General features: G+C 70.4%; 27 protein-coding genes and 2 pseudogenes. 22 read left to right on the top strand and 7 right to left on the bottom strand.

Annotated features, from left to right (window positions below; all coding sequences use genetic code 11):
- The 3 genes from ABT063_RS44885 to ABT063_RS44895 all read left to right on the top strand — a co-directional run.
- The coding region (locus ABT063_RS44885; protein ID WP_351066836.1) for an amino acid adenylation domain-containing protein at positions 1-2,136 on the top strand (2,136 nt) is incomplete at its 5' end.
- 17 nt (positions 2,137-2,153) lie between these two features.
- Positions 2,154-2,891 carry a thioesterase II family protein gene (locus ABT063_RS44890; RefSeq protein WP_351066837.1) on the top strand — a complete coding sequence of 246 codons (738 nt, stop codon included), beginning with the start codon at positions 2,154-2,156 and terminating at the stop codon, positions 2,889-2,891.
- Between the two features lie 34 nt (positions 2,892-2,925).
- Positions 2,926-4,203: a cytochrome P450 gene (locus ABT063_RS44895; RefSeq protein ID WP_351066839.1), complete on the top strand. Its 1,278-nt coding sequence runs from the start codon at positions 2,926-2,928 to the stop codon at positions 4,201-4,203.
- Positions 4,204-4,339: 136 nt separating this feature from the next.
- Here ABT063_RS44895 and ABT063_RS44900 read toward each other — a convergent pair whose 3' ends face one another.
- Complete coding sequence (locus ABT063_RS44900) at positions 4,340-5,260, bottom strand: phytanoyl-CoA dioxygenase family protein (protein ID WP_351066841.1); 921 nt, start codon at positions 5,258-5,260, stop codon at positions 4,340-4,342.
- Between the two features lie 142 nt (positions 5,261-5,402).
- Positions 5,403-6,239, bottom strand: a complete 837-nt coding sequence (locus ABT063_RS44905; RefSeq protein ID WP_351066842.1) for a putative nonproteinogenic amino acid hydroxylase — start codon at positions 6,237-6,239, stop codon at positions 5,403-5,405.
- Between the two features lie 296 nt (positions 6,240-6,535).
- On the opposite strand from ABT063_RS44905, the gene ABT063_RS44910 reads away from it, so the two are divergent.
- From ABT063_RS44910 to ABT063_RS44955, 10 genes and pseudogenes are all read left to right on the top strand, one after another.
- Positions 6,536-6,847 (top strand): phosphopantetheine-binding protein, encoded by a 312-nt coding sequence (locus tag ABT063_RS44910; protein WP_351066843.1) that lies wholly within the window; start codon positions 6,536-6,538, stop codon positions 6,845-6,847.
- A complete protein-coding gene (locus tag ABT063_RS44915) occupies positions 6,844-8,091 on the top strand; it encodes a cytochrome P450 (protein WP_351066845.1) in 1,248 nt (415 codons plus the stop codon). Before ABT063_RS44910 ends, ABT063_RS44915 begins: the two co-directional genes overlap by 4 nt.
- Positions 8,088-8,825 (top strand): thioesterase II family protein, encoded by a 738-nt coding sequence (locus ABT063_RS44920; RefSeq protein WP_351066846.1) that lies wholly within the window; start codon positions 8,088-8,090, stop codon positions 8,823-8,825. The genes ABT063_RS44915 and ABT063_RS44920 overlap by 4 nt, the downstream gene beginning before the upstream one ends.
- A gap of 45 nt (positions 8,826-8,870) precedes the next feature.
- Positions 8,871-11,933, top strand: a complete 3,063-nt coding sequence (locus tag ABT063_RS44925; RefSeq protein WP_351066847.1) for a type I polyketide synthase — start codon at positions 8,871-8,873, stop codon at positions 11,931-11,933.
- A 78-nt stretch (positions 11,934-12,011) separates the two neighbouring features.
- A pseudogene (locus tag ABT063_RS44930) lies at positions 12,012-16,766 on the top strand (type I polyketide synthase); the annotation flags it as partial.
- Between the two features lie 77 nt (positions 16,767-16,843).
- Positions 16,844-23,428 (top strand): type I polyketide synthase, encoded by a 6,585-nt coding sequence (locus tag ABT063_RS44935; protein ID WP_351066850.1) that lies wholly within the window; start codon positions 16,844-16,846, stop codon positions 23,426-23,428.
- 1 nt (position 23,429) lies between these two features.
- Entirely contained in the window at positions 23,430-26,561 is a 3,132-nt protein-coding gene (locus ABT063_RS44940) for a type I polyketide synthase (protein ID WP_351066851.1), read from the top strand.
- Between the two features lie 82 nt (positions 26,562-26,643).
- Entirely contained in the window at positions 26,644-29,880 is a 3,237-nt protein-coding gene (locus ABT063_RS44945; protein ID WP_351066853.1) for an AMP-binding protein, read from the top strand.
- A 192-nt stretch (positions 29,881-30,072) separates the two neighbouring features.
- On the top strand, positions 30,073-31,455 hold the full coding sequence (locus tag ABT063_RS44950; RefSeq protein ID WP_351066855.1) for a lysine N(6)-hydroxylase/L-ornithine N(5)-oxygenase family protein: 1,383 nt from the start codon (positions 30,073-30,075) through the stop codon (positions 31,453-31,455).
- Positions 31,421-32,179 (top strand): thioesterase II family protein, encoded by a 759-nt coding sequence (locus tag ABT063_RS44955; protein ID WP_351066856.1) that lies wholly within the window; start codon positions 31,421-31,423, stop codon positions 32,177-32,179. Before ABT063_RS44950 ends, ABT063_RS44955 begins: the two co-directional genes overlap by 35 nt.
- A 75-nt stretch (positions 32,180-32,254) precedes the next feature.
- Here ABT063_RS44955 and ABT063_RS44960 read toward each other — a convergent pair whose 3' ends face one another.
- On the bottom strand, positions 32,255-33,460 hold the full coding sequence (locus ABT063_RS44960) for a cytochrome P450 (protein ID WP_351066857.1): 1,206 nt from the start codon (positions 33,458-33,460) through the stop codon (positions 32,255-32,257).
- A 441-nt stretch (positions 33,461-33,901) separates the two neighbouring features.
- Between ABT063_RS44960 and ABT063_RS44965 the strand changes: the two genes are divergently transcribed.
- Positions 33,902-34,681 (top strand): AfsR/SARP family transcriptional regulator, encoded by a 780-nt coding sequence (locus tag ABT063_RS44965; RefSeq protein WP_351066858.1) that lies wholly within the window; start codon positions 33,902-33,904, stop codon positions 34,679-34,681.
- A 118-nt stretch (positions 34,682-34,799) separates the two neighbouring features.
- Positions 34,800-36,119, top strand: a complete 1,320-nt coding sequence (locus ABT063_RS44970; protein ID WP_351066859.1) for an activator-dependent family glycosyltransferase — start codon at positions 34,800-34,802, stop codon at positions 36,117-36,119.
- A 74-nt stretch (positions 36,120-36,193) separates the two neighbouring features.
- Here ABT063_RS44970 and rfbB read toward each other — a convergent pair whose 3' ends face one another.
- Positions 36,194-37,192, bottom strand: a complete 999-nt coding sequence (gene rfbB, locus ABT063_RS44975) for a dTDP-glucose 4,6-dehydratase (protein WP_351066860.1) — start codon at positions 37,190-37,192, stop codon at positions 36,194-36,196.
- Entirely contained in the window at positions 37,189-38,097 is a 909-nt protein-coding gene (gene rfbA / locus ABT063_RS44980; RefSeq protein ID WP_351066862.1) for a glucose-1-phosphate thymidylyltransferase RfbA, read from the bottom strand. Before rfbA ends, rfbB begins: the two co-directional genes overlap by 4 nt.
- Before the next feature lie 223 nt (positions 38,098-38,320).
- Between rfbA and ABT063_RS44985 the strand changes: the two genes are divergently transcribed.
- On the top strand, positions 38,321-39,121 hold the full coding sequence (locus ABT063_RS44985) for a transposase (protein ID WP_351066863.1): 801 nt from the start codon (positions 38,321-38,323) through the stop codon (positions 39,119-39,121).
- Positions 39,048-39,584 (top strand): annotated as a pseudogene (locus ABT063_RS44990) (transposase); the annotation flags it as partial. The gene ABT063_RS44985 and the pseudogene ABT063_RS44990, both read left to right, overlap by 74 nt.
- Positions 39,585-39,620: 36 nt before the next feature.
- On the opposite strand, the gene ABT063_RS44995 reads toward ABT063_RS44990, so the two are convergent.
- A complete protein-coding gene (locus ABT063_RS44995; protein ID WP_351066877.1) occupies positions 39,621-40,394 on the bottom strand; it encodes a class I SAM-dependent methyltransferase in 774 nt (257 codons plus the stop codon).
- A 402-nt stretch (positions 40,395-40,796) separates the two neighbouring features.
- Here ABT063_RS44995 and ABT063_RS45000 point away from each other — a divergent pair, with 402 nt between their 5' ends.
- Positions 40,797-42,248 carry an NDP-hexose 2,3-dehydratase family protein gene (locus ABT063_RS45000; protein ID WP_351066865.1) on the top strand — a complete coding sequence of 484 codons (1,452 nt, stop codon included), beginning with the start codon at positions 40,797-40,799 and terminating at the stop codon, positions 42,246-42,248.
- Complete coding sequence (locus ABT063_RS45005; RefSeq protein WP_351066867.1) at positions 42,229-43,239, top strand: aldo/keto reductase; 1,011 nt, start codon at positions 42,229-42,231, stop codon at positions 43,237-43,239. Before ABT063_RS45000 ends, ABT063_RS45005 begins: the two co-directional genes overlap by 20 nt.
- A 19-nt stretch (positions 43,240-43,258) precedes the next feature.
- Here ABT063_RS45005 and ABT063_RS45010 read toward each other — a convergent pair whose 3' ends face one another.
- A complete protein-coding gene (locus ABT063_RS45010; protein WP_351066869.1) occupies positions 43,259-43,855 on the bottom strand; it encodes a dTDP-4-dehydrorhamnose 3,5-epimerase family protein in 597 nt (198 codons plus the stop codon).
- Between the two features lie 348 nt (positions 43,856-44,203).
- Between ABT063_RS45010 and ABT063_RS45015 the strand changes: the two genes are divergently transcribed.
- The 3 genes from ABT063_RS45015 to ABT063_RS45025 are packed head-to-tail and all read left to right on the top strand — an operon-like array spanning position 44,204 to position 46,646.
- Positions 44,204-45,001, top strand: coding sequence for a metallophosphoesterase family protein (locus tag ABT063_RS45015; protein WP_351066871.1), 798 nt, complete (start codon positions 44,204-44,206; stop codon positions 44,999-45,001).
- Positions 44,998-45,699: a 4'-phosphopantetheinyl transferase family protein gene (locus tag ABT063_RS45020; RefSeq protein ID WP_351066873.1), complete on the top strand. Its 702-nt coding sequence runs from the start codon at positions 44,998-45,000 to the stop codon at positions 45,697-45,699. The genes ABT063_RS45015 and ABT063_RS45020 overlap by 4 nt, the downstream gene beginning before the upstream one ends.
- Entirely contained in the window at positions 45,696-46,646 is a 951-nt protein-coding gene (locus ABT063_RS45025) for an NAD-dependent epimerase/dehydratase family protein (protein ID WP_351066875.1), read from the top strand. Before ABT063_RS45020 ends, ABT063_RS45025 begins: the two co-directional genes overlap by 4 nt.
- Positions 46,647-46,976: the final 330 nt, after the last annotated feature.

Here is a 46,976-nt window from a genome sequence, read left to right on the forward strand (position 1 = left end):
ACGGAGGGTGCCCGGCCGTTGCTGGTGCTGGGTGAGGATCTTCCGGACACGGCGGAGTATCCGGTGACGGATCCCGCGCGGACGCTGTGGCCGGAGAGTGCGGCGTATGTGATGTACACGTCTGGTTCGACGGGTGGGCCCAAGGGTGTGCAGGTGTCGCACCGGTCGATCATGAACCGGATCCGGTGGGGGTTGTCGCATTTCGCGGTGACGGCCGAGGACCGGATGCTGTTGAGTACCACGGCTGGGTTCGACGCGTCGGTGCCGGAGTTGTTCGCTTTGCTGCAGGTGGGCGGGGCGGTGGTGGTGGCGCGGCCGGACGGGCGGCGGGATCCAGGGTATTTGGCGGAGTTGATCCGGCGGGAGGGGGTCACGGGCGCGTTCTTCGTGCCCTCGCTCCTGGAGGCGTTCGTGGCCGAGCCGGCGGCGCGGCAGTGCAGCAGTCTGCGGTGGATCGAGGTCGCCGGCGAGGCGTTCCTTCCCGCGCTGGCCAACAGCGTCGTCGAGCTGCTGCCCGGGTGTGAGGTCCACAACCTCTACGGCCCCACCGAGGCGACGGTCGAGGTCACCGGTTCCCGGTATGTGCCGGGCGCGGACCGGCTGCCCATCGGCAGGCCCATCTGGAACACCCAGGTCTACGTCCTGGACGCGGCACTGCGACCCGTCCCGCCCGGTGTCAACGGCGAGTTGTACCTGGCCGGTGTGTGCCTGGCGCGCGGGTACCTGGGACACCCCGAACTGACGGCGGACCGGTTCGTGGCCTGCCCCCACGGCGAGCCCGGCGGGCGCATGTACCGGACCGGGGACGTGGCGCGGTGGACCAAGGACGGCCAGGTCGAGTACATCGGGCGGACCGACTTCCAGGTCAAACTCCGCGGCCAGCGCATCGAGTTGAGCGAGATCGAGCAGGTGTTGACCGGACATCCGGATGTGGCGCAGGCGGCTGTCATCGTGCGGGAGAACGAGCACGGCGACAAGCGCCTGGTGGGGTATGTGGTGCCTGACCAGGGTGCCGACCTCGACGCCGCCGAGCTGCCCGAGTACGTACGGGGGAGGCTCCCGGACTACATGGCGCCGGCGGTTGTGGTTTCCCTGGCGGAGCTCCCGCTGACCCCGGCCGGCAAACTCGACCGGAACGCGCTCCCCTCGGAGTACGAGACCCTCCCGGACAGCGGGGAGCCGCGCAACGCCCACGAGGAGAAGCTCTGCGCCCTCTTCGGCGAGCTGCTGGGAGTGGAGAAAGTCGGCATCGACGACGACTTCTTCGTGCTCGGCGGGCACTCTCTCATGGCCACCCGGCTCAGCGCCCGCATCCGCAAGCAGTTCGGGGTCGACATGCCGGTGCGGACCATCGTCCGGTACCCCACCGTGGCCGAACTGGCCGCGCTCGTGCTCACCGGCGGCATCCCCACCGAGGACGTCGATCCCTATGCGGTGGTGCTGCCCCTGCACGACGACCCCGGGACCGGAAAGTCCCCGGTGTGGTTCGTGCACGGCGGCGGCGGTCTCGGCTGGGTGTTCTTCGCCTTCGCGCCGTACGTACGGGACCGGGCGGCCTACGCCCTGCAGTCCCGGGGGTGGAACGACACCGACCCGCTGGCGGGATCCGTTCAGGAGATGGTCGACGACTACCTGGCCCAGATACGCGCGACCCAGCCGGAGGGGCCCTACAACCTGATCGGCTGGTCCTTCGGCGGCCCGATCGTGCACGCCCTCGCGGAGGCCCTGGAGCGCCAGGGGCACCAGGTCGCCCTCATGGCGGTCCTGGACGCCATGCCGTCGAGCGGCTTCAAGGAACTGTCCGGCAGGGAGGAGAACGCCTTCCGCAAGGAAGTCGCGGAGTTCCTCGGGGAGTTCATGAACACCGGAAACCTGGACCACCTGCTGGACACCATGGGGAAGGTGGGCGCCAACAACCGTGCCCTCATGAAGGACTACGACTCCCCGGTCTACGGCGGAGACATGCTCTACTTCCACGCGAAACTGGGCCGGGACTGGGGCTCGTACGCCCTCCACTGGAAACAGCACGTCCTCGGCTCGATCGAGGAATTCGACGTGGACGCCTCGCACGAGTACTTGCACATGCCCAAGGCCGCCGGCCAGATCATGCGGGTCATCGCCGGCCGGCTGGACTGACGACGGGAGTGCTCGACGTGACGGAAAGTTCCGGAACGGCCGCCGCGGGCCAGAGCGGGACCGCGCTGGTGTGCGTGCCGTTCGCGGGGGCAGGACCCTCGTTCTTCCACCCCTGGCGGGCACTCTCCGGCGGCCGGTGGCACGTGGTCCCTGTCGAACTCCCCGGCAGGGAGCGCCGCATCCTGGAAACGCCGCACCGGAACGTGTCCGAGGCGGCCGAGGACTGTGTCGACGACGTCGTCACCGGCGTCGGCGGGAGCGAACGGGTCGTCCTGTTCGGCCACAGCCTGGGAGCCGTGCTCGCCTACGAGCTCGCCCATCTGCTGAAGGCCCGCCATGTCCCCGTCGAACGGCTGGTCGTCAGCGGTTCGCCGGGGCCGTGGACGCAGCGGGAGAGACGGGCGACGGGACTGCCGGAGGACGAGTTCCTCGCCCGGGTCGAGGAGTTCGCGGGCTTCAGACACGAAGCCCTGGACCACCCCGAGATGCGGGAACTGATCCTCCCCACACTGCGGGCCGACTGCGAGATGCACGAGAACTACGTTCCGAGCAGCGACGAACTCCTGTCGGTCCCGGTCTGCTCGCTGCGCGGAAGCTCCGACGGCCTCGTGGACGCGGACGAGGCGCAGGAGTGGCAGAAGGCGACCACGGGGGAGTTCGGCTACGCCGAGTTCCCGGGTGACCACATGTATCTGGTCGACAGGGCTCCGGAGATCCTCGAACTGATCGGGGCACAAACCGCCGGCGGGCGCTGACCTCACCGCCCGCCCCACGAAAGGAAGTGGACGCATGACGGAGTCCCGCCCTCACGCTCATGACAAGGGGGTGAGGGAAACGGACAAGCCGATCGTCAGCCTGCTGGCCCCCGAGTTCGAGGACGATCCCGTGGGGTCCCTGGCCCGCTTGCGGGAGCGCTCACCACTCGTACGCGTCGGATATCCCGGCGGGCAGCGGGTGTGGCTGATGACGCGTAGCGAGGAGATCAAGTCCGTGCTGAGCGACCCGCGCTTCGTCGTGGACGCCAGCAAGGTGCCCGGCCATGAAGGCCCCAGCATCACGGAACTGATGCTCTCCTCCCTCGACCTCTCGGACGAACTGCGCGACTCCTTCGGGGCGAATCTGGCCCTCGAGGACGGCAAGGACCACGCACGGCTGCGGCGCGTGCTCGCGCCGGCGTTCACCATGCGGCGCCTCAAGGCGCTGCGGCCGGGGATCGAGGAGATGTCCGCGGAGCTGCTCGACGCGCTGGTCCGGAAGGGATCCGGTGATCTGCTCCACGAGTACGCCGCCCCCCTGACCAGCGGGGTCATCTGCGAGCTCATCGGGATGGACAAGGCCGACCAGCCCCAGATCCGGAAGTGGATGGGCGAGTACGCCAACGCCGACGCCGACTTCACCACCAGCCTCCAGGGCTTGTGCACGTACACCAAGGGGCTCATCGAGCGGCGCCGGGCCGAACCGGCGGACGACATGATCTCCACCCTGGTGAGCGCGGTGGACCAGGGCGGTGGCCTGCTCAGCGAAGCCGACATCACCTCCCTGGTGGTGAATCTGGTGAACGCCGGATATCACGCCATGAACGACTTCATCCTCAACGCGATCCTGCTGCTGCAGGACAACCCGGATCAACTGGCCCTGCTGCGTGCGCGACCCGAGCTGCTGCCCCACGCCATGGACGAACTGATGCGGGTGGTGCCCTCCATCCCGAACGCCGGCCCGCGGTACGCGACCGAGGACATGGAGGTCGGCGGGGTCCCGATCTGCAAGGGCGACGCCCTGACGGGCTCCCTCCACTCCGCCAACTTCGACCCGCGCCACTTCCCCCGGCCCGAACAGTGCGACGTGGAACGGGTCCCGAAACGGGGCGAGGGCCACCTCTCCTTCGGGTCGGGGCCGCACCGCTGCATCGGCGCGGCACTGTCCAACCTCGAGGGCGAGGTGGCCCTCGACCATCTGCTGCTCCAGCGTGACGGCCTGGAACTCGCCGTGCGGCGCAGCGCGTTGCAGTACCGGGAGGTCATCCCCGGCGGCGCCCGGCTGCTCACCTCGTTCCCGGTGCGCCTGTAAAGATCACTTCGCCCCGCCGGGCCTCGCCCGGCGGGGCGACCAGCTCGACACCCGCACCCACCACTCACCCCGTACGACAACGTCGGCCTTCACGACCCCGACCGGGGCGTGAAGGCCGACGTCAGCGCGGCGGGGCTCAGCTCTTGACGGTGCCTTCGCGCAGCCGGTCGATCATGTGCCGGGTGGACTCGATCGGGCTCTCCTCGGGAAGACCCCGGGCCGGGAGTGCCTCGTTGAGCGCGGCCACCTTCTGGTTCCACTCCTCCTGGCCGACGAAGGGGATCGTCTCGCCCTCCTGATAGGCGGGAAACCTGCGGTAGCTGTTGAGGCCGGCGGTGTCGGTGCCGCGCACGAGCAGCGGATCGAGGTAGATCCCCTCGCTGTAGATGCGCGTGGCCGTCGAGATGTAGCCGATGTCGAGTCCGCACCGCCGCTTGGCGGAGGTGTTTGCCTCCGAGCAGTGCAGCAGGTGGGGGTGGTGGATCGAGACGTCACCCGGCTGGAGCTCGACGTCCACGACCCCGCACTTGTCCGCCCACTCCCGCACCAGCTCCTCGTCGGAGGTGGAGAACAGCATGTTGGGCTTGTCGGTGCGGGCCGACGGCTGGTGCAGCGGCAGTTGATGGCTGCCGGGAATCATCCGCAGGCAGCCGTTCTCCGTGGTGCTCTCGTCGATGGCCAGCCACACCGTCAGCGCCTCCATCGGCTCGAGCGCCCAGTACGCGCCGTCCTGGTGCCACAGCACCGGCTGGCCGTCGTAGGGAGGCTTGCAGATGTAGTGGGCGGTGAAGCAGGCGAGGCCCGGGCCGAGGAAGAACTCCGCGATGTCCACCAGACGGCGGTCGGAGACCAGGCGGGCCCAGAAGGCGTCGTTGCGGATCAGGGGGTGGTGGAAGTGTTCGGGGCGCAGGTCGGGATACTTCCGCGTCAGCCACTCGACGTGGGCCCGCGCCTCCTCCAGGACCTCCGGTGGCACCACGTTGCGGATGATCGAGAAGCCCTGTTCGTCGTACTCCGCCGAGGCCTTCTCCAGAACGCCTTCGCCAAGTCCAGTCATGCGCCAGCTCCTTTTTCTGTGCCAGGTGCTTGCCGAACGAAACAATTTCGTGCGGCCGCCACGGCGCCCCTGCCCGCCGGCTTCTAGCGGCCTGCGCGGCGCACGAAAAGGGAACGGCGGAAGAGGCAGGCCCGTGGGCTCATCACCACTCGAACGTCTCCCCTTGGCTCCGCTTCTCGATGCAGTACGTGCGGAAAGCCTCGGCCTTCGCGACGACTTCGTCGTCTCCCGACCGCCGAGCCGCCTCGACGTACCAGTCGAAGACGGTGGCGGCGTGTGAGTGCCGCTTGAAGTGGAGGTCGGCGAATCGGCGGAATCCCGACCGCATGTTCGCGGGGGTCAGGTTCCGGCAGGATTCCATGAGCTCTTCGAGTTCGGCCGCCGTCGGTTCGGGCCGGTCGATGATGCGGATCGGCTCGGTCGGAGGAACGTCACCGCGCATCTCGACCGGCTCGTCCGCGTCCGCGAAGTCGAGGCAGAGAGACAGCCGGGCGATGTCGGATGTGCTGCCCGCCGAATGCGGGTCGGTGGTGTGTATCTTCCACACCTCGCCGCGCCGCAGGTGATAGACCGTCGCGTTCTCGGAATGCAGCGATTCCTCGGTCGTCCGCAGCGGAATCTGCACCCGTGTGCCCGGCTCCTCGAACTCCAGGAAGTCGACGTGCGGAGCCATCGCGCCGTCACGGAGACTGAAGACGCGCACCCACTGCAGTCGGTCCAGGGAGAAGTGGTTGCTCACCACGGACATGATGTTCGGCAGCTGTCTGCCGAGCTCGGTGAGGGTGAGACGGTCGCTGTGGGGCCGGAAGGCGATGTCGGACTTGACGCCGCTGCCGTTGGCCAGAACATGGCACGACCACGCCCCGAAAGTGAGGGCGTCGTACTCGCCCTCGTATTCGTGGCGGTCCACGACGGACAGCTCGGAATCCAGGTCGTACGAGTTGATGGGCAGCACCGCGAGCCGTTGCGACTTCAGCAACGAAATCCCCTTCAACGGAATGATGGTTTACGCGCCCGCCAGCTGCCGGGCGTGGCTCTGAGCCGTCACGGTATTTCTGCGAAAGATTCCTTGGCAACGGCAATGGCCGCGCCCGCCCCCGGTGACGCGTTATGGCCGTCGCGTTCCGCGATCCGGTCGGTGCGGCCCATGACATCGATGCGCCGGCCGGTGCAGGATCGGACGAGTCACACCTGTCCTGTCGGCGGGACAACCGACCCCCGGCAAGAGGTCCGTGCTGCCCCGCTGGCGGGACAGCGGAAAAGGGAAGGCTGGCAATGGAATGGGGGCCGCAGGACCACCGGCAAGGTGGCCGGGACGAGGCGTCACAATCACGCGCCGAGCCTTCGAGCGCGCCGGTGGGCCTCGTTCAGGAGATCGCTGAGCTATGGGGCGAATACCTCAACGGCGGCGAGGTCGGAGCGGAGGACGACTTCTTCGCCCTCGGCGGCAATTCACTGATCGGAATCAAGATCATCGACCGGGTTTCCCAGGACTACGGCGTCGAACTTTCGGTGCGCGCCTTCTACTTGGCGCAGACGCCGGCCCGTGTCGCCGGTCTTGTCGCGCAGGGAAGGGCGCTCACGTGAGGTTGACACCGGGCTCCGGTCCGGTCACCGGCCTCGACGGTGTGAACCTGTTCGACCTGGACCTCTACGAAACGGGCGACCCGCACCCGGTCTGGGACATGATGCGCGCCGAGGCGCCCCTGCACCATCAGCTCCTGCCCGACGGACGGGAGTTCTGGTCGGTGACCCGCCACGACGACGTCTGCCGCGTCCTCGGGGACCACCGGGAGTTCACCTCGGAGCGCGGCACCGTCGTCACCCACCTCGGGCAGGACGACGTGGCCTCCGGCCTGCTGATGACGTCCACCGACCCGCCCCGGCACACCCAGGTCCGCCGGGCGATCGGCAGCAGACTCACCGGGCGCGCCGTGGCCTCCTGGGAGGGGCGCATCCGGCGCGCCGTCGTCCGCTTCCTCGAACCGGCGCTCGCCGGGGACCCCTGGGACCTGGCCGAGCAGGCCCTGCGTCTCCCGGCGATCGTCACGGGACCCCTGCTGGGGATACCAGAGCGGGACTGGGACGAACTCGTGCAGCTGACCGCGATGGTGACGGCCCCCTCGGACCCGCACTTCCGGCACGGCAGCGAAGCCGCGACGCTCGCCATCTCCCACCACGAGCTGCTCGCCTATGTCACCGACTGGGTCGGGCGACGGCGATCGGCCGGAGGCGAGGACGGCAGCCTGCTCGACCACCTGATGAGCGTGCGGGCGGGCGATGCCCCGCTGACGGACGAGGAGATCGCCTACGACGGCTACAGCATCCTCCTCGGCGCCAACGTCACGACGCCGCACACCGTGGCGGGCACGGTGCTCGCGCTCATCGAACACCCCGAGCAGTTCGCGAAGGCGCAGGCCGACCCCTCACTGGTTCCGCAGCTGGTCGAGGAGGGGCTGCGCTGGACCTCGCCCGCCTGCAACTTCATGCGGTACGCGACGGGGGAGACCCGGATCGGCGCGGGCACCGTCCCCGCGGGCGGCGCGGTCGTCGCGTGGATCGGGTCCGCGAACCGGGACGACGCCCACTTCCCCGACCCCCACCGGTTCGACGTCACACGGACCCCGAACCGTCACGTCGCCTTCGGGTTCGGACCGCACTACTGCATCGGCGCGCCGCTCGCCCGTATGACCCTGCGGATCTTCTTCGAGGAACTGCTCGTCCGGTTCGCATCGGTCGACCTCGCCGGCGAACCCCGGCACCTGCGGTCGTTCTTCATCGCGGGGATGACCCATCTCCCCATCGTCGCCCGGGAACGGACCACCGCATGACCCCTGGCCCCGCCACCGCCGCGTCACCGTGGTTCGCCCGGCCGCACTCCGCCGACCGGCCCGCCCGGATCTTCTGCTTCCCCTACTCCGGGAGCGGAGCCTCGGCCTTCAGCGCCTGGCCCGCGTCGATCGCCGGCACCGAGATCTGCCCGCTCCAGTTCCCCGGCCGTGAGAACCGGCTCGGCGAGCCCCACTACGGCACCTACGAGAAACTCGCGGCCGAACTGGCCGAGGCCCTGCGGCCACGGCTCGACCGGCCGTTCGCGCTCTTCGGACACTGCGCGGGCGCGCTGCACGCGCTGGAGACCGCGGCCCTGCTCCCCGGACTCGGGCTGCCGCAGCCGGACTGTTTCGTCGTGTCGGGCCAGGCGCCGCCGCACGACGGCCCCCGTGACCGGATGCTGAGCATGACCGAGGCCGAACTGCGCGGCGAGCTGGAAGAGGTCGTCCGCAGCCGGGGCATCGACCCGCGGCCGGACATCGTCGACGTGGGGCTGGCCGTACTTCTGAAGGACCTCGCCGCCGCGCGGGAGTACCGGCGGACGGAACCGGTCCCGCTGGGCTGTCCCCTCGTCGTCCTGCACTGGCGCGACGACCCGGAAGTGAGCCTCGACCAGCTCCAGGGCTGGCGGCAGTACTCGGACACCGTGCAGTTCCACGTCATCGACGGCGGCCACCACGACTTCATGAACGCCCCGCGCGAACTGCAGGAGTTGGTGACCTGCTGGCGGTGAGTGCCGTGGGACCGCCGTCAGCCGAAGAGGCCGGAAAGGGGCAGCATGAGGAGCACAGCCGCTGACATCGCAGTGGTCGGGATGTCGTGCCGTTTTCCGGGCGTGCGGAACCTGGAGGAGTTCTGGCGGCTCCTGCTCGACGGGAAGTCGACCGTCGGCGTCTTTCCCGAGCAGCGGGCCGTCGACGTGCGGCCCCCGTCCCACCCGGACGCGGCCACGGTGAACGCGGGTTCGTTCTTCGACTCCGTCGACCTGTTCGACGCGGACTTCTTCGGCATCCCTCCGGCGGAGGCCGTCGCCATGGATCCCGTCCAGCGACTGGGCCTCGAACTCGCCTGGGAGGCCGTCGAGGACGCCCGCGTGCCGGCGGCCGCGCTCGCGGGCCGCGGGGTCGACGTGGTGGTCGCCGGCGCACCCTCCGGGTACGAACTGCTGCGCAAGCTGTCCGGCAGCGACCGGGACGACCACTACTCCGCGCTCGGATCGAGCGGAGCGCTGATCGCGAACCGGATCTCGAACCTGTTCGACGTCCGCGGCATGAGCTTCTGCGCGGACTCCGGCCAGTCCTCCTCGCTCGTCGCCCTGGCGCTGGCCTGCGACCGGATCAGGAGCGGCGCGGTCGACATGGCGATCGCGGGCGGCGTGCACCTCATCGCCGACCCGGAATCCGGACTCGGCCTGGCGAACCTGGGAGTCCTCTCGCCCGACGGGCGCTGCTTCATCTTCGACGAACGGGCCAACGGTTTCGCCCGCGGGGAGGGCGGAGCCTTCGTCGTCCTCAAACGCCGTGACCTTGCGGTCGCCGATCACGACCGCATCCACGCCGTGGTGCGCGGCTGGAGCATCGGCAGCGGCGGCGCCGCCTCCCGGATGCCTGACCCCAGCCCCGAGGCACAGGCGGCGACCGTGCTGGCCGCGTTGGAGAGCACCGACGTGCCGTTCGACGGAGTCGGATACGTCGAGGCACATGGCACCGGCACCCGGCGCGGCGATCCCGCCGAGCTGTCCGGCCTGCGCACGGTGTCCCGGCGGACCGGCAGGAGCCGCCCCCTGGTGGTCGGTTCGGTGAAGACGAACGTCGGTCACCTGGAGCCCGCGGCGGGCATCGTCGGGCTGGTGAAGGCGGCGCTCTGCGTGGAGCACGGCCGGCTGGTCCCGAGCCTGAACCACCGGTCGCCCCACCCCTCGGTCCCGGACTTCCACGAGGACTTCGAGGTACCGCGAGCGGCGCGGCCCTGGCCGAGCACGCCCGGCCGGCCGAGACGGGCCGGGGTGTCGTCCTTCGGCATGGGCGGCACCTACGCGCATGTGATCCTCGAACAGGCCCCGGAGGAGCAGGCGGCTCCCGGTGCCGCGCACGGTCGAGGGGCCGTCGCCGCGGGCTCGGGAGTACTGCCGTGGGTGCTGTCGGCGCGGTCCGGGCCCGCGCTGCGGGAACAGGCGGCGCGGCTGCGGGACCACCTGGCCGCGGACACCGCCCTGTCCGCCGCCGACGTGGGACATTCGCTGCTGACCACACGGACACACTTTGCGCACCGCGCAGTGGTACTGGGCGACGGCCGGGCCGAATCCCTGGCCGCACTCGATGCCCTCGCGGCAGGCGGGGACGCGGCGCGGTCGGTACGAGGGACGGCCGCGGAGCGGACCGGTCCGGTCGTCTTCGTGTTCCCCGGGCAGGGGTCCCAATGGGTGGGCATGGGACGGCAGTTGTACGCACAGTCCGAGGTCTTCGCCCGGCGGATCGACGAGTGCGCCCGGGCGCTGGCGCCCTGGACGGACTGGTCGCTGATCGACGTCGTGACCGGCGCGGAACCGGCCGCCTCGCTGGACCGGGTGGACGTGGTGCAGCCGGCGCTGTTCGCCGTGATGGTGTCGCTGGCGCAGGTGTGGCGGTCGTTGGGCGTGGTGCCCGACGCGGTGGTGGGGCACTCGCAGGGCGAGATCGCCGCGGCGTGCGTATCGGGCGGCCTCACCCTCCAGGACGCGGCGAAGGTCGTCGCCCTGCGCAGCAGGGCACTGACCGAACTGACCGGTCTCGGCGGGGGAATGAGCGCGGTGTCCGCGTCTGCCGACTGGGTGCGCGACCGACTGCCGCGGTGGTCCGGGAGGCTGTCCACGGCCGCGGTCAACGGGCCGGGCTCCGTGGTGATCTCCGGGGACGGCGCGGCCCTCGACCAGTTCGCGGCGATGGCCGCCGGTGAGAAGGTGCGGGTGCGCCGGGTCAAGGTGGACTACGCCTCCCACTCCCGCCACGTCGAGCGGGTCCGTGAGCGCCTGCTCGACGCCGTCGCGGACATCGCGCCGCAAAGCTCGTCCGTGGCGTTCCACTCCACGGTCACAGGGGCACCCCTCGACACCCGCGCGCTCGATGCCTCGTACTGGTACGAGAACCTGAGCTCCACCGTGCTCTTCGGCGACGTGGTGGAAGACCTGATGCGCGGCGGCGGTGTGTTCGTCGAGGTCGGCCCGCACCCGGTGCTCGAAGTGGCGATGGCGCAGACGGCCGACTCGCTGGCGGTGACCCCGCCGGTGGTGGGCACCCTGCACAAGGGCGACGGAGGGCTGCGTGACGTCCTGCTGTCGGCCGCGGAGCTCCACGTGCGCGGAGTGCCGGTCGACTGGCAGCCGTTGTTCACCGCCCACCAGCCGCGCAGCATCGGACTTCCCACCTACGCGTTCCAGCGGCAGCGGTACTGGCTGACGGAGCCCCACGCCGACGGCACGGCCAACGCAGCCACCGGTCTGGACTCCGAACGCGCCGTCCTGAATCTGGTGAGCGCCGAGGCGGCGGCGGTGCTGAGCCGGTCCGCGGATCTGCCGGACCAGGGCGTCCGGCCGGACCCGGACGTCTCCTTCAAGGACCTCGGCCTCGACTCGTCGATGGCCGTACGCCTTCGAAACCGCCTCGCCGCGGCGGTGGGCGTGCGGCTGTCGGCCACCGTCGCGTTCTCCCATCCCACCGCGCGCAAGCTCAGCCGGCACCTCTTCTCCCTGCTCGCACCGGAGGCCGCGGATCCCCAGGATGTCCCGCAAGCGCCGGCCCGGTCCGGCTCCGAAGGCCGCAGCGACGACGAACTGTTCGAACTGATCGACCGCGGATACGCCTAGGCCCGCGCAGCAGCACGTACTCGTCCGTCAGGTCCGTCCGTCAGATCGTTCAGGGAGGCATGAGTGGAGGACGTCGGCAAGCTCCGGTCCTACCTGCGACGCGCCGTTAGCGATGCGCAGGCTCTGCGGGAACGGGTGCGCGAGCTGGAGGAATCCGCTCACGAGCCCGTCGCGATCGTGGGCGTGGCGTGCCGCTTCCCCGGGGGCGCGACATCCCCCGAAGGACTGTGGACCGTGGTGTCCGACGGGGTGGACGCCCTCGGGGACTTCCCGCGGGATCGCGGATGGGACGTGGCGGAGATCCACGATCCGGACCCCCTGGCGCGCGGCAAGTCCTACCTCCGCACGGGCGGGTTCCTGCCCGGGCTCGCCGACTTCGACGCGGCGTTCTTCGGGATCAGTCCGCGCGAGGCGCTGGCCATGGACCCGCAGCAGCGGCTGATGCTGGAGATCTCGTGGGAAGCGCTGGAGCGGGCGGGAATCGCGCCTGACGGACTGCACGGTTCGGCGACCGGCGTGTTCACGGGGATCTACGGGGTCGACTACGGCCCGCGGCTGGGCGAGGAGGCGGCCGCCGAGGTGGAGGGCCTGCGGATCGCCGGCACGTATCCCAGCGTGGCCTCGGGCAGGGTGGCGTACGTGCTGGGCCTGCACGGCCCGGCCGTCTCGTTCGACACCGCGTGCTCCTCGTCGCTGGTGGCCGTCCACCAGGCCGTGCGGTCCCTGCGGTCGGGGGAGTGCACGCTGGCGCTCGCCGGCGGGGTGTCGGTGCTGCCCACCCCCGGTCTGTTCGTGGAGGGCTCGCGGCAGCGCGGCCTGGCCGCCGACGGACGGTGCAAGTCGTTCGCCGAGGCCGCCGACGGCACCGGCTGGGGCGAGGGGGCCGGCGTGCTGGTGCTGGAGCGCCTGTCCGACGCGCGGCGTCACGGGCGGCGGATCTGGGCGGTGATCCGGGGCTCCGCGGTCAACCAGGACGGGGCGTCCAACGGGCTGACTGCGCCGAGCGAACCGGCGCAGCGGCGCGTGATCCGGGCCGCCCTGGCCGACGCCCGGCTGTCGCCCGGTGACGTGGACGCGGTGGAGGCGCACGGCACCGGCACACGGCTGGGCGACCCAATCGAGGCGGAGGCCCTGCTCGCCGCCTACGGGCAGGACCGGGCCATGGACGATCCGTTGTGGCTGGGTTCGCTGAAGTCGAACATCGGCCACACCCAGGCAGCGGCGGGCGTCGGCGGAATAATCAAGATGATCATGGCCATGCGGCACGGAGTGCTGCCCAGAACGCTTCACGTGGACCGGCCGACACCGCACGTCGACTGGTCCTCCGGAGCCGTACGGCTGCTGACCGAGGCCAGGGACTGGCCCGGCGTGCCGGGGCGTCCCCGCCGCGCGGGAGTGTCGTCCTTCGGGGTCAGCGGCACGAACGCGCACCTCGTCCTTGAGCAGGCACCCGGGCAGGCACCCGAGGAGGAGCCCGCCTCGGCCCGTCCGGCAGAGGGCCCCGCTGCAGGGGTGGTGCCCTGGGTGCTGTCCGGCCGGTCGCCGGAGGCTCTGCGGCAACAGGCCCGGCGGCTGCGGGACCACGTCGCCACGCACCCCGGCCTGACGGCCCCTCAGGTCGGCCGCTCGCTGATCGGGACGCGCTCGCTGTTCGAGCACCGGCACGTGGTGACCGGGGCGGACCGCGAGGAGCTGCTGGCCGGCCTCACCGCCGTGGCCGAGGGCCGTGGACACCCCGCCGGTGTGGTCCCGGGCGTCGCGAAGCCGGTCGGCAGGACGGTCTTCGTGTTCCCGGGTCAGGGGGCGCAATGGGCGGGCATGGGCGCGGAGTTGTGGCAGATGTGCCCGGTGTTCGCCGAGCAGATGCGGGCCTGCGCCGAGGCCCTGGACCCCTGGGTGTCCTGGTCGCTGACCGACACCGTGCGCGGCGGCCCGAAGGCGGCGGACCTGGACCGCATCGACGTGGTCCAGCCGGTGCTGTTCGCCGTGATGGTGTCGCTGGCGCAGGTGTGGCGGTCGTTGGGCGTGTCGCCGGACGCCGTGGTCGGACACTCCCAGGGCGAGATCGCCGCGGCGTACGTCGCGGGCGCCCTGACGCTGCCGGACGCGGCCAGGATCGTGGCCCTGCGGTCGCGCCTGCTGGCCACGACGGCCGAAGAGGGCGGCACGGCCGGGATCGTGGCGGCCGAACACCGGGTGCGTCAGCTGCTGGACCGGCTCGGGTCCCGGGCCGTGATCGCAGCCGTCAACGGACCCTTCTCGACCGCGGTCTCGGGTGACACGGCAGCGCTCGAGGAACTGCTCGCCGCGTGCGAGGCGGAGGGGGTACGCGCCCGCTGGATCCCGGCGAGTGTGCCCGGACACTCGCCGCTGCTGGACAGGTTCGAGGCCCGGCTCACCGAGGACCTTGCCCCGATCACGCCGGTCTCCTCACAGGTGGCGTTCCACTCGACGGTGACCGGCGGCCTGCTCGACACGGCGGAGCTGGACGCGGCCTACTGGTTCCGGAACCTGAGAGAGCCGGTCCAGTTCGAGGACACCCTGAAGAGCCTGCTCGGCCAGGAGCGCAGCGTGTTCGTCGAGGTCAGCGCGCACCCGCTGCTCACCGTCAACATCCAGGAGATGCTCGACGGCGACGAGGACGCCGACGGCGTGGTGGTGGGCTCACTGCGCCGCGGCGACGGCGGCCTCGCGCGGCTGTACCGAGGGGCGGGCGAGGCGTTCGCCTCGGGGCTCGACGTGTCGTGGGAGGCGGCGTTCCCGCACACGGACGGCCGGTGGGTGGAGCTGCCGACGTACGCCTTCCAACGGCAGCGGTACTGGTTCGACGCCCCGCACGGCACCGGCACCACCACGGACCCCTCGGTCGTCGACGCCGTGACGGCAGTGCCCGGCGAAGAGCAGGGCGACGCGGTGGTGGACAGCGGACGGCTGTCGCTGCTGCACCGGGTGGAGTGGGAGCCGTACCCCGTTCCCGTCGCCGCGGCCGAGGCGCGGTACGCGGTGATGGGAGCTCCCTCCGAGATCGCCGCGTCCCTGGGGCACGACGCCACCGTCGTCACCGGCCTCGATGAACTGGCGGACTCCGGCCGGGCGGTCCCCCCGGTCGTCCTGGCCTTCGTCGACCGGCCGGAAGCCGGTGACGACGCCTGCGCCACCACGGAGCGCAACCTCCACCAGGTGCTGCGATGGACCCAGGCCTGGCTCCGTGACCATCGATTCTCCGGCGCACGCCTGGTCATCGTGACCCGTGACGCGGTCCACGACGACACGCCCCGGCCCGATCCCGCCGCGGCAGCGGTCCGGGGCTTCGTCCGCAGCGCGCAGACAGAGAACCCGGACCGGTTCGTGCTCGTGGACACCGACGACCGAAGCGCCTCGTGGGCATGCCTCCCGGCCGCCGCCGGGACGGGAGAATCCCAGCTGAGGATTCGGGACGGAGCGGTGTCCACCCCACGGCTGACGCCGGTCCACGGGTCCGCACCGGCCGGGGCCGCTCCCCGTCTCGACGCCGGGACGGTACTGATCACGGGAGGCACCGGCGGACTGGGCGCCCTGCTGGCCCGTCACCTCGTGCACCGCCACAGGGTCCGCCGACTGGTGCTGACCAGCAGGCGCGGACCGGGGGCGCCCGCGGCGGCCGGGCTCCGCGACGAACTGGCCGCCGCGGGCGCGCACGTGGAGACGATCGCCTGCGACGTCACCGACCGTGCGGCCGTCGCCGCCCTGATCGCGTCGGTGCCGCAGGAGCATCCCCTCACCGCCGTGGTCCACTGCGCGGCCGCACTGGACGACGGAGTCCTGGCGGCGCAGACCGCGGACCGCGTCGACGCGGTGCTTGCGCCGAAGGCCCGCGGCGCCTGGCACCTGCACGAGCTGACCAGGCATCTGGACCTGTCCGCGTTCGTGCTGTTCTCCTCGGTCGCGAGCGTGCTGGGGACAGCTGGGCAGACCGGCTACGCGGCTGCCAACGCGTTCCTCAACGGGCTGGCGGAGCGCCGGCGCGCCGAGGGCCTGGTCGCCGACGCGTTGTGCTGGGGCTACTGGGAGCACCCCAGCGAACTCGGCGCCGGACTGCGGGAAGCGGACATCGCCCGCCTGCGGAGGCAGGGCGTGCGGCCGATGCCGCCGCACGAAGGCCTGGCGCTCTTCGACACGGCGATCTCACGCGACGAGCCGGTACTGGTACCGGCGCGCCTGGACCGTTCCGCGCTCGGTGCGCTGCGCGGCGGCCGCACCGGTTCCCCGCCCCCGAGCGGCGCCGACCCGGGCCGTGCGGAGCAGCGCGACACCGCCGCCCCGGACCTCGCCCGGCAGATCAGGTCCCTGCCGCGGGCCGGCGCCGAGGCGGTGCTGATCGAGGCCGTTCGAGCGGAGACCGCACGCGTCCTCGGCCACGACGGGGCCGTGCCCGTCGAACCCACCGCGGCGTTCCGGGACCTCGGCCTGGATTCGCTGATGGCGGTCGAGCTGCGGAACAGGCTCGCCGCGGTGACCGAGCTGAAACTGCCCGTCACGCTCGCCTTCGACCATCCCAATCCGCGGGCCCTCGCGGAGTACCTGATGGCGTGCGTCGACCCCGGCGCGCCCACCGTCCGGGAGTCCTCGGTCCAGCGTCTGACGAGCGAGATCGCGGCGTTGGGCAACCGGCTGGAGGAAGCCCTGCCGGACCTCGCGGGCGACGACCGGGCCGCCGTGTCCAAGCTTCTTGGCGAGCTCCAGGGCCGGGTCCGTCCGGTGTCGGACGACGCGGCGACCGGCAAGGTCGCCGACCGGATCAGCGCGGCCTCGGCCGGAGAGCTGCTCTCGCTGCTGGACGAAGAGCTCGGCTAGCCCGTGCCACCGCGAGATGCGCGGTCCGGTAGGCACCGCACGACCGACCGAACGAAAGACACTCCCAGGGAAGAGCGATGACTGACGACGACAACGCTCATCTTCTCGACTACCTCAAGCGGACCTCGCTCGAGCTGATCGAAACACGCCGGCAGCTGAAGGAGTCGACGGAGGCCGCCGCCGAGCCGATCGCGATCGTGGGTGTCGCGTGCCGCTACCCGGGGGAAGTGGCCTCACCGGAAGCCCTCTGGGACCTCGTGCAGGCCGGCCGGGACGCCGTCTCGGACTTCCCGGCGGACCGCGGCTGGGATCTGGAGCGTCTCCACGACCCGGATCCGGACCACCCGGGGACGTGCTCCACGCGGTCGGGCGGGTTCCTGCGGGACGCCGGTGACTTCGACGCCGACTTCTTCGGGATAAGCCCGCGCGAGGCGCTGGCCGCCGACCCCCAGCACCGGCTGCTGCTGGAGACCTCCTGGGAATCGCTGGAACGGGCCGGCATCGACCCGTCGACCCTGCGCGGCAGTGCCACCGGAGTCTTCTCGGGCCTCGCGTACTTCGGCTACGGAAACCACCACGTGACCCCCGAGGCCATCTCGGGTTACGGACAGACCGGCGCGCTGCTGAGCATGGCGTCCGGGCGGGTGTCCTACGCGCTGGGCCTAGAGGGGCCGGCGCTGTCGATCGACACCGCGTGCTCGTCGTCGCTGGTCGCGGTCCACCAGGCCGTACGGTCCCTGCGCCAGGGCGAGTGCTCGCTCGCCCTGGCCGGAGGCGCCACGGTCATGGCGACGTCCCAGGTGTTCCGGGAGATGTCGCGGCAGCGCGGCCTGGCGGCGGACGGCCGCTGCAAGGCCTTCGCCGACGCGGCCGACGGCACCGGCTTCTCCGAGGGCGCGGGCGTACTGGTACTGGAGCGGCTGTCCGACGCGCGGCGTCACGGCCGGCGGATCTGGGCGCTGATCCGGGGGTCGGCCATCAACCAGGACGGCGCGTCGAACGGCATGACCGCGCCCAACGGCCCGGCCCAGCAGCGGGTGATCCGGGCGGCGCTGGCGGACGCCCAGGTACGGGCGAGCGATGTGGACGTGGTGGAGGCACACGGGACCGGCACGACCCTGGGCGACCCCGTGGAGGCGCAGGCCGTCCTGGCCACCTACGGACAGGAGAGGGACCCCCACCGGCCGCTGTGGATCGGCTCGTTGAAGTCGAACATCGGCCACACCCAGGCGGCCGCGGGCGTCGGCGGAATCATCAAGATGATCATGGCGATGCGGCACAGGGTCATGCCCAGGACGTTGCACGTGGACCGCCCGACGCGCCACGTGGACTGGTCGGCCGGGACGGTGGAGCTGCTGACCGGCGCCACGAAGTGGCCACAGACCGAGGGTCGCCCCCGGCGCGCGGGCGTCTCCGCCTTCGGTGCCAGCGGCACGAACGCGCACCTGATCCTGGAGGAAGCCCCCGAAGAGGCGCCGGTGCCTGCCGCCGCTCCCCTACCCGGCGGCGCGGGAAGCCTGGTGCCGTGGGTCGTGTCGGCACGCTCGCAGGAGGCGCTGCGGGCCCAAGCGGAGAAGCTGCGCGCCTTCGCCGCCGCCGGCCAGGGCATCGACCTCGCGGATGTCGGGTCGTCACTCGTGTCGTGCCGGTCGAGCTTCGACCACCGGGCGGTCGTACTGGGCAGGGACCGGGACGAGTTGCTGAGCGCTCTGGCCTCGCTGAGCGACGGCACGGAGACCGCGAGCGTGGTCCAGGGCGTCGCCACCGGCCGGGGCGGCACGGTCTTCATGTTCCCCGGCCAGGGATCGCCGTGGGCGGGCGTGGCCGGGCAGCTCTACGCGGCCTTCCCCGTCTTTGCCCGGAGCCTGGACGAGGTGTGCGAGCGCCTCGACCGCCGGCTGCCCTTCGCGCTGAAGCCGCTGCTCCTGGCCGACACGACCGAGCAGGGCCGGCAGGACGCACAGCGCACCGACATCGCGCAGCCCGCGCTCTTCGCCCTCCAGGTGGCTCTCTACCGGCTCGTGGCGCACTACTGCGGGCAGCCCGACCGCCTGCTCGGGCACTCGGTCGGGGAGATAGCCGCCGCGCACGTCTCCGGTGCCCTCGACCTCGACAGCGCGGCCGGGCTCGTGGCTGTGCGGGGGCGGATCATGCAGGAGCTCGCCGAACGCGGCGCCATGCTGGCGGTGCGTTCCTCGGAAGCCGAACTGGACCCGCTGCTCGGCGAGTTCGGCCGGGTCGGCGTCGCCGCCGTCAACGGCCCGGACTCGGTGGTGGTCTCGGGCGACCGTGACGAGATCGCCGTGCTGCGGGAGCGACTGAAGGCCCGCGGCACCTCCGCGAAACCGCTCGACGTTGACCACGCCTTCCACTCCCCGCTCATGGACACGGTCCTGGACGAGTTCGCGGCGGCGATCGACGGGATCCCGGCGGGAAGCATGGCGATCCCCGTGATCTCCACGCTGTCCGGCCGCGAGGCCACCGCCGAGCAACTGACGTCCGTCGCGCACTGGGTGGACCACATACGCCGGCCCGTGCGCTTCTTCTCGGCCGTGGAGTGCGCCCGCGCGGCCGGTACGAGCGTCTTCCTGGAGGTCGGGCCGGGTGCCGGTCTCACCGGGATCACCAAAGAGGCGTTCGCCGCCGTGGAAGCGGACGACGCGACGGCCTTGTCCGTGTCGCGGCGGGGCCGTGCGGCCGTCGACACGCTGATCCGCGCGCTGGCCCAACTGCACGTCGTGGGGCGGCCCGTCGACTGGGACGCCCTGTTCGGAGCGCGTCGCCGCGTGGATCTCCCGACGTACGCCTTCCAGCGTCGGCGTTACTGGCTGGACTTCCTGGCCGCGACGGGCACGGCGGAGGTGTCCGATGCCGGTCTGACCGATCCGCGCCACCCGATGCTGGGTGCCGTGGTGGACCACCCCGGCACCGACGACACGGTGTTCACGGGCCTGTGGTCGCTGCGCACCCACGCGTGGCTGGCCGACCACGCCGTGTTCGGCGCTGCCGTGGTGCCGGCCACGGCCTTTCTGGACCTCGCGCTGTCGGCGGGCGGTTTCGTCGGCTGTACGACGGTCGAGGAACTCTCCCTGGAAGTACCCCTGGTGGTTCCCGCGTTGGGCGACGTGCAGGTACGGATCGTCGTCGGGGCGGAGGACGGAACGGGGCGCCGCTCGCTGAGCGTGTACGCGCGCCCGGCCGCGGAGGGCAGCCCGGCCGGCCCCTGGACCCGCCACGCGACAGGCGGCCTGACACCCACCCTTGCGAGCACCGGGACGACACCCGCGCTCCTCGCTTGGCCGCCTGCCGGAGCGGAACAGGTCGACATCAGCGGTCTGTACGACTCCTTCGCCGACGTGGGCTTCGACTACGGGCCCGCGTTCCGCGGCCTGCGGGAGGTGTGGCGGCGCCGCGACGAACTCTTCGCCGCGGCCACGCTGCCCCCGGCGGCCGACGACTCCACCGGCCCCGGATTCACCCTGCACCCGGCCCTGATGGATGCCGCGCTGCACGCTGTGGTGGCCGGTGGTGTCCTCACGTTCGCGCAGGGCCGGGGGTGGCTGCCCTTCTCGTGGTCCGGAGCAGTCCCGGCCGGGGAGTGCGGCTCGACCGTGCGGCTCCGGATCACGCCGGTCGACGACGGCGTCGTGACCGTGACGGCCGCCGACGAGAGCGGCCGCGAGCTCGCTCGTATCGGAGCGCTGACGTTCCGGCCGACGAGCGCCGAGCAGCTGCGCACGGCGGGCGGTGGCCGCACACCGTCCCTCTACGAGCTGGAGTGGGCGCCGGTCCGGCCCCGGGCGGGTGACGTCCCCCGTGAGCCGTGGGCCGTCCTCGGTACGGGCGACGGCCTGGCCGGCGAACTCCGCGCGGCCGACGGCATCGAGGTCCGCCCGCACCCGTCCATGGACTCGGTCGTCGCCGGGGAACCACCCCGGCACGTCGTCCTGTGCCCCGACGACTTCGCCGATGCCGATGCCGATGCCGGTCTGCTGGGCTCGGTCAGCGCGGCGGACGCCCGAGTCCTCGGCTGGACGCAGCACTTCCTCGCCGAGGCGTCGCTCGCGCAATCAACGCTGGTCGTCCTCACCCGCCTGGCTCTCGACACCGGCCGGGGCGAGAGCGTCGAGAGCCTGCCCGGCGCCTCCGTATGGGGGCTGATCCGCTCCGCGCAGTCCGAGCATCCCGGCCGGATCCGGCTGGTGGACACCGACGGCGAGACCACGTCCTGGGCCCAGCTCCGCCACGCGCTCGCCCTCGACGAGGACCAACTGGCCGTGCGCGGCGGGACGTTGCTCGCCCCCCGTCTGACGTCCGCCCCGCCCGCGAGCCACCGCGCCGAGCCACCGGCGGCCGGCGCCCACCGTCTGGGCATCGTGGACAAGGGGACCCTGGAGAACCTAACCTTCGTCCCCTGCCCCGAGGTGGAGGCTCCCCTCACTAGCGGTCAGGTCCGGGTCTCCGTACAGGCCGCGGGACTCAACTTCCGCGACGTCACGATCGCTCTGGGACTGGTGAAAGGCACGACCTTCGATGCCGGGATCGGCAGCGAGGGCGCCGGAACCGTGCTGGAGGTGGCGGACGACGTCACCGGTCTCGCCCCCGGCGACCGCGTGATGGGCATGTTCCCCGGCGCGTTCGGCCGCGTGGCGGTGGCGGACCACCGCCTGCTCATGGCCGTCCCCGGCGCGTGGAGTCACGCCGAGGCGGCCTCCGTACCGGGCGCGTTCCTCACTGCCTACTACGCCCTCTTCCATGTGGCGCGGCTGGAGAAGGGGCAGCGGATCCTCATCCACGCCGCCGCCGGCGGGGTGGGCATGGCCGCCGTCCAACTGGCGCAGCACATCGGCGCCGAGGTCTACGCGACCGCGAGCCCGGCGAAGTGGCCCGCCCTGCGCGAGATGGGACTGGACGACGCCCACCTGGCGTCGTCACGGGACCTGAAGTTCGCCGACGCGTTCCTCGCCGCCACCGGCGGCCGAGGCGTGGACGTGGTGCTCAACTCCCTGGCGCGCGAATTCGTCGACGCCTCCCTGCGGCTGCTCCCGGAGGGCGGCGGTTTCGTCGAGATGGGCAAGACCGACATCCGCGATCCCCGGCAGGTCGCCGCGGAGCACCCCGGCGTCGGCTACCGGGCCTTCGACCTCTACGAAGCGGGACCGGCGGCGATCCACGTGATGTTCCGGGCGGTCATGGAGCTGTTCACCGCCGGGCAGGTGCGGCCGATCCCGGTCTCGGTCCGCGACATCCGTGACGCGGCCAAGACGTTCCGCGAGATGAGCCAGGGCCGTCACACCGGAAAGCTGGTCCTCGACATCGGCGGCGGCCTCGGCGGCGGAACCGTACTGGTCACCGGCGGGACCGGGGGAGTGGGCTCACGCGTGGCCCGCCACCTCGTCGCCGCGCACGGGGTCCGCAGCCTGGTGCTCGCGAGCCGTCGCGGCAGCACGGCGTCCGGGGCGTCCGAACTGGTCGCGGACCTGGAGAAGGCGGGCGCGCTCGTCAGCGTCGTGGACTGCGATGTGTCGGATCGCGCGGCCGTGGCAGATCTGCTCGCACGCATGCCCGCCGGACATCCGCTGACGGCGGTGGTGCACGCGGCGGGCGAGCTGGCGGACAAGACCTTCGCGTCCCTGACCGCGCAGGACCTCGACGACGCGCTGCGGGCCAAGGCGGGCGGCGCGGTCAATCTGCACGAGCTCACCCAGGGACGGCCGCTCTCCGCGTTCATCGTCTTCTCCGCGCTGGCAGGCACGCTCGGCACGGCAGGACAGGCGAACTACGCCGCCGCCAACGGCTTCCTGGACGGTCTGGCGGCACAGCGCGCGGCCGCCGGCCTGCCCGGCACGTCCCTGTGCTGGGGATGGTGGGAGCAGACCAGCGGCATGACCGAGGACCTGGACGAGACGGACCTCGCGCGCGTCCGGCGCCTGGGCGTCGCCCCGATGTCGACACCGGAGGCGCTGGCCGCCTTCGACGCCGCACGGACGCTCGGCACGGCCGTCGTGATCCCGGCCCGGCTGAACCTGCCGGCGCTGCGGAACACGGCCGGTGACGAGCTGCCGCTCCTCCTGCGCGGCCTCGTCGACGGCGGCCGCGCACACCCCGCGAGGGAGGGCGCCGCCGGCGTCCGCGGCCTGCCCGCCACCTTGGCCACGCTGCCGCTGGAGCAGGCGGAACCGGTCGTGCTGGACTGGGTCCGTGACCAAGTGGCCGTCGTGCTCGGCTATCCCACCGGCGCTGACGTCGACGCGGACCTGTCGTTCACCCACCTCGGCTTCGACTCGCTGACCTCCGTCGAACTGTGCAACCGCCTGGCCTCCCGGACCGGACTGCGTCTGGCGTCCACCCTCGTCTTCAGTTATCCGACCCCCCGCGAGCTGGGCGGGCACCTCCTCGGCCTGCTTCGCCCGGCGCCGCGCGCGCATCTGGCCGGGGACGAGGATATCCGGGACGTGCTGCGGACCGTCCCCATCGACAGACTGCGCGACTCGGGGATCCTCGAACAGCTCCTGGCCTGCGCGGACCCGGCGGAACCGGACGCGGCCGAGCAGGCCGAGGACCCGGTCACCGGCGCGGCCGGACTGGCGGCCATGGACCTGGACGCACTGGTCGACCTGGCCCTGGACGAGCTGAACGAGCTGGACGAGAGGGGCAACTGACGTGAACCACTCCGTGGATCGCCGCGCGGACGGCTCGGACCGGGTCCAGCAGGCACTCCGCACCCTGCTGGAGGAGCGAGACCGTCTCCGGCGGGAGAACGACGCCCTGAAGGCCGGTCGCGGGGAGCTGGTCGCCGTGGTCGCGATGGCGTGCCGCTACCCCGGCGGCGTCGCGACGCCCGAGGACCTCTGGGACCTGGTCCGCGAAGGCCGGGACGCGGTGGGGGAGTTCCCCGCGGACCGCGGATGGCGGGACGTCTACGACCCCGACCCCGACGCGGTGGGCCGCTCCTACGTGCGCCACGGAGGATTCCTGGCCGACGCCGCCGACTTCGACGCCGACTTCTTCGGCATCAGCCCGCGCGAGGCGCTCGCCGTCGACCCGCAGCAGCGCATGCTTCTGCAGACGTCCTGGGAGGCCTTCGAGCGGGCGGGCATCGTCCCCGCGTCGGTGCGCGGCTCGGACGTCGGCGTCTTCTCCGGGGTCAGCTCCTCCGAGTACGGGTCGCGTTTCCTGGAGGCCGGCGGGGGCGACCTGGAGGGCTATCTGATGCACGGCAGCGCGCCGAGCGTCGCCTCCGGCCGGGTGGCGTACGAACTCGGGCTGACCGGGCCAGCGGTGACGGTCGACACGGCGTGCTCCTCGTCCCTGGTGGCCCTGCACCTGGCGGTGCAGTCGCTGCGTGCGGGGGAGTGCTCGCTGGCTCTGGCGGGCGGCGCGTCGGTGATGTCGACGCCGGCGATCTTCCTGGAGTTCTCCCGGCAGCGCGGCCTGTCGGCCGACGGGCGGTGCCGGTCGTTCGCGGACGGCGCCGACGGAACCGGATGGGCGGAAGGAGTGGGGGTGCTCCTGCTGGAGCGGCTGTCCGACGCACGCGCCAACGGCCACCCCGTGCTCGCCGTGATCCGCGGTTCCGCGGTCAACCAGGATGGTGCCAGCAACGGCCTCACCGCCCCCAACGGTCTGGCCCAGGAGAAGGTGATCCGGCGGGCACTGGCGAACGCGGGCGTCACGGCCCGCGAGGTGGACGCGGTCGAGGCCCATGGCACCGGCACCGCGCTCGGGGACCCCATCGAGGCGGGCGCCCTGCTGGCCGCCTACGGGCACGACCGCGCCGCGGGCCGGCCGCTGTGGCTCGGGTCCATGAAGTCGAACATCGGTCATGCCCAGGCCGCCGCCGCGGTGGCCGGGGTGATCAAGATGGTGATGGCCATGCGGAACGGCTTCCTGCCGAAGACGCTGCACGCACACGTGCCCTCACGGCATGTCGACTGGTCGTCCGGAGCGGTCGAACTGCTGGTGGACGGACGGGAGTGGGTCCGTGGGGAGGGCCCGCGCCGGGCCGGGGTGTCCTCGTTCGGAGTCAGCGGCACCAACGCGCACGTGATCCTGGAGGAGGAACCGGGGCCGCGGCCGGGCCGCGCCCCCGAGGCGGCTCCGGGCGGTCCGGTGCCGTGGGTCCTGTCGGGCAAGGACGCGGCGGCCGTGCGGCGGCAGGCCGAGAAGCTGCGCGCGTTCGCCGTGGCCGAGCCGGACCTGGATGTCGCTGCCGTCGGGTGCTCATTGGTCTCCAGCCGGTCGCGGTTCGCGCACCGTGCGGTGGTGGTGGGTCGGGACCGGGATGAGCTGCTGAGCGGCCTGGCCCTGCTGCGCGACGGCTCGGAGTCCGCGGGAGTCTTCCGCGGCGTGGCCGGTGACCCAGGTGGCGCCGTCTTCATGTTCCCGGGGCAGGGCTCGCAGTGGGCCGGGATGGGGCTGCAGCTCTACGCCGACTTCCCTGTCTTCGCCCGGTCCCTCGACGACTGCGCGGCCGCCCTGGCCGAGTGGGTCGACTGGTCCCTGCTCGACGTGCTGCACGGCGCGGAAGGCGCGCCGGGCCTGGAGCGGGTCGATGTCGTCCAGCCGGCGCTGTTCTCCGTCATGGTGTCCCTGGCCGCCCTGTGGCGGTCCTGGGGCGTGGAACCGGCCGCGGTGGTGGGGCACAGCCAGGGCGAGATGGCGGCGGCGTACGTCTGCGGTGCGCTGTCCCTGCGGGATGCCACCCGGATCGTGGCGCTGCGCAGCAAGGCGCTGAAGAGGCTGGTCGGTCACGGCGGGATGGCTTCGGTCTCCGCGTCCGCCGCGTACGTCACGGAATGCCTGGCTCCGTGGCAGGACCGGGTGAGCCTCGCTGTCGTCAACGGGCCCCGCTCGGTGGTGGTTTCCGGAGAACCGGCCGCCCTCGACGAGTTCGTCGCGAAGATGACGGCCGAGGGAACCCAGGCACGGAGGATCCCGGTCGACTACGCCTCCCATTCACCGCAGGTGGCGCGTGTCCGGGACGAGGTGACGGGCGCGCTGGCCGACGTGCTGCCGCACGGCGCGAAGCTGCCCTTCTACTCGACGCTGCACGGCCGCAGGATCGACCCCGCGGAGCTGACGGCGGAGTACTGGTACCGCAATCTGCGCGAGAAGGTCCTCTTCGAGTCCTCCGCGCGGCGGCTGGTCGACGACGGATTCCGGCTGTTCATCGAGATGAGCCCGCACCCCGTACTGACCGTACCCGTGCAGGAGATCCTCGAGGACAGGGACGACGCGATGGTCCTGTCGTCGTCGCGTCGCGACCGGGGCGAGACGGAGGCACTGATCGGATCGCTGGCCCGACTCCACGTGCGGGGCGGGGACGTGGACTGGCAGGCCCTCATCGGGCGGCGCCCTCGCGTGGACCTTCCGACCTACGCCTTCCGCCGCCGGCGGTACTGGCTGGACTCCTCGCCCGCCGAGGCCGCGGCGCCCCTACCCCCGACGGACCAGCAGCCGGAGGCCGACGAGCCGCCCGGCTCCCTACCGGAGCGGCTCGCGGCGCTCGCCGGCGGCGACGCCGCGCGCCTCGTGCTGGACCACGTCCTGGAGAAGGTCGCCGCCGTCCTCGGACACCGCTCCGGTGAGAGCATCGACCCCGACCAGGGCTTCAAGGACATCGGATTCGACTCGCTGCTCTCGGTGGAACTCACCAAACGCCTCGCCGCCTCGACGGGACTCAGGCTGCGCCCGAACCTGGTGCTGCTGCATCCGTCCCCGCGGCTGATCGCCGAGCACCTCACGACTGCCATGACGAACCGCGCCACCGTCCCGCCGACGGGACAGTCTTGACCACCTTTTTCACGTCGGTGAAAGTGGGAAAGAGCCGCGAAATTCCAGTTTCCGCGCACGTTTTGCTGAGAGGTTGATCCGTGTGGGTTCGTTCGACGTGTCGGCTGCACACAAGGGAATGTGGCTGGCGCAGAAAATATCCCCCGAAAGACTCAACCACGCGCTCACCATCTGGGACGTGAACGGCGCGCTGGATGAGGCGGCGATGGAATCCGCCTTCCTGCATGTCATGGGCGAAGCCGAGGTGCTGCGCGTCAATTTCGTCGACGACGGCAGCGGTCTGCGTCTCGTCCCCCGGGAGTTGGGGGACTGGCAGCCGTTCTTCCTGGACGTCAGCGCCGAGGCGGACGCCGAGCACGAGGCGCGCGAGGCGCTGGCCGAGATGCTGCGGCACCCGTTCGACCTGGAGCACGACCTGCTGTTCCGGCTGGGCGTCGTCAGGATCGCGGCGGACCGCTCCCTCGTGGCGATCGCCTACCACCACCTCATATCGGACGGCTTCGGCGCGGGCGGCCTCGTGTCACGGCGCCTCGCCGAGGTCTACACGGCGATCCTGCGAGGCGCGGACGTCCCGGAACCGCCACAGCCCTGGGACGCGGCGTCCTACGCGGACGTGGCGACGCGGTACCTCGACTCACCGGAGTTCACCGAGGACACGCGGTTCTGGCGCGACTACCTCGCGGACGCGCCCCCGCCCGCGCAGATCCCGCGCATCGTCATGTCCGACGCGCTGCGGGCCGAGCTCTCGCAGCCCGTGAGCAGAGCCGACCGCTGGTCACAACTGAGCTCGTCCATCGGCATGGTGAGCCGCACGCTGACCGTTCCGCACGCCGAGGCCGCGGCATGGACCGAGGCGGCCAGGTCGCTCGGCGTGTGGATGTCGGCCATGGTCACCGCGGCCGCGGCCACGTACTTCCGGCACCGCTGCGACGAGCCCGAGTTCCTCCTCTCGCTGGCCGTGGGCAACCGGACCGGGACGCTGCGCGGAACGCCGGGACTGGCGGTGAACGTGGTCCCCGTGCGCGCGAGAGTCCCGCTCGGCGCGAGCTTGGCGCAGACGGCCGAGGCGATCGTCGACGAGACCTACGAGATCGTCGGCCACACCGCCTGCCACTACTCGGTGATACAGCGGGCGAGCGGAACCGACGCGAGCGGCCGCGGCAGTTTCGGCGCCGTCGTCAACGTCGTTGAGTTCGCCGAGGAGCTCGACTTCGCCGGCTCTCCCGCGCGCCACCTCGGCGCGACGACCGGCACCTTCGACGAACTGTCGATCGGCGTCTATACGGACGGCGGCGCGGACAGCGACCTGTTCCTGCGGCTCGACGCCCCCGCGGGCATGTACTCCGGAGCGGAACTGCGCTTCATCGGCACGGAACTGATCGCCTCCGTCCGTGCACTGCTGGCGGACGTCTCAGCGCCCGTCGGAGCGCTGGGCCTGACGGAAGCGGTACGGGACGACGGGCCGACAGCGCGCCAGGGCAGCGGTGAACCGCTGCCGGATCTGTCGGTGCCGGACCTGTTCGCCCGGCAGGTGGAGGCGGCTCCCGACGCGACGGCACTGGTCGGCAAAGGCTCCCGGGTCACCTACCGGGAACTGGACGAACAGGCGAGCCGGATCGCCGGGGCACTGCGACGCCGGGGTGTCGGACCGGAGACGGTCGTGGCCGTGGACCTGCCGCGATCCGTCGAACTCGCCGTCGCCCTACTGGGTGTCGCGAAGGCGGGCGGGGCGTACGTGCCGGTCGGCCCGGAGCTGTCCGCGGAGCGGAGCAGAGCGGTGGTGCACGACGCCGCGGCGCACATCGTGCTCACCGACCCGGAGACGGCCGCGACCCGTGGGGCCGAACACGACGTCCCCACCGTCGTGTTCGGCGACATCCTGTCCGAGCCGGCCGACGAGGGCGTGCGGCCGACGCGCGTCACACCGCGCCCGGACAACGTACTGGCCGTCATGTACGACCGCGGAGCGGCCCCGGGGATCGCCCTGACGCACCGGAACCTGCACCGCCTCGTCCGGGACACCAACTGGCGGGAGGGCGGCCGCGGCGCCGTGCGGTGGCAGTCACCGCACGGCTCGGACGCGCTCGCCCTCGAACTGTGGACGCCCTTGCTGAACGGCGGCCGGGTGGTCGTGGCACCGGAAGCCCAGGACGCCGACCTGCCGGCCGCCCCGGGACCGGGGGACGAGGCCTCCACGATCCGGCTCTCGACCGACCGGTTCGCACAGATCGCGGCGGAGCGCCCCGAGGACCTCGCCGGAGTGCGCGAGGTGTGGATCAGCGGCGACCGGGTCCCCGCCGCCGCGGTCCGCCGGGTGCGGACGGCGGCTCCTGAACTCGCCGTCGTCCAGGGATACGGTGCGACGGAATCGCCCCTGTTCGCCGTGGGCCGCCAGGAACCGGACGACGACCCGGTGGGTCCCACGGCGGCACTCGGCCACCCTGCGGACGGCACCGCCCTGTACGTACTGGGCCCGGGCCTGGCACCCGTCCCCGCCGGCGTGGTCGGAGAGCTGTACGTGGCGGGGCCCGGCCTGGCGCGTGGGTACGCGGGCCGCCCCCGGCGGACCGCCGAGCAGTTCGTGGCCTGCCCCTTCGGCCCGGCGGGCGGTCTGATGTACCGGACCGGGGAGCGGGTCCGCCGTGACGCCCGTGGCCGGGTCGACCACGTGGGCCAGGTCGGCGCCTCGACGTATGTGCAGGGAGCCCGCGTCGAACCGGCCGAAGTCGAAGACGTGCTGTGCGAACACCCCGAGGTGCTCCGGGCGGTGGTCGCCGGGGCGCCGGACCCCTCGGGGCAGCGGCGTCTCGTGGCGTACGTCGTGCCGGTGGGCCGCCGGACCTCCGGCGGGAACGCGGGCGCCGGTGAAGGAGGCGACGCCCTGGACGACCGGCTACGCCGTTTCGTCGCGGCGCGGCTGCCGGACTTCATGGTTCCGTCGCTGTTCATGGTGGTGGAACGCCTGCCGGTGACCACGGACGGGAGGGTGGACCGGGTGTCGTTGCCGGAGCCCCGGTTCGACGACACGAAGTACCGGGCGCCGCGCAACCGTACGGAACAGGTGCTGGCCGAGGCGTTCGCCGACGTGCTCGAAGTGGACCGCGTGGGAATCGACGACGACTTCTTCGATCTCGGCGGCAACTCACTGCGGGCCATCAGGCTGGTCGGACTGATCCGGGCGGAGCTGGGCCTGGAGGTCTCGATCCGCACGCTGTTCGCGGCACGGAGCATTTCCGGGCTCGTGGCCGTGGCGGAGCGTCTTTCCCACTCCAGTCGGCCGGCTCTGCGCAGAAGGACGCGCGACGGGCACGTTCTCTGAGTTGTCCACTGTCTCGCCGACGGGACGTCGCTCCGGACCCCTTTTCTTTAATGGTGCACCGGGTCGGTCTACGTTGGCTGAGCGACCGAAGGGAAATTCAAGTCTGATTTCTCACAGACCTGTTGAGGATCAAAAGCCATTGGCTGACAAAGCGAAATGATTCACACATCCACGCCGGAGGAAGATTTCTCCATGAGTGATCGTGAACGCGATATCTACGACGTGGTCGGCGTTGGATTCGGTCCGGCCAACCTGTCCCTCGCCGTCGCGCTGGAAGAGTCCCGGGCCCATGGCGGGGACAGGGGCGACATCAGCAGCCTCTTCCTGGAGCGTCAGGCCTCCTTCGGATGGCACCGCAACATGCTGTTGCCGTCGGCGACCATGCAGATCTCCTTCCTCAAGGACCTGGTCACCTTCCGCAATCCCACGTCGAGCTTCAGCTTCATCTCGTACCTGCACGCCTCGGGCCGGCTCCCGCAGTTCGTGAACAACCAGGACTTCTTCCCCACGCGCCAGGAGTTCCACAAGTACCTGGAGTGGGCGCAGTCGAGGGTGGCCGACCGCATCGTCTACGGCTCGGAGGTGCGGTCCATCCGGCCGGCGTCCCCCGCCGCCCCGGAGCGGTCCGACCTCCTGCGGATCGAGGTGACGGACACCGCGGGCTGCGACAGCCGGACCGTCATGGCGCGCAACGTCGTGATCTCCACCGGCCTGGTCCCGAGCATGCCCGAGGGCGCCGAGCGCGACGACCGGGTCTGGCACAGCTCGGAGTTCCTTGAGAAGTACCGCAGGATGAACCCCCGCGAACTGCGCAGGGTCGCGGTCGCCGGGGCCGGCCAGAGCGCTGCCGAGATCGTCAGATTCCTCTACGACGAGCTTCCGCAGGCCCAGGTGTGTGCCGTCGTCCCGTCCTACGGCTACTCCATCGCCGACGACTCACCCTTCGCCAACCAGGTCTTCGACCCGAGCGCCGTGGACGACTACTACTTCGGCTCTCCCGAGACACGGAACGCCTTCTGGCGTTACCACCGCAACACGAACTACGCCGTCGTGGACGACGACGTGATCCGGGGGCTCTACCGCAGGTCCTACGACGACGAGGTACAGGGCGACAGACGGCTGGAGTTCCTGAACCTCACGCGGGTCACCGGAGTCAAGCGCGTCGGCACCGAGACCCGGCTGTCGCTGCAGCGCGGCCCCGACGCCGAGGTGCGCGAACTCGACGTCGACGTCCTCGTCTGCGCCACCGGCTACGACGCGATGGAGCCGACCGGCCTGCTCGGCGATCTCGATGGTCTTTGCCTGCGCGACGAGGCTGGTCGCTACCGCGTGGAGCGTGACTACCGCATCGTGACCGAACCGGAGATGCGGTGCGGCATCTACCTCCAGGGCGGCACCGAGCACACCCACGGGCTCACGTCCTCGCTGCTGTCGAACCTGGCGTTCCGCAGCGGCGAGATCGTCGACTCGATCGCCGCCCGGCGGACGGCGCACGACGCCGGAGCTGCGGCCGTCACCACCGAGGCCGGAGGTGACATCAGTGCAGGAGCAGTGGGTACGGCGCTATCGGGATGACGACAAGTGCGCGACGAAGCTGATCTGCTTCCCGCCGGCCGGCGCCGGGGCGAGCACCTTCCGCACGTGGGCCCAGGGACTTCCGACGGACATCGGGGTGCTCGGCATCCGCTACCCGGGCAGGGAGGACCGGCTGAACGAGCCGGTGCCCACCCGGCTGGAGGACCTCGCGGACGACATCGCCGACGTGCTGGGCGACCTGACGGGGCATCGGCTCGTCCTGTTCGGCCACAGCATGGGCGCCTCCGTGGCCCACGAGGTGGCGCTGAGGTTCCAGGAGCGAGGGCATCCACCGGCCGCCCTGTGCGTGTCGGGCAGGCAGCCGACGCACGCACTGGCCAGCCGTCCCATGATCTTCGGGACCGACGAGGAGATCATCGCGCACATCGTGAGCTTCGACGCGAGCCGTGCGGAGATCTTCGCGGACGAGGGCCTGCGGGAGATCGTGCTCCCCGCGATCCGCGCGGACTACCGCTTGGTGGACGAGTACGACGGCGGCCCCCGGCCGCTGCTCGACTGCCCGGTGTACGGCTACACCGGTGACGAGGACACCCAGGTCACCCCGGAGCAGATGCGCCGCTGGGGGGAACTGACCCGCGGTGACTTCCGGCTCCGGGTGTTCCCCGGGGGGCACTTCTACCTCCGGGCCGAAGAAGCCCCGCTGCTGGCGGACGTGACCCGCGTCCTCACCGCGGACAAGTCCCCCTCGGCGACCGCTCCATGACGAGAATGACGACGTGAACGACGACGGCTCACGGAACAGTGGAACGGTTCCGTGAGCCGTCGTCGTCGTTCGGGGTCACACGTCCCAGGTGGCCATGAGGCTCTTGACTCCGTGGATGTCGGCGGCCTCGGGGCGCAGGGGGACCTGGTCGGCCGGGACGGCCAGGCGCAGGGTGGGGAAGCGTTCGAAGAGCGCGGTGAAGGCGACGCGGAGTTCGATGCGGGCGAGTTGGCTGCCCAGGCACATGTGGACGCCGTGTCCGAAGGCCAGGTTTCCGCCGTCGTTCCTGCGCAGGTCGAGCGCGTGCGGGTCGGCGAAGCGCTCGGGGTCACGGTTCGCGGTGTTGTACGACAGGACCACCGTGGTACCGGCCTTGACCGTCCGGCCGCCGAGCTCGACGTCTTCCAGCGCCGTCCGCTGGAAGCTCTTGGCGACACTCACGTAGCGCAGCAGTTCCTCCACCGCCGAGTCGGCGATCCCGGGATCGGCGCGCCAGGCGGCCAGCTGCGCGGGGTGGCGCAGGAGCGACCAGGTGCCGAGCGACAGTACGTTCGCGGTGGTGTCGAAACCAGCCGCCAGCAGGGTGAGCGCCATCCCCTTCAGTTCCTCGTCGGTGAGGTCGCCTTGGGTGAGGTCGCTGAGTACGTCGTCGGTGGGGGCGGCGCGCTTGGCCGCCACCAGCTCCGCGAGGTACTGCTGCATCAGGGCGTAGGCGGTGATGAGGTCGTCGTCGCTGGTCTCCCCGCTGACGATCGAGTCGATGTGTCCCTGGAAGCGGGTCCGGTCCTCGTCCCGCACCCCCAGCAGCTCGCAGATCACGATGGCGGGGATGGGCTTGGCGAACGCGGTCACCAGATCCACCGGAGGCCCGGCCTTCTCCATGGCGTCCAAGTGGTCCGCGGTGATTTGCTCGATGTGCTCGGTGAGCTTCCGTATCCGCCGCACGGTGAACTTCCCCGCCAGCGGTTTCCGGTAGCGGCTGTGCTGAGGCCTGTCCGTGAGGAGGAACTCGCCGGGCGGCGACGGGGAGACCTCGATGCCCGTGACATCGACCGTCGGGTGCAGCATGAGCTCCCGGCGCGAGCTGAACCGCGGGTCGGCCAGGACCTGTCTGACCAGGTTGTAACCGGTGACCAGCCAACCGAGCTGGCCGCCGGGGAACGTGTATCGGCTCATCGGACCCTGCCGGCGGGCGTCGAGCAATTCCTCCGGTGGATCGAAGGGACACCCGGGCCGTCGTGCCCTCGGCATTTCCGTCACGGTGTGTACGTTTTCACCCATGCCCGTTCCTCGCCTGAGTAAGTAGGTGACTTCGGCGACGCTTTTATTGCCGCCGACCGGAAAAACCACTTCCTTCTTCATCGGCGGGCGTCGGCGTCCCGCTGCTCGTGCGGCGACACCGAAACAACACCGTCCCACGGAACGCCGCACCACACCATGAGCATGCGACAGCTCCCATCAACAGCCGAAGAAGTGCCTACTGGATTTCCGGTTCGTCGTGCTAGGTTCCAGGCCGTTCTGACTTCTCCATAAGAGAACCGCACGCGGCCAGGAGACGGGAGGTGTCGGATTCCCCTTCCGTGCGACTTCTGCGGCGGCGCGACATTCGGCACATGTGTCTCGTCGGCGGGACAGGCGCGACGTTGTCCAGCAGAAGAGGCCGGTCCGCCTCAGCGCCCCCGCCGAGGCGGTGTGGAAGATACGGTGACCGGGGGTTCAGCCATGCGATACGAGATCATGGGGCCGCTTCGTGTCATAGACACAGAAGGGCAGTCGGCCATCAAAGCACAGAAGGTCGAAATACTGCTCGCTGTTCTCCTGGTGCGTTCCGACCAGGTGGTCGCCCTGGATCAATTGATCACGGAGATCTGGGGAGACGATCCGCCACGTCGTGCGGTCGCGGCTCTGTACGTCTACGTCTCGCAGGTGCGCAAGTTCCTCTCGCGCCCGGGACGGGAAGACGGCCCGGTTCTCACGAAACCGCCAGGATACATGCTCGAACTCGGGACCGACGGACTTGACGTCCGCAGTTTCGACGAAGCCGTACGGAAGGGGCGGGAGCATTTCCGCACACGGAACTTCGAGGTCGCGACGCGGAGTTTCGAGAGCGCTCTTGAACTCTGCCGGGGACCGGTGCTCGACGGCGTGTTCCGGGGGCCGATCCTCCAAGGATTCCAGACCTGGTTCAACGAGGCGAGGCTGGAATGCATCGAAATGATGATGGACGCGCGCCTCGCCCTGGGCAGGCACCGCGAGCTGATCAACGACCTGTACCGGCTCGGCACGGAACATCCCCTGCGAGAGCCGTTCCACCGTCAGCTGATGCTGGCGCTGCACCGCAGCGACCGTCAGGCGGACGCGCTGCAGGTGTATCAGCGGGCCCGTCGCACGCTCAACGACGAGCTGGGGCTGGAGCCCGGCCGCGCGCTCCAGGAGATGCAGCACGCGATCCTCGCCGCGGACCACCGCCTGGTGCTGCCGGGACACGCGGGCCGGCCGTGAACCGCGTGCGGCGACGGCGCGACGACGTCGGCGGGCAGGGGCCCGCCGGCTTGCACAAGTGACGTAACGGCCGAGCCACGGCGGGCGACTGCGTGCGCTCCGCCGACAGTCCCGAGGGGTGAAACGCTTGCGAGTCCTGTTTGTGACAGGTCCCTGGAACTCCCATCTGTACCAGATGGTGCCGCTCGCCTGGGCCCTGCAGTCGGCGGGCCACGAGGTACGGGTGGCCAGTGAACCGGAATTTGTGGACAGCATCACCGAGGCCGGACTGACGGCGGTCTCCGTCGGCCCGGACGAGACGTTGCAGCAGCGCCTCCTGCGGGTCCGCGGGGAGAGCGCCCCGACCATGGCGCCCGAGGTGCCGCCCTTCCTCACCGACACCCTGTACGAGATGGGGTACGAGGAGCGCGACGGGCTGCCGTGGGAGCAGATCGCCTGGCTCCTGGACACCGTCGTGGTGCCGGGGATGTGGCTGGTGAACGACGAGATGGTCGACGACCTCGTGACCTTCTGCCGTGCCTGGAAACCCGATCTCGTGCTGTGCGACGTGATCGTGCACGCCGGCGCGGTGGCCGCGGACGTGGTCGGGGCGGCGCACGCGCGGATGGTGTGCTGGCTTGACCTGTTCCTGCGGATCCGCCACGACTTCCTGCGCGCCCAGGAGGAGAACCCGGCCCTGGAGGGGCGGGACCTGGTGCGCGACTGGTACGAGGGATGGGCGAGGAAGTTCGGGCGCGAGTTCAGCGAGGAACTGGTGACGGGCCAGTTCGCGGTCAACGTCATGCCCGAGCGATGGCGGCTTGAACCCCACGAGCGGACGCTGTCCATGCGCTACATCCCGTACAACGGCCGTTCCGCGGTGCCGTCCTGGCTCTACGACCCGCCGCGGGCGCCTCGCGTGGTGATGACGTTCGGCATCTCCAAGGTGCCGTGGATCGATATGCCAGGCATGTCGGTCGAGCACCTTCAGGAGGCGCTGGACGCGGTGGCCGATCTCGACATCGAGCTGATCATCACGCTGTCGGCCGAGGAACGAGACCAGCTCCGCAGGATCCCGGACAACACGAGGATCGTGGAATTCGTTCCGCTCAACGTCGTCCTGCCCACCTGCACCGCCGTGATCCATCACGGCGGAGCGGGCTGCTTCAACGGCGCGATGGTGCATGGGATTCCCCAGCTCATCGTCGAGGGTTCGGTCGACGCGGTGGCCAAGCGAGGTGTGCTGCGCGAGACCGGAGCCGGACTGTCGCTTGCGCTGGACGAGCTCACCGGGCCGCGCGTGCGGGAATGCCTGACGCGGCTGATTGAGGAGGACGGATTCCGCGAAGGGGCCGAGCGGCTGCGGCAAGAGGGCCTGGCGCAACCCGCCCCCACCGAGTTCGTGGCGGCCCTGGAGGAGATCACCGCCGAGTTCCGCGAACGGCGTGCCGACGGCTGACGAACCGCGGCCGGCACCCAGTGGCCCGCCCCGCCCTGTGGAGATCATGGCGGGGCGGGCCGGTCCGTGTCTGCTCAACCGACGCCGCGTCCCACGCCTTTGCCGGCCTCCCTGAGGGGCTCCCACCACTGCCGGTTGTCCCGGTACCACGCGAAGGTCGCGGCCAGCCCGGACGTGAAGTCGTGTCGGGGGCCGTAGCCGAGTTCCGTGCGGGCCCTGCTGTCGTCGACCGAGTAGCGCCGGTCGTGCCCCTTGCGGTCCGCGACGTACCGCACCCGGCTCCAGTCCGCGCCGCAGGCCGCGAGGAGCCGGCCGGTCAGCTCGTGGTTGCTCAGCTCGACGCCCCCGCTGATGTTATAGACGCGGCCCGGGGCCCCGGCGGTGCGGACCAGCTCGACCGCGGCGCAGTGGTCCTCGACGTGCAGCCAGTCGCGACGGTTCAGTCCGCCGCCGTAGAGCGGGACGTCATGGCCGTCGAAGAGGCTGGTGAGGAACAAGGGGATGATCTTCTCGGGGAACTGGCGCGGCCCGTAGTTGTTGCAGCAGCGGGTGACGCGCACGTCCAGCCCGTGGGTGCGGTGGTAGGACAGCGCGAGGAGGTCCGACGCCGCCTTGGACGCGGCATAGGGGGAGTTGGGGTCGAGCGGGTCCTGCTCGGTGCTGGATCCGCTCTCCACCGATCCGTACACCTCGTCCGTGGACACGTGCACGAAGCGCTCGACCCCGTGCCGCAGCGCCGCGTCCAGCAGTGTCTGCGTACCCGTCACATTGGTGCGGACGAACGCGTCGGCGGACGCGATCGAGCGGTCCACGTGCGACTCTGCGGCGAAGTGCACGATCTGGCCGGCCCGTCCGACCAGCCGGTCGACGAGGGGAGCGTCGCAGATGTCACCCCGGACGAACGTCAGCCGCGGATCGGTCAGGTCCAGGTTGTCCAGGCTGCCGGCGTAGGTCAGCTTGTCGAGCACCGTGACCCGCGAGACCTTGGGCCCGCGCGCCGCTCCCGCCGCTAGCAGCATCCGCACGTAGGCGGAGCCGATGAACCCGGCTGCGCCGGTGACCAGGATGTTCACAGGTCCTCCGAGAGGGCGGTGGGCGGCATGCCCCTGCTGAAGGAGCGGGCTCGGTCCATGACGTACTGGCCGTACGGCGAGCTGCTCATCTCCGCGCCGAGCGTGTGGCAGTCATCGGGCGTGATGTAGCCCATGTACATGGCGATCTCTTCGATGCAGCCCAGTCGGGTGCCTTGCCGGCGCTGCACCTCCCGCACGAACGTGCTCGCCTCGAGCAGCGTCTCGTGGGTGCCGGTGTCCAGCCAGGTGACGCCTCTGCCCAGCCACACCAGCTCGGCGGTGCCCTGGTCGAGATAGCTTTGCAGCACGTCGGTGATCTCCAGCTCGCCCCGCGCGGAAGGCACCAGGTTCTTCGTGATGTCCGTGACCTGGGTGTCGAAGAAGTACATCCCCGGGATGGCGAGGTTGGAACGGGGACATGAGGGCTTCTCCTCGATGGACACGAGTCTGCCGCGCGCGTCGACCTCGGCCACACCGAACCGCTGCGGGTCGGCGACCTCGTGTCCGAACAGCACACAACCGCTCATCTTGAGCGCGGTGCGGCGCAGCAGAGACGGCAGGTTCGCCCCGTGGAAGAGATTGTCGCCGAGCATGAGCGCGCACTGCTCGCCGCGGATGTGGTCCGCCCCGATGCGGAACGCGTCAGCGATGCCGCGCGGCTCGCCCTGCTCGGCGTAGTCGATGCACAGCCCCAGGCGCCGGCCGTCGCCGAACAGCGCCTGGAAGAGCGCAAGTTCGGAGGGGCGGGTGATGATGAGGATGTCCCGGACGCCCGCCAGCATGAGCATGGACAGCGGGTAGTAGATCATGGGCTTGTCGTAGACCGGGGCGAGCTGTTTGGAGCCCACGACGGTGAGGGGCTGTAGCCGTGTTCCGTTGCCGCCCGCGAGAATGATGCCTTTCATCCTCTTCGCTCGCCCCCTCAAGGCCGGTGTTCCTGCATCTTCCGGCGGCGGTCCAAAGCCGGTCTAACGCCAATGCTGTGACTCTGTTGGTGATCTTGTCCGGGGTGCTGACGGTGGGGCCGTCCGGTGGTTCGCTGGAGGAGTGCGGGGTGGCCTCGGGTTTTGGGGTGTGGGGGCAGTGTCGTTGCGGCCGGGGAGTTTCCAGCGGATTCCGGTGAGGACGGTGCGGACAGCGCGGGCGGCGTGCCCGAAGGGCACTCCGGCGATACTCATCCGGGACCGGCTCGATGTCCTGTTCGAGGACGACGCGTTCGTCGGGCTGTATCCGTCCGACGGCAAGCCGGGGCTGTCACCCGGACAGCTGGCGCTGGTGTCGGTGCTGCAGTTCGCGGAGAACCTCTCCGACCGTGCGGCGGCGGACGCCGTCCGCACCAGGATCGACTGGAAGTACGCCCTCGGCCTTGAACTGGAGGGTCCGGGGTTCGACCACTCGGTGCTGTGCGAGTTCCGGGCCCGGCTGGCCGAACGGGACGGCGCCGCCGATCAGTTGCTGCAACTGATGCTGGACCGCCTGGTGGAGGCCGGCCTGCTCAAGGCCAGGGGCCGGCAGCGTACCGACGCCACCCATGTGCTGGCCGCGGTTCGCACCCTCAGCCGCCTGGAACTGGTCGGGGAGACGCTGCGGGCGGCGCTGGAGGAACTGGCCGAGGCCGCCCTAGCCTGGGACTCCGCTGATCGAGCCCGAGTGGACCAAGCGGTACGGACGCCGGGTCGAGATCGGCAAACTGCCGGGCGGGAAGGCAGCCGTGACCGCACGGGCCGAGGAATTCGGCCACGACGGCCAGAAGATCCTCACCACAGCCTGGGCCTCCAACGCCCCACCTCACCTCCGGCTGCTGCCACAGGTGGAGATCCTCCGCCAGGTCTGGGTTCACCACTACTACTGGGACATGGACGGATGTCTGCGCTGGCGAGACGGCCACGCGCTGCCGGCCGCCTCGCTGCGGTTCGACTCCCCCTATGACACCGACGCGCACTACTGCGTCAAACGGGACACCGCATGGAGCGGCTACCGGACCCATTTCATCGAAACCTGCGACGAAGAGCGCCCCGAACTGGTGGTCCATGTCGCCACCACCATCTCCACCGTCCAGGACATCCAGCTGACCGACACCATCCACGACGAGCTCGGCGAGCGGCAGTTGCTGCCCGCCGAGCATGTCGTCGATTCCGGCTACATCTCCCCGGCGGCCTTCACCATCGACTGGGACAACGAGCAGGTGATCTGCCCACGCGGGGCCACGAGTGTGTCCTGGACCGAGCTGAGGATCAAGGCGAACACCTATCTGCAGGCCCGGTTCGCCGAGGCAGACTGCCGGTCCTGCCCCGACCGCACACAGTGCACGTCCTCCGCGACCCGGCCCCGCTCAGTAGCAGTGCTGCCCCGGCCACTACATGAGATCCAGACGCGAAACCGGCTCGACCAGCAGACCGAGTTGGCCATCCTCCCCGTCCGGACACCCTCACTCGCCCCATTTCGTGTAGATCACAGGCTGCTCACGGAAGGGGAGTTGATGCAACGCCAGGTGTTCGAGCCCGAGAGTTTCACGGATCGCGGCGGTCACGCCTGGCCACCTGGGATGTCCGAGTTCGTCGAAGGCAACGATGCTGCCCTTGACAAGGTGGGGACGGATCGCCTGGAGTACCTCGCGGGTCGGTTCGTACAGGTCGAGATCGAAGAAGGCCATCCCGATGACTGTCTCCGGGTTCTCCTCCAGATAACGCGGGACGGTCTCCCGAACGTCGCCCTGGACCACGAAGCTCCGCTGAACGTGAGGGACGGGGTCGCCCGCCTCATGCGCGGCGAGGACCTCACGCAGGTGGTCCACCTCGTTGTCGGGGACGGCGAACCTGCCGACGGCCGCGCTCGGGCTCACCTGGTCGACCTCGGAAAGGTCGGGAAATCCGGTGAACGTGTCGAAACCGATGATCCGGCGGTAGGAGTTGTACGGCTCGTGGAGTCCACGCAGCGCGGCGAGGGTAGCGAGATGGCGTCCGTGGAGTACACCGAACTCCATGATCACGCCTGGGACATCGGTGAGCATCCGGTACAGGGCGTCCATCGTCAGCAGATCAGCGAGCTGATGGCGTCGGAGATAGATAGGGAGATTGTCGATCAGATACACGGGCGGAATCGGCGTCTCTGTCAGCAGCTTCGTGAGCCGTTCCCGCACCTCCTTCTCCTGCACTGACTCGTGTGGCAGAAGCCGCGGATTCTTGTGCTCGGGATCGGTCATGCGGTAATTCCCTTCTCGGCGAACCTGAGGGCCGCCAAGCATCAGCGCGGAGGGTATGTCGAACCGGGTCAACTCCGAGTCGGGCGAAATTCTTCGCGACGATTGGGGCGTTCTCTTACGCCGTAAATCTCACGGTCTTGAATTTCCGTGGGACACGGCGCCAATGTAGGACCGACCCGATGAACCACTCAAGTTTCGTCGGACTCGGCCAGACACACACCGGTGTATTCATGTCCCGCCGACGGGACAACACCCCCGCGGGCAAGATCCGCCCCTTTGCCGCCGGACCGACGGGTGCGGGCATGACTGTAGAGACGCCACTGGAACCTGCCGTCCGGATAATCCGGTGCGGCCTGCGGGGGCCCGTGTGAAGCCCGCTCAGTGGCCACGACAGGAGGACTGATGAACACTGCGTCTGCTGTGCCGCCCATCCCCGTACCCGCGGCGCGCAGCCGCCCGGAAGCGGCACGCCGACTCACCGAGTCGGCACGCACGGTGCCCAGCCTGGCGGAATTCGAACAGACATTGATGGGTACGCGGGAACACGTCCGCACCCTCACCGAGACGGTACCGCTGGACCGGTTAAACGGCTGGCACTACGACGAGGACACGGGCTTCATCGCCCACGAGAGCGGCCGCTTCTTCTCCGTTGAGGGTCTCCAGGTGGAGACGCAGGGTCCGTCGGCGGCGTGGGGCCAGCCCATCATCAACCAGCCGGAAACCGGCATCCTGGGGTTCCTGGCAAAGGAGATCGACGGGATCCTGCACTTTCTCATGCAGCTCAAGGCGGAGCCGGGCAATCGCAACGGCCTCCAGCTCTCCCCCACCGTCCAGGCGACCAGGAGCAACTACACGGGCACCCACGGCGGACTGCGCGTACCGTATCTGGAGTTCTTCCAGGATCCCGCGCGGCGGCGGGTCATCGCTGACGTGCGCCAGTCCGAGCAGGGATCGAGGTTCCTGCGCAAGCGGAACCGGAACATGATCGTGGAAACCAAGGAGCCCGTCGAGGCGCGGGACGGGTTCGTGTGGCTCACGCTGGGGCAGCTGCACCATCTGCTGGCTACCGAGGACCTGGTGAACATGAGTACCCGGTCCGTACTTGCCTGTCTCCCTCTGGGGGACGGTGCCCCCTCCGCCGAGGACGAGGGTTTCGGGACGGCACTGGCGCGTTCCCTGGCCCCGGGCGGTCCCGAGCTGCACCCGCTGGTGAATGTCCTGAGCTGGATCACCGAGGCTAGGACACGCGCCGAGATGCGCGCCCGCACCGTTCCGCTGGACGCGCTCGCGGACTGGGAGTTCACCGGCGGTCGCATAAGGCACCGGGCCGGGCAACACTTCGACGTGATCGGGGTGCGCGTGGAGGCGGTAGGCCGGGAGGTGGGGCGGTGGTCCCAACCCATGGTCCGGGGCCAGGCCACGGAGCTTGCCGCGCTTCTCGTCACACGGGTGCGCGGTGTGCTGCATGTCCTCATGCAGCTGCGAGCCGAGCCAGGCCTGACGGACATCGCGGAGCTGGCGCCCACGGTGCAGTGCACTCCGGACTACTGCGCCCAGTTGCCGACCGAGGAGCGACCGCTCTTCCTCGACCTGATGCAGAACGCCCGCGCTGCCGACATCCGGTTCGATACCGCCCTGTCTGACGAGGGCGGGCGCTTCTACCACACCGGCAGCCGGCACCTCGTGGTCGAGACCGGGTGGCTACCGGAACCTCCGCAGTTCCGGTGGCTGACGCTGGGGCAGCTGGAAGAGCTGACCCAGCACAGCCACTACCTCAACATGCAGGCCCGGAGCGTGCTGGCCTGCTTGCGGTCCCTGTTCACGGAGGCGCCCGATGAGCACAATCAACGGTGACGACCGGCTCTACACGCGACTGGGCCGTACCGGCCTGCGTGTCAGCCGTGTCTGCCTGGGCACGGTCAACTTCGGGGGGCGTGTGGAGGAGCCCGAGGCGCGGGAGCTGATGGACCACGCGGTCGACAGCGGGATCAACTTCGTCGACACCGCGAACATGTATGGCTGGCGCGAGTACAGGGGCTACACGGAGGAGGTCATCGGCAGGTGGCTGTCCTCCCGCGCGTCCCTCCGCGACCGGGTGGTGCTGGCCACCAAGGTGGGCAATCCCATGGGAGAAGGACTTAACGAGCAGGGACTGTCCGCGCGGCACATCGTCGCCGCCTGCGAGGCGTCGCTGCGCCGACTGGGCACTGAGTGGATCGACTTGTACCAGATGCACCACGTGGACCGGGAAGCCGGCTGGGACGAGGTGTGGCAGGCCATGGAACTCCTGGTGCAGCAGGGCAAGGTGCGCTACGTCGGCTCGTCCAACTTCGCCGGCTGGGACCTTGCGGCGGCGCAGGAGGCGGCGAAGGCACGGCACTTCCTGGGCGTGGTGTCTGAGCAGTGTTGCTACAACCTCGCCGTGCGCTATCCGGAGTTGGAACTGCTTCCCGCGGCCCGGGCGTATGGAGTAGCCGTGCTGCCCTGGTCCCCGCTGCACGGCGGGCTGCTGAGCGGTGTGCTGCGCAAGACCGCCGAGGGACGCGCGGTCAAGTCGGGGCAGGGGCGGTCGGCGGCGGTGCTGGAGAAGATGCGCAGAACGATCGAGCGGTACGAACTGCTGTGCGCGGACTTCAGACGAGACCCGGCGGAGGTGGGCCTCGCCTGGGTGATGTCCCGGCCCGGTGTGACGTCCACGGTAATCGGGCCACGCACTCCCGGCCATGTCAAGGACGCGCTGCACGCCTTGACATGGCCCCTGTCGGACGAGGAGACGGCCCGCCTGGAGGAGTTGTTCCCGCCGGTCGGCCGAGGCGGGACGGCCCCGGACGCGTGGCTAACCTGATCGTACTGACAGGCGGGGATCACAGGATGCCGTCGATACGTCGCGCTTCTGCGTAGTCGGGAAGCAGCCCCTGCTCGTCGAGTTCCTTCAGAGTCGGTGCCGTGCGGTCCCGTTCGGACAGCACTAGGTCCAGCCCTTCTGGGAGGGTCAGCGCGAGCTCGGGGTCGAGCGGGGAGAGCGCGAGCTCGTGAGCAGGGACGTAGCCGCCAGCGATCATGTACGACATGAGGGTGTCGTCGCGGAGGGCGGCGAAGCCATGCCCTACGCCGACGGGGATGTACAACGCTCGCATGGTCGAACTGCTCAACCAGGTGGAGTCCCAGCGGCCGAAGGTGGGTGAACCCTTTCGCAGGTCCACGACGAAGTCTTGTGCCTCGCCCGCAAGACAACACACGTACTTGGCCTTGCCGGGCGGACACCGGGTGAAGTGGATTCCGCGCACCGTGCCGCGCTGCGAGGTGCTGTAGCTGAGCTGAGCGGCGGAGAAGACGCTCCTGCCGGCATGTGCAGCGAACGTTTCCCCGGTGAAGGGGGAGACGAACATTCCGCGCTGATCGCGATGGATCTCCGGGGAGAACTCGACGACGCCCTCCACGTTCAGCTGTCGTGCGTACACGGAGCCTCCTCAGCTCGGCATTAGCGTCTGCCTCTTCGCCGGCTCATCCTCGTCCACACCCCTTAGCTTGGCGTTTAACCTCGGCCGTTCACCATCATGTTGGCAGCCGGTCAACCCGCCGTCAATTCACCTGTCGTCCGCGGACCCGTAACTGCGGAAAAGCCTCTCCTTCCGCGGGGCGGGCCATAGTTCCGCACCTGAGGGCAGATACCAGGACCGACGTACTGCGGATATCCACCGAGCGGGCGAGAGGCCTATGGTGACGGGGTGGAAATATCCAAACCGTCGGACAAGGCACGCCTTTTCGCGGTCAGTGATCTGCACTCCTCGGTCGGCGACAACGCTTTTATGCTCGACCGAATCCAGCCGCGGACCGCCGATGACTGGCTGATCGTCGCCGGAGACGTCGCGGAGCACCTGGCCGACATCGCGCGTACGCTGCGCGTCCTGGCCGACCGCTTCGCCAAGGTCATCTGGACACCCGGGAACCACGAGCTGTGGACCCACCCCGGTGACCCCGTACAGCTGCGCGGAGTCGCCCGCTACCAGCGGCTCGTCGAGGTCTGCCGGGCAGCCGGCGTGCTCACCCCCGAGGACGAGTACCCGGTGTGGACCGGGCCGGGCGGTCCGCTCCGCATCGCGCCGCTGTTCGTGCTGTACGACTACTCGTTCCTTCCGGACGGCGCGGACGACCCGGCCCGGGCCCGTGCCGACGTGCTCGCCACCGACATCTACTTCGTCGACGAGTACCTGCTCGATCCCGACCCCTATCCCGCCCGCGAGGCGTGGTGCGCCGCGCGGCTGACGGTGAGTGAGCAACGCCTGGCCCAGGCCGACGACCCGGCGGTGCCGCTGGTGCTGGTCAACCACTTCCCGCTGGTCCAGGAGCCGACCCGGGCGCTGTGGCACCGGCATCTCTCCCTGTGGTGCGGCACGGTCGGCACGGCCGACTGGCACCGCCGCTTCAACGTGGCGCAGGTCGTCTACGGTCACCTGCACATACCCCGAGTTACCTGGCACGACGGGGTTCCGCACCACGAGGTCTCCGTCGGCTACCCGCGGGAGTGGCGACGCCACGGCCATCCGCACGGGCTGCTGCGCCGCATCGCCCCACGCGAGCCCTCCCTGTCCGGGAGCACCGGATGATCGAAGACCTGCTGCCTGCCGACGTGCGCTGGGCCGAGGCATTCGGCGACCCCGCGGAGGCGGCTCTGCTTCCGGAGGAGGAAGTCCTTGTCGCACACGCCGTGCCGAACCGGCGCAGGGAATGCACCACCGTGCGCCACCTCGCACGGCAGGCCCTGGCCGACCTCGGCCGCTCACCCGTCCCGCTGCTGCGCGGAGAGCAAGGAGCTCCTCTGTGGCCCGACGACGTGGTGGGCAGCATGACGCACTGCCAGGGATACCGGGCCGCCGCCGTGGCCGAGAGGAACCGGATGGCGTCAGTCGGCATCGACGCCGAGCCGCACGACCCGCTGCCCGAGGGCGTGCTGGACATCGTCTCCCTGCCGAGCGAACGTGACCACCTCGCCGCGTTGCGGCAGCAGGATCCCTCGGTCCACTGGGACTGCCTTCTCTTCTCCGCCAAGGAGGCGGTCTACAAGACCTGGTATCCCCTCACCGGCGCGTGGCTGGACTTCAGCGACGCACGGCTCACCCTCCGCAGGGAGGATCGGAGTTTCCACGCCCAGGTCTTCGCCACCGGCCTGTCAGAGGCTCGCGCGGCCGGAGTGGCCGAGGCGCAAATCCCCCGTGAGTTCAGCGGGCGTTGGGCCGTGCGCAAGGGGCTGGTCATCACCACCATCGCGGCCGCGGCCGCGACCGTCACACGGAGTCCGGCATGATCCCGCGTTCGGCCGTCGTTATGGGCGGCACCGGCTCCTTGGGCCGGCACATCTGCGCAGCCCTGCTGCGCACCGGCGACTACCGAGTGACGGCCGTGGCCCGTCATGACGGCCCCGTGCCCCGTGGCGTCCCGCTGCTCCGCGCCGACCTGCTCGGCAACGACGAACAGGCGCTGAGCGAGCTGGTGGCCGGCAGCGATGTCGTGGTCAACGCGGCGGGCGCCGGCTGGGGCGGTACGCCGGACCAGATGGCCGCCGCGCACGCGGTCCTGGTCGAACGGCTCCTGCGCCTGGTGCCGCCACGGACCCGGCTGGTGCACCTGGGGTCCGTCCACGAGTACGGGGCGATCCGCCCCCAGCAGGCCGCGGACGAAGACCATCCGGAACAGCCGACGACGGTCTACGGCCGGACCAAGCTGGTCGGTACCCGGTCCATCCTGGCGTCAGCGGCCGAGGGCCGCAGCGACGCCGTGATTCTCCGCGTCACAAACGTGTGCGGGCCGGGTGCTCCGGCCACCAGCTTCCTCGGCTCTCTCATCCGGCGTCTCAGGGAACTGCCGTCAGGCGCCCCGCTGGATCTGCGACTCACGCCGGATCTCCGTGACTTCGTCGACATCCGGGATGTCGCCGACGCCGTGGTGCGGGCTGTCACCGCACCGGTCTCCGGCCTCGTGATCAATATCGGCCGAGGTCAAGCGCACGAAGTGCCCGCTGCGGCCGAACTGATGATCAAAACCGCTGGCTTTCCCCGCCACCGAGTGCGGATCGGGGCGACGGCCGCGGCGGGAAGCACGGGGGGCCACGGTTCCTGGACGAAGGTGGACGTCGCCCGCGCCCGGGCTCTGCTGAGCTGGTCGCATTCGATGAGCCTCGAGGATTCTCTGCGCGACCAATGGGATGCCGCCGTGCCGTCGAGCGACGCGGTGCCCGGCACCGGGACGACCTGAAGTCAAGGCACTCAGCGCTCACCTGACGCTGACAAGAAGGGCGCCGTGTTCGTTCTCCAGCGTGAGTCGGGTGCCGCCCAAGGCATTCACCACTTGCCCCGTGCCGCGTATCGCCTCCACCGGGTCGACCCGCGTGGCCAGACAGACCACCAGGCCGGCCGGCACGGCGAGCGCCAGGAGCGGTGATGCTTAATCGTTCGTTGAGCGGTGCATGACGGGTCTGATTGAAGATCGACCAACTTCGAATCTGCAGGTCACCGGGGCTGGTGTGAGTCGGCGTTCTTGCCCTCGTACTGGTCGTGGGCGGTTGCCTGTTCCCAAGATCGTCTG

The sequence above is a fragment of the Streptomyces sp. NPDC002838 genome (genome assembly GCF_040295365.1).
Lineage (GTDB): Bacteria > Actinomycetota > Actinomycetes > Streptomycetales > Streptomycetaceae > Streptomyces.

Bases quoted from the DNA above. Each gene is read 5' to 3' on its own strand.
- ABT063_RS44895 (WP_351066839.1), top strand. From the start codon at position 2,926: ATGACGGAGTCCCGCCCTCACGCTCATGACAAGGGGGTGAGGGAAACG.
- ABT063_RS44900 (WP_351066841.1), bottom strand. From the start codon at position 5,260: ATGACTGGACTTGGCGAAGGCGTTCTGGAGAAGGCCTCGGCGGAGTAC.
- ABT063_RS44910 (WP_351066843.1), top strand. From the start codon at position 6,536: ATGGAATGGGGGCCGCAGGACCACCGGCAAGGTGGCCGGGACGAGGCG.
- ABT063_RS44920 (WP_351066846.1), top strand. From the start codon at position 8,088: ATGACCCCTGGCCCCGCCACCGCCGCGTCACCGTGGTTCGCCCGGCCG.
- ABT063_RS44925 (WP_351066847.1), top strand. From the start codon at position 8,871: ATGAGGAGCACAGCCGCTGACATCGCAGTGGTCGGGATGTCGTGCCGT.
- ABT063_RS44935 (WP_351066850.1), top strand. From the start codon at position 16,844: ATGACTGACGACGACAACGCTCATCTTCTCGACTACCTCAAGCGGACC.
- ABT063_RS44950 (WP_351066855.1), top strand. From the start codon at position 30,073: ATGAGTGATCGTGAACGCGATATCTACGACGTGGTCGGCGTTGGATTC.
- ABT063_RS44960 (WP_351066857.1), bottom strand. From the start codon at position 33,460: ATGGGTGAAAACGTACACACCGTGACGGAAATGCCGAGGGCACGACGG.
- ABT063_RS44965 (WP_351066858.1), top strand. From the start codon at position 33,902: ATGCGATACGAGATCATGGGGCCGCTTCGTGTCATAGACACAGAAGGG.
- rfbA (WP_351066862.1), bottom strand. From the start codon at position 38,097: ATGAAAGGCATCATTCTCGCGGGCGGCAACGGAACACGGCTACAGCCC.
- ABT063_RS44995 (WP_351066877.1), bottom strand. From the start codon at position 40,394: ATGACCGATCCCGAGCACAAGAATCCGCGGCTTCTGCCACACGAGTCA.
- ABT063_RS45000 (WP_351066865.1), top strand. From the start codon at position 40,797: ATGAACACTGCGTCTGCTGTGCCGCCCATCCCCGTACCCGCGGCGCGC.
- ABT063_RS45005 (WP_351066867.1), top strand. From the start codon at position 42,229: ATGAGCACAATCAACGGTGACGACCGGCTCTACACGCGACTGGGCCGT.
- ABT063_RS45015 (WP_351066871.1), top strand. From the start codon at position 44,204: ATGCTCGACCGAATCCAGCCGCGGACCGCCGATGACTGGCTGATCGTC.
- ABT063_RS45020 (WP_351066873.1), top strand. From the start codon at position 44,998: ATGATCGAAGACCTGCTGCCTGCCGACGTGCGCTGGGCCGAGGCATTC.
- ABT063_RS45025 (WP_351066875.1), top strand. From the start codon at position 45,696: ATGATCCCGCGTTCGGCCGTCGTTATGGGCGGCACCGGCTCCTTGGGC.